We start from the raw sequence: 50,614 nt of genomic DNA on the forward strand, positions 1-50,614 counted from the left end.
GGCATGCCTGCGCAACTGGCGGACCTGGCAAAAATGCCTATCGTCGCCATGGGCTATGCCGGCGACAAGGTCACCTGGCGTTCTCAAGACAAGGATGGCAATTCCGAAGAACTCGTGCATACGCCGCGCCTGCATACCGACGACCTGCTCACGCTACGCGCCGCTGCATTGCAAGGCATAGGCGTCGCCTATATGCCTGCGCTAGCGGTGATGGAAGAAATGGAAACCGGTACGCTGATCAGGCTGCTGCCGCAATTAAGCGCGCGCTCGGGCATCATCCACGCCGTATTTCCGTCACGGCGCGGGATGATTCCAGCTGTCAGGACCTTGCTCGATTTCCTTGCTGCGGAGCTGGCGGAGGATTCCTGGCATCCTTTGGCGCGGGAGGGCAAGGAAACGTAATGTGAATTGATAGTCGCTGCCGTGGGGGCTGGCTCGATCCGCGCAACGGCTCGGATTGGTACCCGATCGAGCGCCTGTTTCACAATGCTTAAACGCTTCTTGAGCGCAGCTCCTTCTTTAGAATGAAAGCTGCCTAGCCGTCCTATCCTGCTGTTCAACCCGACTGATCTCAAATCGGCTACATACAATCCACTGCTGGAAGTCCGACGCGGCGCGCACGAAGTGTGCGACGTGCAGAACTTCGCTGATATCCTGGTCGATCCCGAAGGCGTGCTGGAGCGGCGCAACCACTGGGAAAAGACTTCGCACGCTCTGTTGGTCGGCGCGATCTCGCATGCCCGCTCGAGGTAGCCGTCCTCGCTGGAGGGCTCCTATTGGATTGATGGTGATAGCCAAGCGACGAGGCAGATTCCGGACTATTTCAAGGGAGCAGATCAATCCCTACCTGTCAAAACTGTCAGTTCTTATTTCCCGAAACCGACATATAGTGAATTTGCTAGGTATTTGCTAAATATTTGTTGTCATCCCTCCATTAAAACTAAAGGAAGCAGCCATGACTAAATCAAATAGCAATCACGAGCAAGGATTGAAATTGCATCTTTCCGATGCACAACGCGAAGAATTGGTACGGTTCATTACTGAAAACGGTCACGCAAAACTGGACATTGATCTTTTATTTGAAGGCAATGTTTCGGCTAAAACAATTGCCCCAGTCGCTGTATTGGTAGGCAATGCCATCTAATTCCGTACCGGTTAGTCGAGGCGTGCCGGATGTGCGTATTCGACGAGAAGAATTCGGGTACGTATTAGCATTTGGCACAGGAGAAATCGGTTTTTATAATGACGAAGTCGCCTCTCGCTTGCTGCGCGGCGCGGCGCGGGAAGAGCTTGAACCCTATAGATTGCATTCCATTCCGGTACGTGACGAATTTCACTTGAGCGCCCCGTTGATCGTATGGTTCGAAATCACCCGTTCGTGCAACTTGTCATGCCGGCACTGTTATATTGAAGCTGGGAAGCCCAGGAAAAATGAGTTATCGACGCCTCAGATTTTCAATGCGTTGGATCAGTTAAAAGCAGCAGGTGTCTTTGCATTGGTGCTGGTCGGCGGTGAGCCGATGCAACACCCTGATTTTTTACAAATACTCAATTACGCGCATGCGCTGGGTTTTGTCATCTCGATAGCGACAAATGGCGCCTATATCACCCAAGAATTAATCGATGTTCTGCCGCGAGAAGAATGTGTGGTCAGCGTCAGCATCGACGGCACGGCATTTCACAAGGAAATGCGCATTCGCTCTACCTGGGAAGATTTGCGCGAACGCATACTTTTGCTTCGCAAGAACAATATTCCAACCGCCATCATGTCGACGCAAGCGGATCGCAATGTCGAGGAATTGCACTCGATTTTAGCGTTTGCGCGTGAGAACCTGTGTTTCTTCGGATCGACACCATTTAGTCCAATTGGACGCGGACGATTCTTTGCCGAATACCAGCCAAAACCCGATATCGTCGAGCAAGCCGCCCAGCTTTATATCGCCGACAAGCGTCACGACCAAATCATGAACGATACCGTGGGATTGTGCGTAGCCAAGTTCCTCGACGAATGCCACCGCATCGCGCAAGCGACCGGGCGTGAATTTTGCGGCGTCGCGATGGCATATCTGTTAAGCGATGGCTCGCTTTATCCATGCTCGATTTGCGCCTCGAATGAAAAATTCGGCGCCGGCAACATACGCGATAAATCATTCAAACATATTTGGGAAAACTCGTTCGGCGGAATTCGTCAATTTACCTACGACAAATTCAAGGAATGTCCGAATTGCGAACTGTCCCGCGACCCATACTATTGCACCTCGCGCTGCCCTGTGATGGCAGAAGTGCATACTGGCGATGAATTGGGTTGCGGCGCCACGCCATTTATCAAAGCAAGCTTAAAGAGACGAACGCAGTTATTGCAAACAGAGTTTCCGGAACCAGCTGGCGATTAGCGCCGATAGCATGAGTCGAACGATACCCGTCATTTCCAGCATCGGCACTGGACAGACTGAGTTGTCCGCATACGATGACGCCTTGTGGAAGGCGGGGATTGGCAACTGCAACCTGATCCCGCTCTCCAGCGTCATCCCACCGGCGTGGGCGCCGCAAAGCAATGCCCGACTCGATTTTATTCCTCGCTGGGGCAACCGTTTATATGTAGTGCAAGCAATGTGCACAGCGGGCGACAATGCACGTATTGGGCTTGCCGCCGGCATCGGGTGGGCAATATTCGATCATGGAGGCGGAGTATTCGTGGAACATCACGCGGTTGCGTCCGATGCAGATCATGCGTTACGGGATATCGAACGACAAATTGGGCTTTCAATCGATGATCTTTGCCATCGGCGCGATGCGCTTCCTGTGATTCAGGGACAAATGACCACATCGACCACTGCGCACGTTCCTAGCTGCGCATTGGTGGTCGCCGTGTTCAAGGAAGAGGATTGGTGAGAAATCCGATCATGGATATTCGCAATAAGATCGACACAATAGGCAACGAACCCATTTCCTATGACGAACATGGCGACATCCCGTTCGAGGTGCCATTCCGCCAAATCGAAGCAAAAGATATTAGCCTTTATCTACAACTTGATACCACAGTCGGCAAGAAAACCTGCCGGCAAGCGTGCGCCCATTGCTTCTACATCAACCAACCCGAAGCAGCCAATCGCTCAATTGACTTGCTAGAAGGAAGACGCATCATGGACGACCTTGGCAATCAAGGTTATCGCGTCTTTCCCATGATCTCGGACAGTTTCAGTGCCAACGGTGCATTTTTGCGACTATTCGGTAATACGCATAACCGCGACTTTCATCAAGAGCACGATTGCAAACCGACTAAAACCATGCAGAGGGGCGATATGTGGACCAGTGGCGCCCCGCTGCTGGACGCTAACTGGAAAGATTATTTGTGGACCGGCATCGAAAACGGCTTTGGCAATGTCACCATCACCTTTCATGGCGTCCTGGATGAAAATTTGACGCTCATGCCGGCCCACACTTATCCAATCAAAGGGGTATTTCACGGACAGGATTGCGAACGGGTCATGTCGCGCATCCACGAATTCAACGCCGAACTGGATGCCGCCAGTCAGCAACCGCTAAACATCAATCTTGGCGTAACAATCGGCAAGCATAATCACGGCCGCGAGCACTTGATCCGATATGTGAAATATTTTTCAAAGTGGCGCATTTCAGTATTGCGCTTTAATACATTCCACGATCATGGATGGCGATTGCCGCATCTGCCGCTAACGAGAGATGAAATTGTGCAGTGGTATCGAGATTTGAAGTGGGTACATGAGAATCTGCCTCTCGATTTCCAACTTGGCGTCGACGAGGATTTCGGCAGCAATGGCATTGGCGTGATGGATTTTCCTCCGCATGTCGGCTGGTGCCGCGCCGGACGGCAGCTATTCGCCATCGTTCCCGACACGCCGGAGGAAATTGGCGTGAGCGAATTCAATCGCAAAGAAAAGATCGGATCGATAGCGGCATGCGTCGATGCATTCAAACCAATCGTCGGCAAGTTGGTGCGCGAAACGCCATTGCGATTTGGCGCACCCCGCTATCATCTGGAGTTTTTTTATGACGTCATTGACGAACTGACCTGCAAACGACTGAATGGAAGCTACCGCGATGGCTGTTTTGCGGCGGAAATGCTCCAGGAACAAAAGGACAAGCTGTAAATGGTGCTATTCGCCAGGGCCAGTTAATATTTGAAAAAAAGTGTTTGCATCTGATCACGGACATCATTTCAATTTTCTTAGAGCCAGTTCGATTCGCGGCAACTTCTTCCCAAAGCAAAGCTTTGTCTCCAAGTTCAGCAGCAAGATTGCGCAGGCCGATCTTGTGCTTGACGACATTCCGAGGAACACCACGCATGGGGTTACTCCTTGGCGCTTAGGCGCTGGTTTAATAAAGATTCGCACCTCTATCAAACCGGGTAACCCCACCGTTTGGCAAGCAGTGACCGAGCATGTACCGGATCTCCTTGGTCATCTCTGACTTCGCCGAGAGCTTGCCCAAGGATCTGTGCCACCAGGCATACAGTGGTTGCTCAGAACAAAGATGCTAACTGCCCCTTAGCATCCACGCTGGTTCGCAAGCCATATTCCTTCTCACCCGCACCTCCTAAAGATGCTAGGTACTGCTGACAACGCTCCCGAATCGCCTATCCGCGCTTGCAAGTTATTGACCGTAGTAGTTTCTTACGCTACGGGCATAACTGCCGTCGGCCTTAGCCTGCCGCAGTTCTTGAATCACTTCGGCACGCGTCTTGTTTGACGCTACTAGTACGGAAGGATATTTTTCCCCTTCCGTCGCAACAAAGCTGCCATCAGCTTCGGCCTGAGTCAGTTCAGAGATGACCTCTGCACGCGCTTTGGTCGACGCGAATTTGGGGAAGTCGTCCGTATTGCTCGTCGCATCAGCAAAAGCAGAACCAGCGGCAACCAATGCAATAACAGTGGCAATCATATGTTTCACGTTCATTTTCATTCTCCAGATTAAGTTGAGGGTAACGCCGTGGCAAAAGTCCGGACACAATGTCCGTCCGCCTGGAAGCGCCGTCGATGAAGGGTGTTGCCAAGGTTGTTCGCTCATCGACGAAACAAAGTTTATCGATCATGACGACACAGAAAAATAGGGATGTGCGTAATGCACAATTCGCGATTCGTGGACAATGGATTGCCTTGAGGTTCGACGTCAATTGGGCGTCAATACATATGTGTACGAAAATCTGCGTAGAACTAATTACACAAAAAAAATTTCAGTCGCGCGCCCGCGCCGCGGGATACCACGCTGACAGCGTGCCGGCGAAATGGAAGCATCGGGCTGAGTATGAGTATGAGTACGATGCAGAAACCGCTGAACCGGCAATCGGTGGCGCGGGGCATGTACAAGACTGCGACGCAATTAATTTACTTCAGATTGCTGCGGAAAAACTCGGTCAACTTGTCGCTCTTGTAAAAGTTATCGGCACCATTTGACATGTCAGCTCCTATTGATGAGAGAGAGGTAATAAGCAATCTTAGGGCAAGCAAAATTCTTTTCATTTGATATCCTTTTCTGTTGAGCAATTGGTCGCAGGCATCCTTGACTTTCGGACGCTTAGCCAGCCAGCGTGGCGTTGTCGATCACGAAGCGATACTTGACATCACCCTTAAGCATGCGCTCGTAGGATTCGTTGATCTGGTCGGCGCGAACCATCTCAATGTCGGCTACGATGCCGTGCTGTGCGCAGAAATCCAGCATCTCCTGTGTCTCAGGAATGCCACCGATCATCGAGCCTGCGAGGGAGCGACGCTTCATGATCAAATTGAATACGTTAGGCGACGGATGCGGGGTCGCGGGGGCACCTACCAAGGTCATCGTGCCGTCGCGCTTGAGCAGTACGAGGAACGCATCAAGATCGTGCGGGGCTGCGACCGTGTTCAGGATGAAGTCAAAGCTCTTAGCGTGCGCGACCATTTCCTCTGCATTACGCGATACCACGACTTCATCGGCCCCCAACTCCTTTGCCGCTTCGCGTTTGGACTCGGAGGTAGTGAATGCCACGACATGAGCGCCCATCGCATGGGCCAGCTTGATGCCCATGTGACCAAGGCCACCGATGCCAACAACACCAACTTTCTTGCCCGGTCCAGCATTCCAATGACGCAGTGGCGAATAAGTTGTGATGCCCGCGCATAGCAGGGGAGCGACAGAAGCCAATTGCTCCACTGGATGACGGATTCGCAGCACATAGCGCTCGTGCACAGTAATTGTTTGCGAGTAACCACCCAGCGTCCAACCAGGTTCATCAGGTGTTGGGAAGTTGTAGGTTCCTACCATTCCGTCGCAGTAATTTTCCATGCCAACGTCGCAGTCATCGCAGTGCTTGCAGCTATCAACGATGCAGCCGATCCCGACCAGATCACCAACACTGAAACTCGACACATGTGCGCCTAGCGCCGATATCCGACCGACGATTTCATGGCCAGGGACACAGGGAAATTGCGTGCCTGCCCACTCCCCGCGGACTTGATGCAAGTCCGAGTGGCAAATACCGCAGAAGGCGATGTCGATCTGAATGTCGTGCGCTCCAGTCTCGCGACGATTTATTTGCAGTGGTTCAAGGGGTTGATCACCCGCGTGAGCACCATAGGCTTGTACAAGCATGTGAAACCTCCTTTGTACGTTACGTTGAATATGCATTTTCCGGCTTCACTCGATGATTTGGTAGAGCATTCCACTGCATTTCTTGCCCAATCCTATGAGTGTTTATGGTTTTTGTAGAAAAATTGGGGGGGGGCGGGTAGAGTTCTGTACGAAGCCTAGGAGTAAACATGGCACTCAGACATAACACTGCAACTCTGGACGGATCGCCGCAGGAGGCGCTAGCACGAACTATCTGCGGACGGACCACAGGAACAGGCGACTTTGAAACCCCAATAGCCGGCCTCAGCTTCTTTCGACGAGAGGGCCTTGCGCCTCCTGCAGTGTGTGTGGTCGAACCGAGCATTGTCCTCGTCGCGCAGGGCGCAAAACAATTGTGGGTTGGTGGCGAGGCTTATCGGTATGACACCTCACGGTTTCTCGTCACGTCGCTTGACCTGCCGGCCAATTCGGAGGTGATGGCGGCGAGCCCGGAACGCCCCTGTGTTGGTCTAACGCTGAAACTCGAGCCGATTTCTACCCATTGGCGATCAAGGTGCTTGGCCGCATCTCGCAAATCGTCGTCAAATTTCACCGGCACTGTCCCTGGTCATAGAGGCGTTGCGACATCGCTCCTAAGCGCGGATTCAGGACGCATTCAGGCTACCAGGAGTCATTAGACAGCCACTTTCGTGGGCTTGTAGCAATCAGTCCTGCGGCATATCGAAAACGTTTTTCTGGAAATTTGTGAGTGGTACATCAGCGGTGATTGGCGCTTTTCGTCATGCGAAACGCCCAAGCTAGCAACTATTAAAGCTTTGATCTCGACGAAAGGAGCTTACGAAACTGTAAGCCTCTTTCGATGATTCATTAGCTCATCTTATATCCCTAATAAGCATTAATCAGCTAATCAGCCTAGGCGCGATGCGAGATCATATTTCACATGAAAAAGTCGATATCACTCGCGTTCCCTCCGGCTGCAGCGAAGCGCCATAACCTTGTCTTTTCCTGCCGATTCGGTCTGACAATTTGCGGCCACACTGTTTCGATGCCGCCCTTTTAAATAAAGTTTTATCAATTGCTCCGCGCGGAGTGTCGGCACGCAGGCGACAAGGCGATATGGAACCGTGGTGCCTCAAGGGGCGGCGTAACATTTCAATACGGAGAGGCCGGTCCGACACATCCAGCTGACCGCTCCAGATCTGCACAATCGCTTGGGATCTCAGCGTAATCGACGCGATAGTAATTTTCGATATGTCTCTTGGTAACCAACAGCAGGCAAATCTCAAACAAGTGGCTTGAGAACAATGAAACTTCAAATTAACGACAAGGCCTATGAGGTTCAGGCAGATGCCGATACTCCTCTTTTGTGGGTAATCCGCGATGAACTCGGCCTGACGGGCACTAAATATGGCTGTGGCTTGGCACAGTGCGGAGCCTGCTCTGTCATGGTGGATGGCGCAGTGGTGCGCTCCTGCGTCACGCCCATCGAAGGGATGGCCGGACGCAAGATCACTACAATTGAGGCGATCACGGAAGATGACGTCGGTAAGAAGGTAGTCGATGCCTGGGTCAAGCATCAGGTCCCCCAGTGTGGCTATTGCCAGTCCGGCCAGGTCATGGCAGCGACAGCGCTACTTAAGCAAGTCAAGCAGCCCACAAACGAACAGATTGCGGCCGCTATGGTGAACCTTTGCCGCTGCGGAACATATAACGCAATCAGCGCCGCAGTTCATGACTTGGCAGGCATCGCCGTGGCCCACTCTAGTGCCGTGGCAAGTCAAACTGTAAAGCCTACGGAGCATACGCTGAACAAGACGGTCGCAGCCGCTACTGTGGCTGTCGCTGGTATTGGTACCGTGGCCGCTATCCACTGGAAAAAATCGCAGAAGTCGAAAGCCGAGGGAGATGAATCGTGACGAGGATCATCGACAAATCTAACGATACCGATAACTTTCCGACCGGCGAGCCGACCAATATTTCGAGACGCCGCTTTTTACTGGCTTCGACCGGCGCTGCAGCGGGGGCGCTCGTGCTTGGATTTGGTCTCCCGTTGGGCGCGGCACGAGCACAGGCGATGAATGCGAATACTCCAGGAACGCGGGTTCCTGCCTTCCTCGAAATTCGCCCAGATAACAGCATTCGTCTGCAAAGCCCCTTCATGGAAGGCGGACAAGGTATCTTTACTGCAATGGCGCAGATCGTTGGTGAAGAACTTGATGCCGACCCGGCAAGCTTCACGGTGCAAAACGCCCCAGCCGGTGCCGAGTACAAGGTCATGGATAGCGGTATGCGCATCACCGGCGGTAGCCAATCCGTACGCACGAGTTATTCTACGATGCGACGTCTCGGTGCTTTAGCGCGACAAATGTTGCTACAGGCTGCATCGAACCAGCTCAGTGTGCCAATCAATACCCTTATTACAGAGCCCGGCCGTGTTGTTCATGTGGCGTCCGGTCGCTCGCTGACCTATGGACAGCTCGCGCCTGAGGCATTGGATCTGGCAGTGCCAGCGGTAGATAGCGTGAAGCTCAAAGATCCATCCCAGTTCCGCTGGATCGGCAAGCCGCTTCCCCGCCTGGACGTCTACGAGAAATCCACCGGTAAGGCAATGTACGCCATTGATAGTAAGGTAGAAGGAATGCTGCAGGCGGCCGTACAACATCCGCCCAGGTTAGGACTGTCGGTGGGGAATATCCGTAACGAAGAACAAGTTAAAAAGATGAAGGGGGTGCACTCGATTCATCGCTTACCGGGAGCCATCGCGGTAGTCGCCGAGCGTTGGTGGGACGCCAAGCGCGCCGCTGAGGCTATCCAAGTCGATTGGCAAGATTTTGGCCCCGACTCCAATCCACGCTACATCCCTGCGGATTTCTCGACCGTGGCCTTCGCTGAGCAGCTGGCCAGGGGGCAAAGCGCCATCGAAGATGCAGAAGTCTCGGGTAATGTAGCCGATGTTTTATCGAAATCGAAAACGGTTGTCAGTGCGACCTATCACAGCCAGTATCTCAAGCACGCTCAGTTGGAGCCGCCTTCGGCGCTTGCCAGGTTTAACTCCGATGGCTCACTTGAACTCTGGATCCCTAACCAGGCGCCAGAACTGTTTCAGGCCTCCATTGCGAAGCTGACCGGCTTGTCCGCTGAGAAGATCATTATTCATTCTCCGCTACTGGGTGGCTTCTTCGGGCGTCATTTTCTGTACGAAACGGCGGTTGTGTATCCGCAAGCGATCCAGTTGGCCAAGGAGCTAGGCCGTCCGGTCAAGGTTATCTGGAGCCGAGAGGAAGAGTTCTTGCGCGACACGCTGCGTCCGATGGCCGCAGTCCGGTTCCGCGCTGGGCTCGACGATAAGGGCTTGCCTATCGCGTTCGAAGCAGTAAGTGCAACAGAAGGTCCCACCGAATCAATCAGCAACAAACGCGGCGAAAAACTTGACCCCACGGCACTTGAAGGGCTGACCAACAAAGCCTATGCAATTGCGGACCGCCGCATCGCCCAGCGTTTCGTCAAGAGCCCGCTTGCGCTCGGCTATTGGCGTTCGGTCGGTAATTCCATGAACGACTTCTTCTACGAAGCCTTCCTTGATGAAGTGGCGGATAAGGGAGAGCAAGATCCGTTCGAATTACGGATGCGGCTGCTTGCCGGAAATCAGCGGCTGGCCAACTTGCTGCATGCGGTCGCTGACTTATCAGGCGGCTGGAAACGTGGACCGTTCACCGCGGCGGACGGTACGCGGCGTGCACGCGGCGTGGCGATGGCAAATGCGTTTGGTACCGAAACCGCTGCCATCGCTGAAGTATCGATCGAAAATGGTCTGGTCAGGGTGTACGATATCTGGGAGGCCATTGATCCCGGGAGCATCGTCAATCCTGCTATCGTCGAGGCACAAGTTAACGGCGCCGTTGCGCTCGGGCTGTCGCAAGTGTTGGTCGAAGAGGCCGTCTACCAGAACGGTATGCCGACTGCACGTAACTATGACATGTACCAGATTTTGCCACCTAGCCGCATGGCACGGGTGCACGTCAAGATCATTGAGAGCGGCGCGAAGATGGGTGGTATCGGCGAGCCCCCGCTACCAGCTGTCCCGCCTGCCGTGGCAAATGCCGTGTCGCATCTGACAGGCCAACGTATCCGTAGCATGCCGCTTTCTCACTACAAATTTGATACCTAACCAAGCCGCTACTAAAAGGGATACTAACAACAAATGACGATATTTCGGTCCAAGAGAATCCTTGCCGTTCTGCTACCCTGTTTGATCGCAGCGGCCGGCGTGGCATTCTTCGTCAAACGAACTCCTCCGTCGTCCTTCGATAGTCCCATCACCGGTGAGGTGCCGTCGGCTGAGTTGATCCGTCGTGGTGAATATGTCGCAGGGCTCAGTGACTGCGTGGCATGTCACAGCACACCCAACAGCAAGCCCTTTGCCGGCGGCCTCGAGATGGCAACCCCGTTGGGCTCGATCTTCGCCACCAACATCACACCTGACAAGGAAACAGGTATCGGCAACTATAGCCTGGCCGACTTCGATCGAGCACTGCGTCGCGGTGTAGCGCCCGACGGCCATCGACTCTATCCGGCGATGCCTTATCCATCTTATGCCAAGCTCAATGATGAAGACGTGCGAGCGCTGTATGCCTATTTCTTGCACGAGGTTCGTCCCGTCAGGCAGGCAAACAAGCAGAGCGAGATGATTCCGTGGCCGTTGAATATGCGCTGGCCGCTGGCTCTGTGGAATGCCGCGTTCACGAGCTCAAAGCCATATCAGACGCAGCAATCTCAGGATGCTCTATGGAATCGGGGTGCTTATATCGTCCAGGGAGCCGGCCACTGTGGCAGTTGTCACACTCCGCGCGGGCTGGCGATGAATGAAAAAGGACTCGATGGCGGCAACCCTCTCTATCTTTCCGGCGCGCTGTTGGATGGGTGGTATGCGCCCAGTCTGCGTGGGGACGCGAATACAGGCATAGGCCGCTGGAATGAGGAAGATGTGGTGCAGTTCCTCAAGACTGGTCGCAACAAGCATGCCGTCGTCTTTGGCTCAATGGCCGAAGCCTTTAACAACTCGACGCAGTTCATGACGGACGACGATTTGAAGGCGGTTGGCCACTATCTGAAGTCTCTACCTGGGGATCCCAATCCAAATAGAGAGCCATGGCAATACGACGCTAGCACAAATGCGGCCTTGGCACTCGCCCAGCGATTGAAAGTACCCGGTGCGCAAACCTTCATGGCCAAGTGCAGCGCGTGCCACGGCGCCGATGGTCGAGGACAAGGGCAATGGATACCGCCGCTGGCAGGATCAGCATCTTCGATGTCCAAAGAAAATGCGTCATCGATAAATGTGACATTGAACGGCTCGGCACGCGTCGTGGCAAATGGAGTTCCTGACGCCTATCGCATGCCTCCGTTTCGGAACCAGCTTTCCGACGCCGAAATCGCTGAGGCGCTCAGCTTTATCCGCACTTCTTGGGGTAACCAGGGCGGAACAGTGAAAGTCGAAGACGTGAAAAGACTTCGCGATCGGACTAATCCGGCTAGCAGCAACGCTATCATCCTTCAGATGCGTTAAGAGGCGAAAAATTGTAGATCAGGGTCGGCATACCTAGTGGATTGCCGACCTTTTTATTGCAAGATGACGATTTGAATAGTACGAGGTGCTTGGGAAGCCCTGCAAAAATGCGTCTGCACGTAAAGAGGCTTCGATTTGATAAGGAGCGCGAAAAAACGAGATAACTAAGAGAGCAGATCAGGAGACTTCATCGCCGCAACCGAAAACTCTCGTGGCAGAGGAGGAGCGTCGTTTTTCACAGCCAAAATCTCCGCCATCACGCTTACAGCGATCTCCGATGGTGTCTTGCTGCCAATGAAAATACCGATTGGCCCTCTTAAGTGCGCCAGCGACTCTTCGCTCTCATTGAAATGAGCGATCATCCGGGATTTTCTATTCGCGCTATTGCGTCGGGACCCTATGGCACCTACATAAAACGCGCCGCTATGCAGCGCCTCTAACAGAGCGAGATCATCTAGCTTGGGATCATGAGAGAGAGCCACCACGCATGTACGTTGATCTGGCTCAAATGCGATGACTGCGTCATCAGGCATTTCGGTCACAATGCGAACCCCTTCGAGAGACCAGGAGCCAAGACGCTCGGCTCGTGGATCGCATATGGTTACTGCGAATCCGTTGAACAGGGCCATTGTCGCGAGATATTCCGATAGCATCCCAGCGCCGATGATCAACATGCGATAATCAGGACCAAGCGTATGCCGCAGTATTTTCCCGTCGAATGAAAGTTCAGCCGGCGTGTTAGTGATTTCGAGGGTTTCAGCGCCGTCTACACAAACCACTGTGCGGCAGATAAGCTTTCCTCCTTCGATCGTTCTGACCAGATTCTCCAAGCCGTCGCTATTTGGATCGAATTCCAGCAGAAGTTCCAACGTTCCTCCACAAGGCAATCCAAATTTATAGGCGTCGTCTGAATTAATGCCGTAGCGCACTACTTGGGGTGATGTCGACATACCCCATTCCCGAGGTCGTGCCGTCAAATATTTGAAGAGAAGGTCGTCTTCTATACATCCACCAGAGACTGAACCGATCAAGCGTCCATCATCCCTGATCGCTAATTGAGATCCTGCCGGCCTCGGTGACGAGCCCCACGTTCTGACAACGGTTGCGAGCATGGCTCCATGGCCATTGCTGCGCCAATCTCGTAGCGCTCGCATTACTTTTAAGTCGGTATGTTCCATCATTGGCAATATTCTTCAGTACGTCGATGCCGCAATCGCGACCGTCCGTCTATAGGAAGACAACAGATCCACGTTCTGATCTGCAACTGCGAATAGTGCCATCACAACATGGCAAAGATTGATTAGCTTGGCTAATAGAGGAGGTAAGGCTATGCCATCTAATCTTATTTGCATTCATCGACCAGAATAGAGACCAGCCAATCACTCGTAGCGAATTTGGTCGGCAGCCTTCCATTGTTGGCTTCCAGCGAGTCTTCTGGAAAGGTCGTGATTGACAGCCAAGTTCCGTAGCTCGCAAATGGATAACTTCAACCAGATTCTTTGCAGTCTTTTCTGTCGTGACTGTTTGCTCACCCAATAACAACCTAGGTGACGCTCACATACACCAATCATTTATTATCTAGAGAGAATTAAAAATGTACATTACGAAAAAAATTGCAGCCACTGTCGTGTTTGCGTGTACTGCCATTGTTACTGTTTCTGCCTTTGCCGAACCGTCGACAGATACGTCCGTTTCTTCAGGTAAGACGCGAGCCGAAGTGATTGCAGAGATGGAACAGGCGGGCGGCAACCTGGGACGCAAGAACTATGAAGCAACTTTCAATCCTTCGCCGGTCCGAGCCTCGACGAAGACGCGCGCCGAGGTCAAAGCTGAACTTAGCGAAAATCGCGGCGATGTAGCACGCAATAACTATCTGAATACAACTTCACGCTGAGTTCACAGGATGTCGATTTAATGAGGCCGTCCACCACTGTTTGACGGCCTCATTCAGCTCCTTCAGTTTGACCTAGACTCATTGCATGAAAGAGCGTTTTACTGCCTGAGCTGCCGGCACAGCGAGTCCCCAACCGCAATAAAAAGCAATTTGTGCCAATGACTCTCCGATTTCTTCCTGCGTTATACCGTGGTGGATGCGCGTGACGGTCGATTATCTTCTCAAGCAGTTCTCTGAACTAGAGGAACTGAACATCCCGCTTCCATCGTTGCGAAAATATACTGTCTGATCGCCCGCAGTGGTTCATCTACGTGAGGGGATTACTCCCGTTCTATCAAGGCTTTCTGAGGCAGAGCGGGTTTCAATATGCTGAGATCTCCCTGTATGCGGCCGAGTTTGATGAGGCCTTTCGAATAGCCAAATCCCTTGTGGAAAATCGCCAGGTTTCCCCACGGCGCATAGTAGGCTATGTCCCCCGCAGCAGGAGTGAACCCTTCAGGCGCGTCTGTCGTTACCAGGCTTTTAGATATCTGGGCGATCTTCTCAGTGCGGTTGTAGTCGGTCAGCTCCAGCGTCAACGGAAGCATAGCCGCAAACTCAGTTGCCGTTGCATTGGCGAGCAGATCAGCGGAGAGAATTTTGTCGTTGACTGTGATACGAATCCGCATGGTTGTCTGCTTTATGTTCCCAAATTTGTTGGTTGCCTCTGTCGATGAATCCGCGGCTTTACCGATGGACAAGACACTTATCGCCGCCAAAAAAATGACTACGAAAAACGGAAGAATTCTGTTTCTCATAACCGTTCTTCGCTCGTTCCCAATGTTCATGGATCAGTCACTTTATATCGCTCAAGGATTTCAGGCCATTTTTTCAGCAATTATTGAACTGGAATAGTAGCAACTGCCTAATTGCTCCTATTAGCGGGACTAATAAAACCGCCTGAATCCATTCGAAGAATATGTCACTTCGCTTCGTGATCGGCAATTCAACGCCTGCTGCCCTCATAGCGCAGGGCATTGACTACCAGCGAGAATGCCGGTGAAGGTTGGCGCCGGCTGGGATAGTACAGGTGATAGCCTGCAAATTTGGGGCACCAGTCTTCCAATACCTTCACCAATCGACCGGATTCGATATGCAACATAAGTTCATCCTCGGGTAACAAGACTACGCCTAGGCCAGCCAATGCCGCATCAATTTGCGGTGGTGCCGTGTTGAAGATGAGGGAGCCATTCACGCGCACGTTAAGCTTTTCGCCTTTCCGCTCGAAATCCCAGACATAAAGCCCGCCAGAAGTCGGCATGCGCTGGTTGATGCAATTATGTTCAGTCAATTCATGCGGATTTTGGGGTGTCGGATGAGTAGAGAAATACTCAGGGGAAGCCGCCACTGTCATATGTAATGGTGGCCCAATCGGAACAGCGATCATGTCCTTATCGATCGTTTTTCCCCAGCGGACCCCAGCATCAAAACGTTCAGCGACAATATCGCGGAAGGCATAGCTCATATCAAACTCGATCTTGATATCCGGATACTCGCGCAGTAGCGGGCCTAATTTTGGCAATAAAGTATTTTGGATGACGCTATCGCCGGAGGTGATGCGAACGGTTCCGCCTGGTTTGTCGCGTAGCGCCGTCAAGGCCTCCAGCTCCGCTTCGATTTCGTCAAAACGGTTGCCGATGGACTGGATCAATCGCTCTCCAGCAGTAGTTAGGGAAATACTGCGCGTAGTACGCGTTAACAGCCGGATCCGCAAACGCTCTTCCAGCCCTCGAATTGCCTGGCTCAGCGCCGATTGCGTTACACCCAACGTCGCCGCCGCGCGCGTGAAGCTGCCTTCCCTGGCTAAGGTAACAAATCCCAAGAGGTCATTGAGGTTACGTTTCATCATGCTGTATTCCCGGGGCTGATTAATTAGTCGTGCTAATAGGGTAGTTAAGAATTCATTACCTAGTCAAGCCCGCTCGCATTTGCGACACTTGCTGCAAGTTGAAAAGGCACACCGCGATGCTGCATGAACATGCCCAAGCGGTGTGCCGACCACTATCCAATCAATACCCTATATCCACACTATGTCTACATTAACCCCAGACGTCCTGAGCAGGGATGTGTCTCGTACTATGGAAAGCGCGCAAAAATCGCATGAGTCACGGGAATTTCGTGATTCCCGCGCCCATTGGAGCGGTATCTTCGCCATGACGCTATGCGCATTTGCCCTCGTCGCGTCTGAATTCATGCCGGTCAGCTTGCTGACCCCCATTGCCGCGGATCTGAAGATCAGTGAGGGGCTAGCTGGCCAGGCTATCTCGGTTTCGGGTGCCTTTGCTGTCATCACGAGCCTGAGCATCTCTGCCTTTGCTGGCAACATGAGTCGCAAGACGTTGCTGCTCTGGCTAACTGGGCTCATGTTTTTGTCTAGTCCCATCATTGCCTTGGCGCCGAATTACCTAATTTACATGGCTGGCCGTATTCTGATCGGTGTCGCCATCGGCGGCTTCTGGTCGATGTCTGCTGCTGCGGCAATACGCTTGGTGCCGCTTTCAAAGGTGGCCAAGGCGCTTGCCATTCTCAACGGGGGGAACGCATTGGCGACAGTCATCGCGGCGCCATTGGGAAGCTATCTCGGCGCGATTATTGGCTGGCGTGGCGCCTTTTTCTGCTTGGCGCCAGTGGCGCTTCTCGCTTTTGTCTGGCAATGGATAAGTTTGCCGACCATGAAGGTCGAACAAAGTGCGAGCGGCGATAGGAATGTTCTCAAACTATTAAAAAATCCACTCATTGCATTTGGGATGGCTGGTGCCAGTTTCTTTTTCATGGGGCAATTTGCGTTGTTCACCTATCTCCGCCCATTCTTGGAGACTGTGACGCAAGTCGACGTTAAGACGCTGTCCATCATTCTCTTGGCGATGGGGGTTGCCGGCTTCATTGGCACGATGCTAATCGGAAGACTTCTCAATCGAGGGCTTTACCGAACATTGATCGTTATACCTCTACTCATGGCTACTATCGCCATCACCCTTGTTGTATCGGGACACCAAGTTCTTCCGGTGAGCCTGCTATTGGGGGCGTGGGGATTGATCGCGACGGCAGCACCAGTGGGCTGGTGGTCTTGGGTTGCGAAGATGATGCCGCATAACGCGGAGGCAGGAGGCGGTCTGATGGTGGCGCTGATTCAGTTGGCGATCGGGTTGGGTTCTACGGTTGGGGGCTTGCTATTCGACATGAGCGGCTATCAAAGTCTCTTCATTGTCAGTGCGGTGTTTTTGGTCGTTGCTGCTCTGTTGGTTGGTTACACGGCACGCACCCATCGTGTCCAGCATGATTCATGCTGAATTTCAAAAGCCGCACCAAAGCTCTTAGGGTTCAAATCAGCGTATCAATATTTACTCGAAGGAAGTTCAATGAAAAGATTTATTTCCATGCTGGGAATGTTTCTCAGCTCGTTTTCACTTATGGCGGCAGACATGACCAATGGTGCAGATAATTTCTACAAAAGCGACAAAGTGACTCTTCAAAAGGTCAGTTTTAACAATCAGTACAAAATGAAAGTGGTGGGCAACTTATTTGTGCCAAAGAATCTTGATCGGAGCTCGTCTTATCCAGCGATCATTGTCGGTCATCCAATGGGCGCCGTGAAAGAACAGAGCTCGAATCTGTATGCGCAGAAATTGGCTGAGCAAGGCTTTGTAACCTTGGCAATCGATCAGTCGTTCTGGGGAGAAAGCGAAGGGCAGCCGCGTAATGCTGTTGCTCCGGATATCTATGCCGAAGCTTTTAGCGCTGCAGTAGACTATTTAGGTACCCAGTCATTCGTGAACCGGGAGCGCATCGGTGTGCTTGGCATCTGCGGTAGCGGAAGTTTCGTTATTAGTGCTGCCAAGATTGATCCACGTATGAAGGCCATAGCGACTGTCAGTATGTACGACATGGGTGCGGCGAACCGTAACGCGTTGAATCACTCGCTGACTCTCGATCAACGCAAGCAGATCATTGTTGAAGCCACAGAACAACGCTACGTAGAGTTCACAGGTGGTGCAACGAAGTACACGAGTGGTACCGATCACAAGTTGGATGAAAGCACTCATCCCATTCAGCGTGAATTTTATGACTTTTATCGTACTTCCAGAGGCGATTTCACTCCTGCAGGCTCGTCGCCGCAGCTGACAACGCATCCAACTTTGACTAGCAATGTCAAGTTCATGAATTTCTATCCGTTCAACGATATCGAGACGATTTCTCCGCGTCCCATGCTGTTCATCACGGGCGATCAGGCTCACTCAAAGGAATTTAGCGAAGAGGCATATCGACTCGCCGGACAGCCGAAGGAGCTATACTGGGTCAAGGGCGCCGGGCACGTGGATCTCTACGATCGCACTGACCTAATTCCTTTCGAAAAACTGACTTCGTTCTTCCGTACCAATCTGAAGTAAGTAACCGCTTTGACGTTTGATTAACGGCGATGGATGGCTGCGCAAGCCATCCATCCTTACTTCGGCATCAAGAATATATTTGTCGACATCCGCCGCAGTAGTTAGCATCTTTGTTCTGAAGGACCAGGCGCTATTCCGACCTATTAAAGTCGAAAACAGGACCATAGCATCCATGCGGATTCCAGACCATGCGAATCGAGTTACATATTGTCCAGAGTCGAAAACACATCAGCGCAAGCTCGGGGACTCGGCGTTCGTTCAACAAATAAAGTCGAAAACTAACCGTTTCGATACGTCGGGACGCAGTCACAACCTTGGCCCAGCCCGAGGGGTTCATATATGGACGCCTTCAATTTGCAAGTAGTAACCCGATTTGGCTGCGGAAGTGTTCGTTTGCTTGCTGAGTTGGCCCGCCCGCCAACCGAGCCGAAAAAAAATCATCGTACAGCGGCGAGCCGAGTGAATTCCGCGAAAATTCGAAAGGCCGAGTGCCGGGACCAAAGAAGCCATGGATTTGGGTGCATCAGGTGGCGCCCCACGTCAATATGGTAATGACGCCACGCTTACCGATGAATTAAATTCAAATAAAACTGGCACACTCGCTCATCCAAATAAAAGGGGGGCATTTCAACGGCTGCCTCTGGCCTGGTCGAATGCAGACATGTCCCAAGTGCCAGATGAGTTCATTCACGTGCTGTCCTGGCCGGACCGGTTGATGCGCGTTCTATTAATTCGGGCGTTGCTGTGATACGCATTGCAGCCGATTGGCCGGGCTTGCTGATCAGGTCCAGCAGCAGCGTGATGGCCATCTCGGCTGCGCTGACTGTCGGCACGGCCACCGTCGTCAGGGCCGGACGGGAAAGGCGCGCCCATTGAATGTCGGTGATGCCGATAATCGAAATATCCTGAGGCACCTTCAATCCCAGATCGGCCGCGGCGTTCAAAGCGCCAAGCGCCGGCAGATCATTGCTGGCAAAAATGGCGGTCAGCTGCGGATGCGCCTCGAGCAAGGCTTTCGCGCTTTCATAGCCGGCCTCTACCGAGTCTTCGATGTAGCGCGTGCGGTTCTGAGGATGTTTTTGTCCGACTGCGGCGCAGGCGGACAGATATCCTTTGTAGCGTTCGGCGTGTATGCCGTTGACCTTGCTGCCAACCAGCGCACCAATATGCCGGTGGCCCAGGGCGATGAGATGGCGTCCTGCGATCGCGCCTGCTTCAAAAAAATCAACGGCGATGCAGGGCAGTTCAGGTGGCGCATCCAATTTTTCCCACATGCAGAGTACCACCGGAGCGCCACGCTGCTCAGTTCTCTTCAGGTCGTCGATGGACAGGTTGGCGTTCATTACCAGCACGCCTTCGGACAAGGTGCCTGCGATCTGGTCGAGATAGGCGCGCCCCGTTGCCGGGTCGTCATTGGTGTTGCAGACAATCAGAAATCGTCCGTTGGCATGCGCTGCGCGTTCAGCGGCCAGTGCAAATTCGGGATAGAAAGGATTGGCAATGCTGGATACCATCAGGGCCAGTGTTGGCGCACATCCTTCTGCCAGCGCGCGAGCGGTGAGATGCGGACGATATCCTAACTGTTCGACTGCCGCGAGAACGCGCAAGCGGGTCTGCTCGCCGACCTTGCCGCGTTTGCGCAGGACGTTGGAAACTGTCGCGGACGTCACGCCGGCCAAGTGGGCTACTTCAGAAAGGGTGGGCATGGAGTGGAGGAAAATTTGAGCTCTCGTATTCAACCGCCTATCACCGATATTGTCAACGTGGCATATCGCACGGACTGAACCGCCAAGCCGATGGCAGCGCTCGGGGGCTGGAAAATGTTGTTGCAAACGCAGCGTTGAACTGTGCCGCAATTTCGATTGCACAGAAAAAAGAAGGTTGGTATTATCAAACGAAACGATCGGCACCAACGGCGTCATTCTCAGAATAACAACGTGGAGACAATATCAATGAAGTTCAAAAAAAGCAGCAGCATTTTTTTTGCAGCAGCAGGTTAAGCGCTTAACCTATTAACCTTTTCCCCCATTCAAACCAGGCGGCATGTCACTCCATCAGCTGGTTCCAACTGATTGAACGGCTGGGATCGCGGGGTCGACTGAAGCTGCTTGTTTGGGCAATTTCATAGTCTAGTTTTGTCAACTTCCGCAAGGAAAGGGACCTATGGCCAGCATTTCTTTGCGTTCGCTGCAAAAATCCTATGGCAGCACCGCTTCCATCATTCGCAATGTCGACCTCGAGATCGGCGAGCATGAATTCTGTGTATTTCTGGGCCCGTCCGGCTGCGGCAAATCCACCTTGCTGCGCATTATTGCGGGCCTCGAAGATCCAAGCGACGGCGAGCTGCTGATCGACGGCCAGCCAATGAACGATGTGCCTTCGGCGCAGCGCTCGGTCGCCATGGTGTTTCAGAGTTATGCGCTGTTTCCGCACATGACGGTATTCGAAAACATGAGTTTCGGTTTGACCCTGGCCAAATTGCCCAAGGCCGAAATCGAACAGAAGGTGAGGGAGGCCGCGCGTGTCTTGCAGCTTGAAGAACTGCTGCAGCGAAAACCCAAGGAATTGTCTGGCGGCCAGCGTCAACGGGTGGCGATCGGCCGCGCCATCGTCCGCCGGCCGGGCGTGTTCCTGTTCGACGAGCCGCTGTCCAACCTCGATGCTACCTTGCGCAGCCAGACTCGCATCGAGATCGCGCGCTTGCATCGGCAATTCGAGCGCGCCAGCGTGATTTATGTGACGCATGACCAGGTCGAAGCGATGACGCTAGCCGACCGTATCGTTCTGCTGCATGCCGGCGCCGATACCGCGGCTTTCGGCAGCGTTGCACAAGTGGGTACGCCGATGGAGCTGTATCACCATCCGAAGAATCGTTTTGTCGCCGGCTTTATCGGCTCGCCGCGGATGAACTTCATACCGGCGGTGGTGACCCGTATCGATCCCGGCGAGGTGACTGTGCGGCTGTCCGATACAGGCGAAACAGTGCAGGTGCATGCGTTCGATCAGTCGTTGCAGCAAGGACAAGCGGTGACGCTGGGCATTCGCCCCGAACATCTCGACAGCAGCGACACGGCATCTGCCGGTTTGACCCGGGAAGTGATCCTGGTCGAGCGCCTGGGGGAGCAGACCTACGTCCATCTGGAACAGCCAGGCGGCCAGCCGCTGGTCGCCAAGGCGCCGGGAAACACCCCGATACAGCGCGGCGAGCGCTTGCGTTTCGGCATACCCGCCGCCTGCGCTTATTTGTTCGATGCCAGCGGCGTCGCCTTTGCCAAGCCTGCCACTGTGGCAATGGCTGCCTGATAGGCATCGCAACAACGATACAACAACGACCACAGTAACGATCACAACCACGGAGTGAGATTCATGTCGATACGATTAGGGGTGTGCTACTACCCTGAACACTGGTCCGAAGAGATCTGGCGCAGCGATGCGCAACGCATGACGGCGCTGGGTATCAAGCAAGTGCGCATCGGCGAATTCGCCTGGAGCCGGATCGAACCGTCGCCCGGAGAATACCAATGGGACTGGCTGGACCGTGCGATTCAGGTGCTGGCCGATGCCAACCTGGAAGTCGTCATGTGCACGCCGACGGCGACGCCGCCGAAGTGGCTGATTGACCAGCACGCGGATATCCTGCCGGTGGATGCCAACGGCAGGGCGCGGGGCTTCGGTTCGCGCCGCCATTACGACTTTTCTTCGCCGTCGTATTTCAAGGAATCGCAACGCATCGTCACTCTCCTGGCCGAACGTTATGGCCCGCATCCGGCAATTACCGCTTGGCAGGTGGATAACGAATACGGTTGCCATCATACCGTGGTGAGTTATTCGGCCGCGGCACAACAAGGATTTCGCCGTTGGCTGCAGCAGCGCTATCACACCATAGACGCGCTTAACCAGGCTTGGGGCACCGTGTTCTGGAGCGCCGAGTACCGCAGTTTCGACGAAATCGATGCGCCGGTCGGCACCGTGACGGAAGCGCATCCTTCACATCGCCTGGATTACCGCCGCTTTGCGTCCGATGAAGTGCTGCGCTATAACCGCATGCAAGTCGATATCCTGAGAGCGCACGCGCCAGGACGTCTGATGGTGCACAATTTCATGCAAATGTTTACCGAATTCGACCACTACCCGGTAGCGGCGGATCTCGACGTCGCCAGCTGGGACAGTTATCCACTCGGCGCCCTGGAAGAGCTGTGGTTCGCGCCGGAAATCAAAGCCCGCTGGCTGCGCACCGGCCATCCTGACTTCGCTTCCTTTAATCACGATTTGTACCGGGGCATGTCGGCGCAACCGTTCTGGGTAATGGAGCAGCAGCCGGGCCCGGTGAACTGGGCGCAATGGAATCCGAATCCTCTGCCGGGCATGGTGCGCCTGTGGAGTTGGGAAGCCTTTGCACACGGCGCCGGCTGCGTCTCCTACTTCCGCTGGCGGCAAGTGCCGTTTGCCCAGGAACAAATGCATGCGGGCTTGAATACGCCCGATAATCGCCTCGATATCGGCGGCCATGAAGCGCAGCGCGTGGCCGAGGAAATACAGCAGGTCGAGCTGGCGGCGGGAGGGCTGCAGCAACCGCGCGGCAAGGTCGCGCTGCTGTTCGATTACGCCGCCAAGTGGCTGTTCGAGATCCATCCGCAGGGGGCGGATTTTCATTATCCGCAGATCGCCTTCGAATATTATTCTGCCTTGCGTTCGCTTGGCCTGGATGTGGATATTGTTCCGCTCAGCGCAAAGCTTGATGGCTACGCCATGATCGTGGTGCCGCCGTTGCCGGTGCTGCCGGCCGACCTGGCCGCCCGCCTGAGGGCGAGCGGGGCGCAGGTATTGCTCGGACCGCGTAGCGGCTCCAAGACCGAGTCCTTGCAAATACCGGCGAATCTGCCGCCGGGGCCTCTGCAGGAAATACTGCCGATACGCGTATGGCGGGTCGAATCGATGCGACCTGGTATAACGGAACCGGTCGAGTGCGGCGGACGGCATGGCAAGGCGTATCACTGGCGCGACCTGATCGAGGCCGGGGACAATGTAAAGGTCGTCGCCGCGTTCGGCGACGGCCATCCTGCGATAGTGCAACATGAGTGCTTGCACTATCTGGCCGGCGTGTTCGATGCCGATTTCACCTGCGACTACTTCGAGCGGACTGCGCTTGCTGCCGGCCTGGCGCCGGAGCGTTTGCCGGAAACTTTGCGCATCAGCCATCGGGGCGGACTGACGTTCGCCTTCAATTACGGTAATCAGTCATGCGTTGTGCCGCATGGCGAGCATGCTGAATTCATTGTCGGCGCCAGCCCGCTTGCAGCACAGGGAGTCGCCATTTATCGCCGGCGGAATTGAAAATTTGGTAAGGTCGTTTTATAAGCCACAATAACTAGGAGACAAGTATGAAAAAGCTGTTTTGCATAGGTTTACTGGCAGCCTTGCTGGTTTCAGCGTTGGGTTCGGCCGCAGCCGGAACCCTGGCCGTCAATATCGCCTACAAAGGCGCGAGCCAACGCGCGGTATGGCAATCGACACTGGACGAATTCAAGAAGGCCAACCCGGATGTAGATATCAAAGCGGCATTCGTCGAGGAGGAGGCTTACAAGGTGCAACTGCCGGGCTGGCTGTCAACCCAGGCGCCGGACGTCATCAATTGGCATAACGGCGAACGTATGGCGTTCTACGCCAGCCGCGGCTTGCTGGAAGACCTCAGCGACGACTGGAAGAAAAACAAATGGGATGAGATCTATGCCTCCACTAAGGACGCCTCGTCGTACAAGGGCAAACAATACGCACTGCCGACTGTGTATTATTCCTGGGGTTTGTTTTATCGCAAGGACGTGTTCAAGACCGCCGGCATTGCCGGAGAACCGAAAACCTGGGAAGAGTTTCTCGACGCCTGCAACAAATTGAAGGCGGCCGGCGTTACCCCGTTCGCGGTCGGTGGCCGCGATTCCTGGACCTTGGCAGGCTGGTTTGATTATCTGGATTTACGCCTGAACGGCAACGCTTTCCATCAGCAGCTGATGGCCGGTGAAATCCCTTACACCGATGCGCGCGTTAAAAAAGTCTACAGCGCCTGGAAAACCCTGATCGACAACAAATACTTCATCGATAATTCGCTGTCTTACGATCTCGACGGCGCCCAGCCGTTCCTGTTCCAGGGCAAGGCGGCCATGATGCTGATGGGGACTTTCATTGCAAAGGGATTCCCGCCAAAACTGGCTGCCAACATGGGATATTTCCAGTTCCCGATCATCGACGCCAAGATTCCTACCGCCGAGGACGGTCCGGCAGAATCGATCCATATCCCCAGCAAGGCGCGCAACAAGGTTGACGCCCATCGTTTCCTCGCCTTTGTCGGCACGCCGGCGATCAGCGCCAAGCTTGCCGAGGGGCTGGGATCGTTGCCGGCGAATAGCAAAGCACCGGAACCGACCGAATCGATTTCACGCATCGGCTTCCAGATTCTGTCGAACACCAAGGGCGGCATCGCGCAATTCTATGATCGCGACATGACCAAGGAAATGGCGGACGAAGGCATGAAGGGCATGCAGAAGTTCATCAGCGATCCGGGCAAGCTCGATGAAGTCCTCAATGAACTTGAACAAAGCCGCAAGCGCATCTACAAGAAAACGTGAGCTGCCTGCTAACGGATGTTCATCAGTACCCGCGAGGGGGCAACCGCTGCATTACTGTGCGGTTGCGCTTTCGCGCAACATTTTTTTGCTGTAGACGGTTCAACGGGAGTTGATTGCCATGCCCGCCCAAACACCTGCCATTATTCCAGCAAGGCCGCAGCCTTCCGATCTTGCGGCAGCCAGTAAGCCGCGCCGTCGCAGCACTGCCTCCAGACGGAACCGCGCCGCAATCTGGTTCCTTGCGCCTGCCTGCCTGATGACGGCCGTGTATGTGCTGTACCCGATATTTTACACAATCTATCTCAGTTTCTTTAATTGGGATGGCATGATGAAACCCGAGTTCATCGGGTTTGCGAATTATATCGAGATGTTGCACGCACCGACATTTCATGTCGCGTTGAAAAACAACCTGACCTGGCTGCTGCTGTTTTTGCTGGCGCCGCCGGCCGGCCTGATCGCGGCGCTCTACCTGAATCAGAAGGTGCGCGGCATACGCTTGATCAAGGCATTGTTTTTTGCGCCCTTTGTTTTGTCGGGGGTCGTGGTCGGGCTGATCTTCAGCTGGTTTTATGATCCGACGTTTGGCTTGCTGACGCTCTTGCTGGGACATGGCGTACCCGTATTGGGAGACCCGCGCTATGTCACGTTCGGCATCATCTTTGCCGCCCTTTGGCCGCAGACCGCGTATTGCATGATTCTGTTTCTCACCGGCCTGACCTCAATTAACATCGATCAGGTAGAGGCGGCGCGCATGGAGGGAGCCAAAGGCTGGAGCATGCTGCGCTATGTCATTCTTCCGCAACTCAGATCGACAACCTTCATGGCATTTGTGGTGACTATCATCGGCGCTCTGCGCAGTTTCGATCTTATTTCCGTCATGAGCAGCGGCGGTCCATTCGAAAGCTCGACCGTGCTGGCTTATTACACCTATGACCAAGCCATCAAATACTATCGCCAGGGCTATTCGGCGGCGATTGCCGTCACCTTGTTCGCCATCATGCTGATCTACATCGTTTATCAATTGCGCCGCCTGCTGCGCGATGAACGCTAAGGGAGTTGCCATGTTTCCCATGCCCATAGAAAAATGGAAGGCGTCCAATCGCATCCTGTACAAACTGTCGTTGCCGGTCGCCTTGCTGATATGGCTGCTGCCGATATTGGCAGTGCTGGTGACTTCGGTACGCTCTACCGACGAACTGATGGAAGGCAATTATTGGGGCTGGCCTAAAGATTTCGCCATGCTGGATAATTATCGCGAAGCGCTCACCGCGTCGCCGATGTTGCATTACTTCTGGAACAGCTGCCTGATCACCATACCGTCGGTGATCGGCGCCATTGCATTGGCCGCCATGGCCGGTTATGCGCTGTCGACCTACAAATTCCGGGGTAATGCGTTGTTGTTCGCCACGTTTGTGGCGTGCAATTTTGTGCCGCAACAGATCCTCATGATTCCCGTGCGCGAGATCTCCGTGTCGTTGGGCTTGTTTAATACGGTGAGCGGCCTGATCCTTTTTCACATCGCCATGCAAACCGGTTTTTGCACACTATTCCTGCGCAATTTTATCAAGCAATTACCTTACGAAATGATTGAAGCGGCGCGCATCGAGGGAGCTGGGGAATGGACGGTTTTTTATCGTATCGTGCTGCCGCTGATCCGGCCAGCACTGGCGGCCCTGGCCGTCCTGGTCTTCACGTTTGTCTGGAACGACTATTTCTGGGCGCTGTGCCTGACCCAGGGCGACGATGTGGCTCCGATTACAGTTGGCGTGGCAGCGCTTAAGGGACAATGGACCACCGCTTGGAATCTGGTCTCGGCCGGATCGATTCTAGCTGCGATACCGTCCGTACTCTTGTTTTTTCTGATGCAAAAGCAATTTGTCGTTGGTCTTACATTCGGGGCCAGTAAGGGCTGAGTCGCTATTAGTGCCGCTTACAACTGGACCTGCCCCAGCACGCCCGGTTGATGCCAGCTTGCCCAGTCAGGCGTGTACTGGCAATCTCAACGTCTATTGCCGAACGGCTTTCTATGAGCGCTGTACGTCGCCATGACTGAAACCGGCACAGAAACTGAAAATCACTGGTCACGGTGGGCAGGGATTCCCTCGCCATAAGGCGCGAGTCGCCTTATGGTGGTGTTCGGCACCTTGTACGGAACAGTACGTCCCCGCTCTATCCAACGCTGCCGGCGCTAAGCGAGTCCTTCTGCGCTCAGCGTCTTGGTCACCGAAGGCAAGCCCTTCATCCGGGTCAGATGATCGCTGAGCCGCTGAGGTAGCACGATGCCCATCATGGCGGCCCACGACAGCATGACAAACAGATAGCAGTCGGCAATCGTCATCTGCTCGCCCACCAAAAACGCTTTGTTACCCAACTGCTCGCTGATAGTGCCGAAGCGCACAAGCAGTGTCTGCGCGGCCTTCTCCTTTTCCTGCGCGGTTCCATTACGGAAAAAAGGCATAAAGTTGCGATGGATCTCGGTGGTCATGAAAGTCGTCGCTTCCAGAGCGCGCCAGCGCTCCACACCGCCTTTAGCCAGAAGCTTGCCCGACTTCTCCGCGATGTAGACGAGAATGGCCAGGTTCTCAGTCAGGATCGTACCGTCGCCCAGATCGAGCGCCGGGGTATAACCCTTGGAGTTAATAAGATTGAAGTCCGCGCCGTCGTTGGTGCGCCGGTCGCGTCCAACTTTGACGAGCCGGTGGGATATTTCCGCCTCGATCAGGGCGATGTGTGAGGCTTGGCTGCAGGCGCCGGGAGCGTAGTAGAGAATCATGGATGTCCTTTGTATTAAGTCAGGAATGTTGACCAGGACTTAGTATGAGACTATCTGAGCTTCGACAAAAACGCATATTTTTGAGGCCAAGTCATATGAGTGTGACCACACTGCCGACTCCCCGTCACTGTCGCCAGGTGAGCGAAGTGCTCAACCGGGTCGGCGACAAATGGAGCATGCAGGTCATCGTGGTGCTGCGCGACCAGCCGCGCCGCTTTAACGATCTGCGGCGTCAGGTCAACGGGATCTCGCAACAGATGCTGACACGCACGCTAAAGGTGCTCGAGCGCGACGGCTTGGTCGAACGCACGGTGCGCGCCACCTCGCCACCGCAGGTCGACTATGCTCTGACGCCATTCGGACATTCACTGTCCGAACCAGTGCGGGAACTGGCCAAATGGGCGCTCGCGAACTTGGATACACTGTACGACAATCGCCTGCGCTACGACGCAAACAACGAAACGAATGACGACACAAGCCAAGCATAAAGCCAGTGCTGCCTTGAGTCTGGCGGCATCGAATTGCCAGGCGATGGCATCACACCGATGATAAGCGGCGTGTTTTTTCAAGCAGGGGAAAGCTGCGCGACGCAGTTCCAGGGCAGGAAGTTGTCGACTCAATTGACGGGATGGTCAGCAATGTTACCGAGCACATGACGCAGACAAGCTTCGGGGGGGAGGCTAAGCCAATTTCTGGAAAACTGAATTATTCACGGCCGATCAATCATTTTCAATTAAAGCCGTCGCCGTAGTTTGCATCTTTGTTCTACGAATCGACGTGTAGTTAGCAACTTTATTGGCCAGTTAGCATCTTTGTTCTGAAGGACCAAGATTTATTCCGGCCTATTAAAGTCGAAAACATGCCCATAGTATCCATGCGGGTCCCCGACCATACAAATCCAGTTACATTTTATCCAAAGTCGAAAACACATTGGTTCGAGCTCGTGGTCCCGGCGTTCCCCCAACAAATAAAGTCGAAAACTAACTGTTTCGATATGTTGCGATGCAGCCACAAATCAGGTTAGGCGAGTTCTTTTTTGGATGGGCACCCCCAAAAGAATGCCTTCACAATCGACCTTGCTGCTCTCCTTTATTCCGGCAGCCCCGCTCTGCGTAGACCGTCCACAAATGTGGCGAGATTCTCCGGCCGGCGGATCGGTAGCCAATCTGCAATATTGGAGAGACGCAACGTAGAGTCGAGCTGGCGCAAATGATCCATCGCACGCTGCGCTTCGGCCATCCGTCCGGCAAGCGCATGGCTCGCCGCGAGGATGGCGACCGCCGGCAGAAAACTCGGCAAATCCCGTAACGCTTTCTCTGCCCATGACGACGAAGCGTCGAATCGCTCCATGAAAAGATGCGCGAGCGCCATTCCGGTTTGCATTCTGTACAGTTCCGGGTCGAGGGGACTCAAACGCATGGCGCATGCAAGCTGCTCGATGGCTGTATCGGTTTCGCCGTGCAAGATTCTGAGGTACGCGCCGAGGAACCAGGCTCCTGCGAGGTTCGGATTGAGCACGAGTGCCTTGTCCAGCAATGCAATGCCGCCCGAGAGGTCGCCGGCAAGATGGCCAAGCGCATGGCCGCTTCTGGTGATCGCCACTGCATCGCTCTTGTCCAACTCCACGGCGCGGCGAGCCAGTCGGACGCCCTCCGCCATTTCCCGTGGGCGATCGGTCATCCAGCGATTGATCTTCCGCATGCAGTGACACCATGCCGCCATCGCATAGGCCGACGCAAAATCCGGATCGATCTCCATTGCCTTGTGGAAGAGCGGCAGCGCCTGGTCGATGGTCTCCCTGGTGCCCTGATGCAACTTGGCCATTCCGCGCAGATAGTAATCGTAGGCGTCGAGGTTTTCGGTTGGCTTATGCCTCGCACGTTCGATCTCCGCCCGCTCGACCTCAGGAGCGATCGCGCCGACCACGCTCGTGGCAATCTGGTCCTGCAGTTCGAAAATGTCTCCAAGCACGCCTTCGAAACGGCCCGCCCAGTGATGTGCCCCGGTTGTCGCATCGATCAGCTGAACCGTGATGCGCACACGATTTTTTGCCTTGCGCCAACTGCCCTCCAGCACATAACGAACACCCAGCTCACGGCCGACCTGTTTCACGTCCACTATTCGGGCCTTATAGGTAAAGCTCGAATTACGCGCGACGACGAACAGCCAGCGATACTGCGATAACGCCGCGATGATGTCTTCTACCACGCCGTCAGCCAAGTAGTCTTGCTCCTGGTCTCCGCTCAAGTTCACGAAAGGCAAGACAGCAATGGACGGTTTGGCAGGCAGGGCCGGCGCAGATGCAGAGACTTGAACCGATGCGGCCGACTCGGTGCCAGAAAGGTCAACGTCATCCAATGACTTGACTTTCCTGATATCGGCGACGAACCGGAATCCTTTGCGGGCGACCGTTCGAATCACGCTCTGCTGCTGACCGCTGTCGCCGACCGCCTTGCGCACTGCGTTAATGTGGCTGGCCAAGGTCGACTCCGAGACGATGCGGCCGGCCCATATCGTATTGATCAGGTCGTCTCTGCTGACGACGCGCTCGCGGCTCTCCGCCAGGTAGGCCAGCAGGTCGAATACTTGAGGCGCGGTCGCAATGACCCGGGACGCCCGCAGAAGTTCCCGCCGGTCCAGGTCGAGCACGCAGTCGTCAAACACTAATAGCATTCAGAGTTCCTTGTCCCGTGCTCATGCGCCGGGAACGTGGTCAGAGTGTGTCCGCGATTTTGTGTCATCGGGAAATCGTTTAATGCCGCGGCATATGTTCATCGAAGCGGATGGTGAACCGGTTCAGCACCGCCTTCCTGTTCTGAATCGGCATCGCCCGGCATCACCCATATCTTGCCGATGTTGCGCAATCCTAAATAATACAGCTTGAGCAACGCCTCGTCATTTGGAAATGCGCACGGCTCTTGGAAATGGTGCGCAGATCAGCCGAAACGACACCGGCTCGTGGACAAATTTCCAGGCAAAATTCAATGAAAATCCAAGGTATTGGCAAAGCATTCCGCCCAGTTGGCGCGCAGACTGAATCCATCGATCCCCGCAATGAAGATGATCGACACTAAACCGAGGAGCGAAACATGAAAATAGTCGTTATTGGCGGTAGCGGCCTTATCGGGTCGAACATTGTAAACAGACTACGTCTCAATGGCCATGAGGTTGTGGCGGCATCGCCTCGCACGGGCGTAAACACCATCACCGGGAAGGGGCTGGCTGAAGCGCTTGCGGGCGCTCAGGTCGTTGTCGACGTGGCAAACTCGCCCTCATTTGAGGACCAGGCCGTATTGGAATTCTTCGAAACCTCCGGTCGAAATCTTCTTGCTGCTGAAGCTGACGCCGGCGTGGAGCACCACGTCGCGCTCTCTATCGTTGGCACCGATCGCCTTCCGGAATGCGGTTTCTTTCGGGCAAAAGTCGCCCAGGAAGAGCTGATCAAAGCGTCGAAGATTCCCTACACCATCCTGCGTTCGACGCAGTTCTTCGAGTTTGTCGAAGGCATAGTTAACGCCGGCGCCGACGGCAACACGATTCGCCTGTCGCCCGCCCTCATTCAGCCCATCGCAGCGGATGACGCCTCGGCTGTGCTGGCCGATCTCGCGGTCGGGGTACCGGTGAATGGCATCGTCGAGGTGGCCGGACCTGATTGCTTCCCTCTCGACGAACTTGGGCGCAAGTTTCTTGCCGCGCGCAACGACAAGAGGCCGGTAATCGCCGACGTGCATGCGCGCTATTTCGGCAGCGAGTTGAATGATCGATCTCTGGTCGCGGGCGACAACCCGCATATCGGCCCGACACGTTTCCACAACTGGCTCAGCCGCTCATTGGCGCAAGGATGAGCAAGCGAATCATTAACCTACGTTCTTATCACATTGAGGAGCCATCATGACCCAACGCATCGATTACCAGAAGCAATCCCCCGAGCTATTCAAGAAGTTCGTCGAGTTCAGCCTTGCCTTCAAGAATTCCGCGATCGAGGAGTCGGTCCGTGATCTCGTGGATATCAGGGCATCGCAGATCAACGGCTGCGCCTTCTGCGTGGACATGCACGTCAAGGAAGCCACGATACATGGCGAGCGGCCGCTCAGGCTGCATCATGTCGCCACCTGGCGCGAGTCAACGCTGTTCAATCCGCGCGAACGCGCTGCCTTGGCGTGGACCGAAATCCTGACCCAGATTCCCGCCCAGGGCGTGCCTGATGATGTCTATGAGCATGTTCGCGCGCAATTATCCGAGAAGGAATTGTCCGATCTGACCTTCCTGGTGATGTCGATCAATGCCTGGAATCGCGTCAACATAGGCTTCCGGCTCGTGCCCGGCACATACGACAAAGCATTCGGCGTAGACAAGTCCGGCCTGTCCTGACCAGGCATCGACGCAGCCGCGTAAGGGCGCTGCGCCGAACCTGCCTGCCGGTAGCCAACAAACGGAGAAACGCCATGCTTAATATTAAGAAACTAATCGCTGTGGTTTGCACCATGGCAAGTGTGGTCGCTACTCAGCACGCGACCGCTGCTGGGGATGCTGTAGTTACACCGCTGCTCGAGAAGTCATTCAATAACATCCCCGGCAAAGAGGGGCTCTTGATTCTGGTTGAATACCCGCCGGATAATGTCGACCCGGTCCATCGCCACGATGCGCATGGCTTCATCTACGTTTTGGAGGGCTCCGTCGTGATGGGAGTAAAAGGAGGGAAGGAACAGACGCTTACGTCTGGCCAGACGTTCTACGAAGGCCCTGAGGACATTCATACGGTAGGTCGGAACGCGAGCGCCACCGCGCCTGCAAAGCTTCTGGTTTTCCTTGTCAAAGAAAAGAAAAAGCCGGTATTGATACCGGTGAAGTAAAAACAGCCGGGCGTCTGGTGGGAGGGCGCTGGCGCCTGATGTCGGTTTAAAACTTCGTCGGCGCCTAACGAATTGTGGAAAACAAAGAACATGCTGTCACGATAATGGTGAAGCGCTCCGTGAATCTATTTAGAACAATCTCGAAGCCATCGATTTTTTAGGGCTCTCTGTAGGAACGTAACCCTACAGAGAGAAACCATCACACAGATTTACGGACTAGAAACTCCAGCGCAGGCCGACGCCCAATTCATTCATATTGTTGTGTCCATGGGTACTCGCCAACTTGTAGCCATCACTGATCTGTACTTGATCAGCGACTGCATAGATATCGGTCTGAGCGTCAAATTTGTAGAAAGCAGCGGTATAAAAGGTCTGTCTTTTACCGTTGGCTGCGGAGGTAACAGCGCTAGTGTCCGCCGTTACGCCGAGCGTATTGCCAGTGGCGCCGTACCCTGCATTTTTTACCTTGATGTTGTGATATCCCAGTACATATCGCATCTTCCCGGCAGGGGTGAACACAAGCGATGTCGAGAAGACATTGTCTGTGCGGCCGCCAACCGCTGCCTGGTCGACGGAGGCGTAGGCCACACCGGCCTTCCATTGAATGAGCGGACCGAACTGATAGTTGCCGCCGAAGGCAAAGATATTGTGCGCCAGATTGGACACGACCATGTGCGTGTAGGTCCCATCCAGATTAAACGCACCACCGTTGTAGGCAAGCGCTATGCCTGTCGTGCTGCCGTTACCGAACTGGCCGGGGGAATTGCCTGGCCCATTTCCGTTTTCAACGTACCCGAATGCGTAGGTGGCTCCCACGACCCACGGCCCCATTTCCTTCTTCCATACTATGCTGCCGTCGTTACGCGTCCCGTCGGCACCGCCGCCGTAGAAAATCAGCTGTTGGATATTACTGTTGTTGCACCATCCGGCTTCGCTCGTATCGACCTTGGAGGTTCCGAAAGCATCACCCCAGGTCTGTATGAAATCGCGGGCCAGTGTATTCTGGCGGCCGAATGTGAGTTTCCCAATGCGCTCGCTTTCGATCCCGATCCACGCATCGCGATTAAACAACACGCCAGGGGTATCCATGTTCCCGGTCGGCGACTCAAATTCGCTTTCAAGCGTGCCGATGACTTTGGTGCCGCTATCCTTGTCGATGATATGGTATCCATGGATACCAAATCGATTACCGCTCATCCATGACACCAACATACCGGTCTGCCGATTACCCTTGGTGTCGGCGTTCGATCTGCTGCCTACTGTCACATCGATCTTGCCATATAGCGAGACGCTGGTATCGATACCCTGAATGAGATTCCAACCCGGGGCCTGCGCAATCGTGACAGGGGTTGCGCCGGTTGCCGTCGGCGTTGCCTGCGCTTCCTTTTGGGCTGTTTCTATGTGGGCTAAGCGATCGTTCAACAACTGGATTTGCGCTCTGAGATCGGACACATCATCTGCGTGGGCGGGCAACGACACGAGAACACCTATCGCGAAGGCGATGGGAGTTAATTTGGCTAACATTGAATCTCCTTTATAAGTTATTTTTTTGAATGGACTGAGTTTGTGCCGGCAATAATCAAGAAAATATTTTTGTCCCTGAACGGAAATTTGATTTCACTTGAAACTGCAATCACCTGTTCAGCCGCCAACTTTGCATCGAAAATTGGTTACGCAAAGATGCCATCATTTTTTTTATTTGGACATTGAGGTTTTCCACATTGGTACAACACACAATGTGGAAAGCCACAATATCGGCACGCAGGAAATTGATGTAGATAGCTACTGAAAATTAGGCAGCACAATCTGACCTTGCACTATGTGGAAGAAAGGTGCGCAGCGGTCGACTTGCCACATCTCGATCGAATCGAACGAGTGATTGAAATTTAACGCAGATGCAAAGATGGGGAGGATATGCGGAAATACTTAAGCATCGAGTCAGCAATCTGCGACCTTAGGCCCGCCAGATTTTTGAATGAACAAAAATCATGAAGTTTCAAATAGGAAATCACCTGATGGGGGAACGAAATTATTCGTGACCTAACGTGCTTTTAGAAATTGATGTTGTTCGAGGAAATTTGAAGAAGAGTGGCTAGTTCCATTGCCGTCTTTACTTTCATCTTTTCGAAGATGTGAGCGCGATGAACTTCAACTGTACGTGTACTGATGAAAAGTTTGTCAGCGATGACTTTGTTTATGTTCCCGGCCAAAATAAGGTCCAATACTTCACGTTCCCGCGGAGAAAGCGTTGCCAGGCGTATCTGCGGTACGGCCGCATTAACGGCTTTCAGTGAAGCGGCAAGTGCTTCTTGCACTCGGTCCATGAGTTTATTGTCGTCAAATGGCTTTTCAAAGAAATCAAAAGCACCGCGCTTTATGGCATCGACAGCCATTGGCACGTCGCCATGACCTGTCATAAAAATCACCGGTGTCCGATATATTAGATCACGCGCCTTTAGCGTGTCGAACAGAGCAATGCCGCTGATGCTCGGCATCCGTACATCAAGCAGCACGCATTCGCCCGACGGTTCGACATGCGAGATGCCTTCGAGAGCGGCAAGAAATGCCTCGCCGCTTCCATGAGTCACCGCTGCAATGTTGCGGGACGACGCTAGCCATAGAAGCGAGTCCCGAATTTCTTCTTCATCGTCAACAATGTGAAGCATGAATGCTCCTCAGAATAAGTATGAGATGAGGCATTTGGAAGGCATTTTTTTTACTTGTCATGAGCAATCACCTTGGCAGTCTAATCTTTTGGCAAAGCGGGTAACGAAAAACGGAAAACAGCACCGCCTCCTGGATTATCTGCATGCGTCAATGCTCCACCGTGGAATTCAACAGCAGTGCGGCAAATATTCAACCCCATCCCCATACCTTCCGCCTTGGTCGAAAAGAAAGGTGAAAACAATCGTTCGACAACTTCCCGTGGAATGCCATGACCTTGATCAATTACCGAGACCGTCACGTGCGGGACAGGAATAGTGGAATCCAGCGCGGCAACGATGCGCAACACGCGTCGCTCGGGCGCGCAATCCTGCATCGCTTCGATCGCATTGCGCGTGAGATTGAGCAATACCTGTTCGAGCAGGGTGCGGTCTGCCAGCACGGCCGGCAAATCGGCAGCGATGCTGTAATGGGTGACGACCGAAAATTGCTGTGCCTGCAATTCCACCAGCGGCATTGCGCTGTCGAGCAATTCCTGGACAGTCACGGGTTCGCGCGAAGGCTCACGCTGTTTCACAAAGGCATGCACGCTGCGAATGATCTGGCCGGCTCGCTGCGCTTGCGCGCTAGCCTTTTCCAAGGCCGTTTTAAGGATCTCCGGATTGATGCCGCCAGTTTCCGCCACGCTGTTCTTGAGCAAGTTCAATGCGCCGGTCGTGTAGCTCGAGATAGCCGTCAGCGGCTGATTCAGTTCGTGCGCCAATGTCGAGGCGATTTCCCCCATGCTGGCCATGCGGGCGCTGAATTGCAACTTCTCGTGCTGTTGGCGGTTAATCTCTTCAATCGCCTTACGTTCGGAAATATCGAGCACCGATCCCATCCAGCCTGTCTGTTTGCCGCTCTCATTTACAAGCGGCGACTCGAATATCAGCACTGGGAAACGCGTGCCGTCCGCGCGCTGGAAGATGGTCTCAAAACCTTGCGGCGTGATATTCCCGGCAAGTCTTTGGGCGAGTCGCTGCTGATACTCAGACATGGCCTCCGGCGCCCAATACGGCATAGGCGGCAATTTTCCCACAAGGTCTTGCGGAGAGTAGCCTACCATCTGGCTGAATGCCGGATTGACGTAAGTGACGCGTCCATCAAGGTCGCGGGCACGCAGGCCGGTCACCAACGAATTTTCCATTGCGGTACGAAACGACACCTGTTGCAGCAGCGCTTCTTCCGTAGCCAGTCTCCGATTGATATCACGTCTCAAGGCCCACAGGCTCCAGAGCAGGCCCAGCGACAGAACGATGACCGAAATCACCAACAGATTCGACAATATTTTTGGGGCGCCTTTGACACTATTGGTACGCAATATAAGACTGGTTCCAGGCAATTCCAGCACCCGGCTGTAGGTATATACATTACGTCCGGGCCCGCCAGCTATGCGCTTGTCGATGATGTTTTCATTACTGTCGGTTAAAACGATTTCATTCTCTTGTGCAAACCACCAGGGGACCATCTCTTCCAGAATGCCTGAGGTCTGGTAGGTAGCGATCAAGCTGCCTAAATAATGGTTGCCTGCATAGAGAGGCAGATGGTAATCCAGCGTCATCACCCCTGGCTGACCAAGTGGTGCTTCCGGCTGGCCGTACTGAGGTTTTTTTAAGATGCGGGCGCGTTGCGCAGCTAGGCGCGATGCGCCCGGAAAGTCTGTTAATGCAACTGCCGCATCACTGGTCGAGGCTATTTGCCTGTCATCTGCGCCGAGCCAGACAATACGGCTTAGCTCGCGGTTACTGCGAAGGAGGGTGCCTACTCTATCCCGCAGCTTTTTTTCCGGTAAAGAACCGTTGATAATTTCTTCACTGATCGTATGGAGATTTTCTTCGTTGCGGCTGAGTTGAAAATGGATGGCTTGCTCCACCCATAGGGTATCGGCAATCAATTGTTTCTGGCGGTCGTTAGCCTCCATGTGTTGCGCTTGCCATGGCAGCCATAGCAGCACCGATAAAAACAGCAATACTAGAAAAACAGATGGCATCCAGTGCGAGATCCTCATTTTTCCGGAGGAAACTCCCAGTTCGGTTGGCTTCGAGCGACGTATCATATCCATCAGTATGATAGAAATCCGGCTGCTTTGCGGCAATAAATCTGTTGTGGTTAACCACAATTGCGGTATTTCGGGTTGCTAATGATAATGCATGGCACAAATGGATTTATACCATGCATTATTTCTAATAATCAGGAGACATCGTGAAACTAAAATTTTTGCTTTCAATGCTATCTGCCGCTGTTGTCGTGAGTACAAGCGCATTTGCCCAATCTCCCATAGTGATCAAGTTCAGTCACGTTGTCGCGAATGACACCCCTAAAGGTAAAGCGGCGTTGCGCTTCAAGGAACTGGCGGAAAAAGCAACCAATGGCCGCGTCAAGATCGAGGTCTATCCCAACAGTACGCTATACAAAGACAAAGAAGAAATGGAAGCGCTGCAACTCGGCGCGGTACAGATGCTGGCTCCCTCGCTCGCCAAATTCGGTCCTTTGGGCGTAAAAGAATTCGAGTTATTCGATTTACCGTATATTTTCCCGGGCAGAGACGTGCTCGATGATGTGACCCAGGGCGCGATCGGCAAAGAACTTTTCAAGAAACTGGAGCCTAAAGGAATCACCGGTTTGGCCTACTGGGATAATGGCTTCAAAGTCATGTCGGCAAATAAGCCCTTGCATTTACCAGCCGATTTTAAAGGTTTGAAGATGCGCATCCAATCTTCTAAAGTATTGGATGCGCAAATGCGTATTTTAGGTGCGAATCCGCAAGTGCTCGCGTTTTCCGAGGTATACCAGGCCTTGCAGACAGGTGTGGTCGATGGCACAGAAAATCCGCCCTCTAATCTCTACACGCAAAAAATGTATGAGGTACAGAAGTATGTAGCCATGTCGAACCACGGTTATTTAGGCTACGCCGTCATCGTTAACAAGAAATTCTGGGACGGCCTGCCAGCAGATATCCGCAGCGAGCTCGACGGCGCAATGAAAGAGACTACCAGGTACGCCAATACGATCGCACAGCAAGAGAACGATAGTGCGATGGAGGCTATCCGCAAATCCGGCAAGACCGTGGTCTACAACTTGACCGACCAGGAAAAAACCGAGTGGCGCAAAGCGCTGCTGCCGGTGCAGAAGCAAATGGAAAATCGCATCGGCAAGGATTTGATCACGGCAGTCAATCAGGAATCCGCAAAGCTGGGATACAAATAAATAATCAAGGCACGCAATAGAAGTGCGGCAGGCAGCCTGCAATTATTCGCCTGAGCGCATAGCGATTCAAGATTATTTTGTGAGAGGCCCCGGCTCCTCTTGCCTCTGAACTTTACGGATATTCCATGAAATTTCTCGACCATTTGGAAGAGTGGCTAATTGCGTCCTTGATGGCAATGGCAACTGTTCTTATTTTTCTTGCAGTGGTACATCGCTATGCCTCGGGGATGCCAATTCCCTGGGTGCAGGATGAACTCATCAAAATCAACTCCAGCTGGGCCCAAGAGCTGTGCATCTACATGTTTGTGTGGATGGCGAAATTCGGCGCTGCCTATGGCGTGCGTGTTGGCATCCATGTCGGCGTCGATGTATTGATCAATAAATTGAGCGCGCCATGGCGCAATAAATTCATTATTTTCGGCTTGCTGGCCGGAGCGCTCTTTACCGGCGTCATAGGTACCTTGGGAACCAAATTCGTGTGGGAAATTGCCCATACGGATACGGTGTCCGCCGACCTGGAAATCCCGATGTGGATCGTCTATCTGGCAGTGCCGCTCGGATCGTATCTAATGTCGTTCCGGTTCTTGCAAGTGACATGGCAATTCTTCAAGAATGGCGAACTTCCAAAGCATGATCACACACACATCGACGGTGTCGAAGACGCCGTTGATGTAGAACACGTGGGGTTCAAAGCATGAATGCCCTGATTATATTCGTGCTGTTATTTGCATTGATGCTGACCGGTATGCCGATCTCGATATCGCTCGGCTTGACCGTGTTGACCTTCCTGTTCACGATGACTAACGTGCCGATTGAGTCGGTGGCGTTGAAACTGTTCACTGGCATCGAGAATTTCGAGATCATGGCGATCCCGTTTTTCCTTCTGGCGGGCACCTTCTTGACGCATGGCGGGGTGGCAAAGCGCATGATCAAATTTGCGACAACGCTGGTTGGTCATTGGCATGGTGGTATCGGCCTGGCTGGGGTCATCGGTTGCGCATTGTTCGCCTCGGTATGCGGCTCAAGCGTAGCAACGGTGGCTGCAATCGGCTCCGTAGTTCTGCCAGAAATGGTCAAGCAGGGGTTTCCAAAGAAATTTGGCGCCGGCGTGATTGCAACTTCTGGAGCGCTCGGCATTTTGATGCTGCCATCGGTAATCAAAGTGATTTATGCCGTATCCACCAATACTTCAATCGGAGCTCTTTTTATCGCCGGCCTGATTCCGGGAATTATTCTCACCGGGATGCTTTGCCTGACGACCTGGAATATTGCCCGCAAAAATAGCTATCCACGCTTGCCTAAAGCTAGCTGGCGTGAGCGCTGGGACGCATTTCGCGATAGTGCGTGGGGATTATTCTTGGTGGTAATCGTTATCGGCGGTATTTTCAGCGGCATATTTACGGCAACGGAAGCAGCTGCGATGAGTGCTGTGTACGCCTTTCTGGTATCTATTTTTGTCTACAAAGACATGACTATCAAGAATGTGCCGAAGGTATTGCTCGATTCGGCGGCGATGTCCGCCATGTTGCTCTACATCATCACGAATGCAACCTTGTTTTCCTTCCTCATGACGTCAGAGAATGTTCCTCAAGCCCTGACTGAAATCATTCTGCATATGGGACTGGGTAAAGTGGGTTTCCTGCTGGTCGTTAATTTACTTCTATTGTTGGCGGGGAATGTGATGGAAGCGTCCTCAATCATTCTGATCATGGCGCCGATTCTGTTCCCGGTTGCGGTCAAGCTGGGTATCAATCCCATCCATTTCGGCATCATGATGATCGTCAACATGGAGGTCGGAATGTGCCACCCACCTGTCGGCTTAAATTTGTATGTCGCATCGAGCATCACCAAAATGGGAATCACGGAATTGACCAAGGCCGTCATGCCATGGTTGCTTACCATGATTATTTTCCTGATTTTGATCACTTATGCACCGCAAATGACAATGTTCCTGCCCAATCTTGTTTACAAATAAATCGTCTTGAAATCATGTGCACAAAGCCGCCATATGTCGTTAGCGATGATGGCGGCGATGCGTCTTTTCCCTGACCGATTTAATTTGACAGTCAGCCTAAAACATCTGGCTGCGTAACCGCCGTTCCATTCTCAAACCACAATATTGTCGCACCGCTTCTGTCACCCGTTGCATCGTGTAAAAAAATAATTTTAGGCTTACCTAAATGGGGAGATACCATGTTCAAAAGCTTGGGAAAAACTATCGCTGCTATTGTGCTCGCAGGTGCAACCTTGGTTGCGCTTGCTGAGGATGGCGTTACTGACAGTACGATATTGATCGGCCAGACAATTGGCGTTACCGGAACTGTGGCAGGACCGGTCAAGGAAATGCTGGAGGGAGCCAACGCCTACTTCACGTCGGTCAACGCGAATGGCGGCGTCAATGGGAGAAAAATAAAACTGATCACATTGGATGACAAATTCGATCCTGCACTTGCAGCGTCCAATGCGGCAAAACTCATCAAGAATGAGCATGTCTTCGCCCTGTTTCAAAGCCGTGGTACCCCTCATACCCAAGCAATCATGCCTGTTCTGGAGGCAAATCATGTGCCATTGATAGCGCCATCGACAGGGGCGTCCGTTTTTCACAATCCGGTAAATCCATTGATATTCAATGTTCGCGCGAAGTATCAAACGGAAATCGGCAAAGCAGTCGAATATTTTATTTTCGCGGGGGTCAAGAGCATCGGCCTTCTACATGTCGACGATACTTTCGGACAAGATGGCCTTGCGGGATTTAACAGTGCGATGAAGGCGCATTCGCTTCCTTCCGCAGTTATTATCTCATTTGCCAGAGACAATCCTGACTACAAGACAACAGCTGCAAACGTCATCAAGGCCAAGCCGGCGGCATTGATCATTGTCAGCTCGTCCAAAAACACCATTGACGTAATCAAGGAAATCCGTGCGCAAGGAAGTAAGTTGCAGATCATGACCCTTTCAAACAATTCTTCAGAATCCTTTATCAGAGAACTCGGCAGCGCAAGATCCGGCATTATTCTCGGCCAGATTACACCGCCGCCGGATCTCGTTTCCACTCGGCTGGGACAAGAATTCGAAGCCGCCGCCAAGAAAACGCACGCGACCGCTTCTTACGCGGCGATGGAGGGATTCGTCTCTGCCAAAGTGCTGGTAGAGGGATTGCGCAGAGCCGGCAGCAATTTGACCCGGGATCGATTCTTACATGCGTTGGAGTCGATCCGGCACGAAGATCTGGGAGGGTTGATGATTACTTACACTGCGCAAAATCACACAGGCAGCGAATTCGTCGAATTCACGATGATAGGGAAAGACGGACGCTACGTCCGATGATAGCAACTTTATTGGCCAGTTAGCATCTTTGTCCTAATGGGCCAGCTTTTTCACCATGGACAATAGTTTCGGATACAGCGCGTCAATATTGGCTTTTCAGCTTATTTAGGCCATGTGTACCCGAAACTATTTGGCCATGTGCATCCGAAACTAATTGATGTTCCCATCACCTGGTTGCTCAGAACAAAGATGCTAACTGACCCTTAGCATCCACGGCGTTCCGTAAGCCATATTCTTTTTCAGCTACACCCTCTAAAGATGCTAACTGCAGCGATTTCTTTCCACTAATTCAGTCTCTCTTAACAACAAACTTGCTAACCGGTACGCGGTGGGCCGATTTCCATGTCAGTTATCTGCGTTTTATGGCTGCCAGTTCGCAAAGACGCTGACGCAGCCCCTCATCGTCAGGACGACGGGATTCGTAGTGATACAAGGAGCGGGAAATGCCTATCAGCCCGCAGGCACGGGTTACGCCTAGACCGTGGACATGCATGATGTGCGTCACGGCGCTGCGCCTGTCCTGCGGGCTCACCACTTTCGGCCGAGCACATCCTTCAGTGCAGCGTTGGCCAGCAGGCTTTCTGCCAGTAGCTTCTTGAGCCTTGCATTTTCCGCTTCCAGCGCCTTGAGCCGTTGGGCTTCGGATACCGTCATCCCGCTGAACTTAGATTTCCAGTTGTAGTACGTCGCGTCGCTGATGCCGTGCTTCCGGCGCACCTCCGCCACCTTCATACCGGCTTCAGCTTCCTTGAGTACGCCAAAAATTTGTTCTTCGGTAAATCGTTTCTTCATGCTGCCTCCGTATGGGGCAGACTCTAGATCGGTGCCGTACTAATCTCGGGGAGCAGGTCACCGCTACGCTAGGAAAAATAGGAAATCGTCATGTCCGCAGCGCCCCTCAGAGCGTCATCGGTGCCAAGATTCTAAGAACTGTGAGAAATGGGGCGACCTGCCAGCCACAAGAACGAGGTGCTATGCGTCAAACCAAAAGCAGCTGATCTCTAGACAGCGCGGCATCCCCGCCAAAGGATGCCGCGCGCCCTACCCGCGCCTCATCGCGTGTCATCCATAGTGATGGCGCAATAGCGTGAGCATCGATTGTTGGTGACTGGCAATTTTCTCATCATTCCACGTCTTATCATCCCCGGAAATGAGATTGAAAATATGGGCCAGCTTTAGCGACTCATATCTTGGGCGATCATTAAATTCTGATCTTTTCACCTCAACACTTTTATTTCCAAAAGAGCTGTTTTCCCCAGGACTCAGCAAAGCAAGATTACCGAACATATCTAGGTTCTCTACGGTACGTCCACGCCGCTCATTTTGGGCATGGACGTGCTCGACAGAATTTTTCGATGTAATTCGATACTTCCGTAATTTCTCTTTGTCGTACCAACTCACCTTCTTTCGATTGCGCCACAAAATGTATTCGATCTTTTGGAACCAATAATGCTCAAATGCGGTACCTAGCGGCTGAGAAAGTTTGGTACAAACGTCTTCAATGTCATCCGCATCGACATTGCCTTTTCCAAGCAACGCAAAGCTTGCTTCTTTTTGGGTCAACGTCGTCAGCGATAGCTGGTTATCGATACCCTCTAATAGATGCTCAACCTCCGCCAGTGTCCAAGATGGGCGTTCAAGCAATCGTCCCAAGAAAGACGTCAGCCAGTATTGCGCACTTCTTTCGCCGCTAAAATAACGAACACTCTGAAGCTGGCTAAGATTTGAAGTCTCATTTAACGTGCGCTTGAGCCTATAACCACCCGCCTCTCGGCCCCACGAAACTGCCGACAGGCGTAAATGTTCTTCTTCCTCTTCGCTTTCCCGCACCCATTTCACGATCCATTGATCGAACTGGTAACGCACTTCCCACAGACACTCAATAAAATCAATAACCTCGTCCTCACTAGCCTCATGCGCAAACGCCAAGAAGCTTTTGCTCAGCTGAGTCTCAATGACTCGCGTGGCAATATCTGGCTTATTGCTACGATGAAGGAAAATGCGCAGCGCGTGCACGAGAAGTAAGGAGAAACTGATCGTTGAGCGGCAATACACATTAACCTCTTCGTCATCCGATACCGCCTCGGTGTCTGCGAGTATTGCACTGCGTTCGGCCAGCTCCGAAATTGACAATCCCTCATGTACCTGATGATCTTGCTTCTCTAAGCTAAATTTTCTTTTTGAAAAAGCTGCGAGATCTGTGTTTCCCAGCGAATCCCACTTTGCCTGGGAAAAGATCTTCCGCACATTTCGCTCAAAGTAATTCCCCATGTTCTCGCATGCCTGCCAGATGGCGTCATAACGATGCCTATCTTGCGATATCTTCTTGAGCAATAGCGATTTCAAGATGTCGCTCTGCTCTAGCTGTATCCCGCCAGTGTTCATGGTCGTAAAGAGGCGATTGACGTCCATATCCCGGGGCATCACGTTATTGACCCATTGGACCTGGTCAACGATGTACTGCTCGATGTCTTCGAGGAATGAATCCCCTCTATCGTGAGCAAGACTTCTCAGGCGATTTTCTAATGCGACCAAAGCAGCGTAGATCGATTTTGTATATTCGCCGCTGGCAATCTCATCGTCATTGGCTGCAATCTTGTCTCTAATCCCTGTCCAGAGTTCGAACAAACTCTGGACATTGTCCCTAATGGCAAATTTTAACCGCGGCACACTGTCGATCAACGCAAAACGCCCCAGCTTCCCCCCAGGGCGGACATGTGCGAATGCCACGGACAGCAATATCAGCGTTGTCATTCGCTGCTGCCCATCAATCAATTCAAGCTCAGCCCGACGAAAAGAGGGACTACGCGATAAGGAGGAGGAAACGATCGTTCCGATGTAGTAATGCGGCTCCTTCGCCTCTGACGCTGCGACGATGTCATTGAGCAATTTAATGACATCATCTTCGGACCAAACGTATGGTCTCTGATAGCTTGGAATTAACAACGATATCCGGGCACTTTGAAGATAGCCAATATTCTGTATAAATGTCTTAACGCCGCCGTTCATTATTGGCCCCCTTTATGCTGCAAAACCCGCCGATTAATCGCTGCAAGCAACGCCATGTCGTATCGCGCGGCCCCCTTCGCCGAGTCCTCCTCGTCTTCAATCGAGAAGTACTTTTTGACATGACGATAAAACTTACCTTTCACGCCATTTTCCTTGAGATTGTTCGTGTCCACTTTATACTCAAACTCTGTACAGAATTTCATCAGTTCGGCATGCGAATAACTTGATCCAATCCAGTCCATCACGGGTGTCGCATACGCGTGACTCTGCGCAGTACTTTCTCTAATGACGCGTTGGTTTTCTAAACGCTTGGAGAAGATCACTCGGAATAGATGTAATCCTGCTTCCACCAGATGTGTCACGCCAAACCGACTGACGTAGAGCAAAATGGCGGCCCGGTAAAAACGCTCTAAATGAATGCTGCCTTTGGACTCAATCACCAAGCCACAGTAAAGGGCATGAAATTGCCCAATATCGCTCGTCTCGTCGGCGATATGGCTGGACTTTTTGTGGAAGATTGCGTGCTGAAGAGAATGCAAATACGTCAAATAGTGAATTGAATTGACGCCAGCCGAAATAGGTTGACGAACGTCATACCCCGTTCTCGGCCCTTTGTACGTTCTGCGATCAGCCGAATAATCAACAGCAATTTGTTGATATCCCATGTCTCCGGCTAAGTGAGTCGTATCTTCGGCAAGCTCAAAAACGATTTGATCACGTACCTTCACCGGATCACGTTCGCTTGCCAGCTCACGCCAACGAAGGCTATTCCAAAGCCGAACTCTCATCACAGAGTCGATAACGGCTTGAATTTCCGTTAGATTCTCCCAAGACTTAGCATAAGCATCGCGTTCGCGAGCGCTCACGGCACGCAAATGAAATGCTTTGATAATATCTCGGCCGCCAAGTCGTTTCCCCCCAGTATTCTGGGTCTCGAAGAACCGATAGGCATCATCCTCGGACGACGTCACAACTAGCGTGACGTTAATTTTTGCGAGATCAATTTCCGGCAACGGCTGGTGTTCATACCGACTCCGAAACCAAGCAAGGTTCTTAATAATTCGATTCTGACTCTCCGGCGCAGAGAATTTCAGATCGGAAGTCCATTTGTGTTGATTCAACACAGATGCCAACAAAGCGATAGTTGTCAGACGCTGCTGCCCATCGATGATGTCTAAATACCGCTTGAATGGCTCCTTTTGCACTCGCTGATGCAAAACGACACTTCCCAAATAAAAGACATTGGGAGTTGATCGCTTATTCGCAGCCGAAAAAAAGACCTCCAGATCACTGACCAGACGTTTAAGCTGCGCCTCGTCCCAGCGATAAGGGCGCTGATATTCAGGGATATGTAAATGTCCCTGAATATCATTCCTATCGTCAGAGAAAATTCGCCCGCCTTTGAACAAATCCGCGAGCGAAACACTTGCAACAACAATTTCCCGGGTGCGCCCCCGCCCACCTCTAGCACTTTGTCCCAATGCATTACTCTCTAAAGTATTGGAGGATTACCCATGCACATTCCCCCTTATTGACACATACGTGGGATGAATACGATCAAACGCAATGATCATTCCCCCCCACGCGTATAAACATTAGATCTGAGATTCCCCTCGCCAGACAGCCTTCTCTTGGCGCTTGTCAAATTTCATCCGGCCCACGATGGTCACGCCTTTTTTAAGCAAAATCTCTTGTATCACCGGAACAGGCGAAACGTCGCAGTGTTGACGGATTAACTCTTGCTGCCCTTTAGCCTGCGCAAAGATGGCTTGATAACCAAACCGGCAAATCGTCTCATTAAACTGCCGGACCACGTCCGCGTCAGTGAGATCCATATGTGTGAGGCCATTGCGCGCATAGTCAGCAGATAGTGCAGTCGCACCATAAAGCAACATCGAAGGCGTTAGCGGGAAAATGAACTCGATCGGGCCATCCGATGGTGACACATAAGGTTCGCGCTGTTCGGGTTTCACACTGACGTCATACCAACAAACCGGGTTATCACTGGTCAGAAAAGGAAGTCCTGAACCATTATGAATAACCGCAAAACCCATTCTTTTCGTCAGCTCACCCACGGCTATCAACATCCCTGGCATGGCATGGATGGAGCGATGTGGATCAATGGAGATTTTTAGCTCATCCCATAGATTCGGCACATTAAGAAGAGGCACAGGCTTAGCCGGAAACAATCCCTGTGCATCCATGGAGCGCCCAGCCGCTCTCACATGTGCGGCTAACGTAGCTTCTGCCACATCTCTGGCCGCAGGCACCCGCACACGTTGAAGACCGACAAATCCCATCAAAGGCTCAATGACCGAGTTAGCATCCACTCGCCCTTTTAAGACAGATAAGACATCTGGCCACCTAGATTCCACCTCAGAAAATAAATTCTCTAATCGTTCATCATCAACACCGCCCTCAGGCGTTGGCTGGGAATAATAGAACTTATGAAAAGCTACGTTTTTAGGTGCGAGGCGAATCTCTTTGTCCGGATCATCTTTTCGGTACACCTGCACCATTCCTTGAGCGTCGACAAAACTACGCAAATACACTTGCGGAATGTAATGATGATTTTTCTTTCGCATAGATGGATGGCCAAAACTAAATCGGCTCATCATAAATCAAGTACGCCACATACGGCCCCTTGCAATGAGCATTTTTTGAAAGCTTAAAACTCGAACTATTTGGCTTTAGCACTTAGCACCGCTGCACCACCCTCTCTTTTAATTTCGCTTATTATATTCGCGGGGTGCATTGTCTTTAGGCGATGCTAATAGCTGTCCATTAGGGGAAAACATGGATAAGAAAAGCGCCGAAATGAAAACGTTGTCTCCGCTGGCAAGGCTCATTATTGATCGTGCCATCGACAATACAAATAGAAAGCTGATCGCAGGCTTTCGCAATAAGCGAAACTCGCAGGCGGGTCAAAAAAAGACTGACCTTAAAAACACCGTCGAAGATACCCTGGGTGCCACGTCCGCAAAGAGCGTGCAAGACGTTGCCAATCGTGGCGTTGCGTGGCGAGAAATGATTCAAAAAAGCCTCAGCCATGGCATCACATCACTTAACACCTTAAAGTTCGACGGCGAATTCTCCATTAAGAATGGCATTCCCGAAGACTTACAGCATGTACCCAATACACCTGGGGTATACGTGGTCTATGACCAACACAACACGCCTGTGTATGTTGGAGATAGTGGCAAGCTGCGCCAGCGCTGGCACGCCGGTCATCTCAATGAATTCAAACAAGGGGAAACCTCTGGCAAGCCTTATAAGCTGGCCGAGCAGTTCTCGGAAGGCTGTACCGTCAAATTCATCAACATGGAGTCCGCCACCACTGCTGCAGCACTAGAGGCCCATTTGATTCGGGAACATGTCCCCAAAATCAATCAGAAAGAGGAGCTCCTCAACGAACAGGGTACGCGCTCAAATATTGAAGCCAAGAAGATGAAGGACTCAGCCCAGCGCACAGCGACTTTGGTGGGAGGCGCGGCGCTAGAGGGCCTAAAAAACAGTGCGGCAGTGCTGCTCGAAGAATTAAGCGCAGTCATGATCAAGGCACTCAAAGACGAGATTGTTGATGTCTTTTTGGGCGGAACCGCCAAGCTTGCTGTCAGGCTTGAGCGATTTATGAAAAAGATCTGGGCTGTATTGGAGCGCTTAATTTCAAATTCATTCCAAGCTTTCAAGGGACTATTTGAGTTTGTCGTCAATGCAATCTCAAAGACTTTCCAGCAAATCTGCATGTTGGCACGAAATATCTTTGATCTTGCCAATTCAGCTTGGAATTTGTATCAAGGCGCGCAAACTTTGAGTACCGAAGAATTGGTCAAGAAGATCAGCGAAACGGTCATCATCAGCGGCACCATGATTCTCTTTGACGCATTAGATCCGGTCATTGAGGCGCAACTCGTGCCTCTCGTCGGACCAGTTGCTCCGTACTTGTCGGCGGTCCTGTCGGCCATCGGCTTTGGATTGTCTAGCCATTACCTGCAGCGCTTCGTTCCACAGGCCATCGAGTTTCTGATTAAAGTCAAACGCGGCTTCCAAGAATCCATTGAAGCCCAGCGTCAGGCCTTTGAGGCATTGGTATCTGTCCACGAGACCGAGTTCCAGATGCTGGCCTCTCTAGAAACCTATATCGTTTCGCACAACGACTTTAAAAACGATACGATTGAGAAGACCAAAAAATTGTCAGAGCATCGCCCTAAAACCAAACTCGATATCAACGCTCTTCTCAATAAGTAATCGCTGACATGACTTCCGCAAACAACTATGCAATCAGCACGATCACGAGAAATCCGCTGACCGTCAATCAACTTAAGACCGAATTAGACCTGTGCCTCGATGATCTTAAAGTCGCAATCGCTAATGCTGGCGAGGTCAACATCGCCGCCTCAGATTTTGCCAATAAAGGCACCTTCTCGGCGATTTTGTCTAGCATTTCTGGAACAAGTGACAAAAATCTCGCCAAATTGATTGAGAAAACTGCAGCCAGCTTAAAGGTCAGTCAAAGGGTGCTAGAAACTATTCTGAAAACTCAGACACAGAAGAACCAATTTCTCCGTGAATTTCATGACGCCTTAGTCAAGAAAATTGAACTGCTTCAGACTGACACCGACACGATGGATGAGAGCCAACGTGAAGCGGCGATCGCGATTGTGGAGGCGCTAAGTGACCACGTTGCGGCACAGATGGCATCTCAGGACATGGTCGAGCAGCACCAAAAGTGGCTACAAGATCTCGGCGAAGAACTACACAATGTGTATCCGAAACTTCGCACCTTAGAAGAGGATCGCCAAAAGCACATTGATATGCTGGGACGAATTGGAGAGGGATTAGACGCCGTCATCAAGGAGAACGACAATCTGACTGCGACGACTCAAGCGGCCAACGAGCATATTGAAGTGTTATCCAATACGCTGGCGCACCAGGCCAAGGAGATCACAACACTTCGCACCGCGCAAGAACAGATGATGCAACGTTACCAATCACTGGCCGACGATGCCGCTCGCCAGAACGCGCTGCCCGCGTTCTTCAAGCGCAACGCCATCTCAATCGGTGCATTCATCATGGGCGCAACTAGCCTAGCTTATCTTTATCGATAAAACGCTGCTGGACAACCAGTGCAGACTTAAAGTCTCAGAGAGACTGTAGACAAGGGCGCCATCTTATCTGGCGCCCTTGTCGTTTTTGGCGGCAACAATAAGATTTCTTCTTAGAACGAGGCCGACACCACCTAGGCCTCTCTCTATGTGGTGCACTAAGAGGACTAAGTGTTCCTCTGCTCGCTAAATTGACCCTCTCTAACTGATCCCAGTTTCCACCGCCTGGAAAACGCTGCGACACGGTCGTACGACCCTTCATATCCCAAGGCGCAAAGATCTACGTGCATCTGTTTCAGACTGCGTTTTTGTTTTCGAGATTTGGTCGATTCTGTTCTAAGCCAAGTAGATAGCTTGAACGCATACTTATCAAGAGCGCTTGGTGATTTTCTGTCCGCATAGACGGGCTCGATGGTTTCAGAGCGTATGTACCGTCTAACGGTATTTCTTGAAAGTAAGCGTCTTCCCAGTAACGTCTGTACTGCCTGATCCGATGTCCGCATGATTGAATTGGGTGCGAAATGAATTGTGCCCACAAATTCAATTAT

45 protein-coding genes and 3 pseudogenes (1 of these 48 only partly in view) are annotated in these 50,614 nt (G+C 52.7%); 31 read left to right on the plus strand and 17 right to left on the minus strand.

The features are described 5' to 3' along the window. The 7 genes and pseudogenes from BM062_RS14275 to BM062_RS25090 all read left to right on the plus strand — a co-directional run. Positions 1-402 carry the 3' portion of a LysR substrate-binding domain-containing protein gene (locus BM062_RS14275; protein WP_371326588.1) on the plus strand. Its footprint begins 564 nt before the window's first position, so the window shows 402 of its 966 coding nt (coding positions 565-966); the start codon falls outside the window, past its left edge; it ends in the stop codon at positions 400-402. 147 nt (positions 403-549) lie between these two features. After that, positions 550-738, plus strand: a pseudogene (locus BM062_RS14280) (type IV secretory system conjugative DNA transfer family protein); the annotation flags it as partial. A 217-nt stretch (positions 739-955) separates the two neighbouring features. Further along, on the plus strand, positions 956-1,144 hold the full coding sequence (locus tag BM062_RS25085) for a hypothetical protein (RefSeq protein ID WP_139220056.1): 189 nt from the start codon (positions 956-958) through the stop codon (positions 1,142-1,144). Continuing rightward, a complete protein-coding gene (locus BM062_RS14285; protein WP_092397915.1) occupies positions 1,134-2,393 on the plus strand; it encodes a radical SAM/SPASM domain-containing protein in 1,260 nt (419 codons plus the stop codon). Before BM062_RS25085 ends, BM062_RS14285 begins: the two co-directional genes overlap by 11 nt. A 10-nt stretch (positions 2,394-2,403) precedes the next feature. Next, on the plus strand, positions 2,404-2,892 hold the full coding sequence (locus BM062_RS14290) for a pyruvoyl-dependent arginine decarboxylase (RefSeq protein WP_092397917.1): 489 nt from the start codon (positions 2,404-2,406) through the stop codon (positions 2,890-2,892). 11 nt (positions 2,893-2,903) lie between these two features. Next, positions 2,904-4,130 carry a radical SAM protein gene (locus BM062_RS14295; RefSeq protein WP_092397919.1) on the plus strand — a complete coding sequence of 409 codons (1,227 nt, stop codon included), beginning with the start codon at positions 2,904-2,906 and terminating at the stop codon, positions 4,128-4,130. Between the two features lie 40 nt (positions 4,131-4,170). Continuing rightward, positions 4,171-4,449 (plus strand): hypothetical protein, encoded by a 279-nt coding sequence (locus BM062_RS25090; protein WP_139220057.1) that lies wholly within the window; start codon positions 4,171-4,173, stop codon positions 4,447-4,449. A 183-nt stretch (positions 4,450-4,632) separates the two neighbouring features. Here the strand turns inward: BM062_RS25090 and BM062_RS14300 are convergent, their stop codons facing one another. After that, positions 4,633-4,935, minus strand: a complete 303-nt coding sequence (locus tag BM062_RS14300) for a DUF4148 domain-containing protein (RefSeq protein WP_175501007.1) — start codon at positions 4,933-4,935, stop codon at positions 4,633-4,635. A 53-nt stretch (positions 4,936-4,988) separates the two neighbouring features. Between BM062_RS14300 and BM062_RS25595 the strand changes: the two genes are divergently transcribed. Then, positions 4,989-5,432, plus strand: a complete 444-nt coding sequence (locus tag BM062_RS25595; RefSeq protein ID WP_175501008.1) for a hypothetical protein — start codon at positions 4,989-4,991, stop codon at positions 5,430-5,432. Between the two features lie 121 nt (positions 5,433-5,553). Here the strand turns inward: BM062_RS25595 and BM062_RS14305 are convergent, their stop codons facing one another. After that, entirely contained in the window at positions 5,554-6,603 is a 1,050-nt protein-coding gene (locus BM062_RS14305) for an NAD(P)-dependent alcohol dehydrogenase (protein WP_092397923.1), read from the minus strand. Positions 6,604-6,770: 167 nt separating this feature from the next. Here BM062_RS14305 and BM062_RS14310 point away from each other — a divergent pair, with 167 nt between their 5' ends. The 4 genes and pseudogenes from BM062_RS14310 to BM062_RS14325 all read left to right on the plus strand — a co-directional run bounded on the left by BM062_RS14310 (position 6,771) and on the right by BM062_RS14325 (position 12,148). Next, positions 6,771-7,259: an AraC family transcriptional regulator gene (locus BM062_RS14310; RefSeq protein ID WP_092397925.1), complete on the plus strand. Its 489-nt coding sequence runs from the start codon at positions 6,771-6,773 to the stop codon at positions 7,257-7,259. A 627-nt stretch (positions 7,260-7,886) separates the two neighbouring features. Beyond that, positions 7,887-8,324 (plus strand): annotated as a pseudogene (locus BM062_RS14315) ((2Fe-2S)-binding protein); the annotation flags it as partial. Positions 8,325-8,494: 170 nt separating this feature from the next. Next, positions 8,495-10,750 (plus strand): xanthine dehydrogenase family protein molybdopterin-binding subunit, encoded by a 2,256-nt coding sequence (locus tag BM062_RS14320; protein ID WP_092397929.1) that lies wholly within the window; start codon positions 8,495-8,497, stop codon positions 10,748-10,750. Positions 10,751-10,783: 33 nt separating this feature from the next. Next, entirely contained in the window at positions 10,784-12,148 is a 1,365-nt protein-coding gene (locus tag BM062_RS14325; protein WP_092397931.1) for a c-type cytochrome, read from the plus strand. A gap of 164 nt (positions 12,149-12,312) precedes the next feature. Here BM062_RS14325 and BM062_RS14330 read toward each other — a convergent pair whose 3' ends face one another. Continuing rightward, entirely contained in the window at positions 12,313-13,326 is a 1,014-nt protein-coding gene (locus BM062_RS14330) for an XdhC family protein (RefSeq protein ID WP_092398015.1), read from the minus strand. Positions 13,327-13,742: 416 nt separating this feature from the next. Between BM062_RS14330 and BM062_RS14335 the strand changes: the two genes are divergently transcribed. Continuing rightward, the gene (locus BM062_RS14335) at positions 13,743-14,042 is read left to right on the plus strand and encodes a DUF4148 domain-containing protein (RefSeq protein ID WP_092397933.1); all 300 of its coding nucleotides are present in this window, start codon (positions 13,743-13,745) and stop codon (positions 14,040-14,042) included. A gap of 78 nt (positions 14,043-14,120) precedes the next feature. Here BM062_RS14335 and BM062_RS26135 read toward each other — a convergent pair whose 3' ends face one another. Both BM062_RS26135 and BM062_RS14340 read right to left on the minus strand, forming a co-directional pair. Further along, entirely contained in the window at positions 14,121-14,240 is a 120-nt protein-coding gene (locus BM062_RS26135; protein WP_139220060.1) for a carboxymuconolactone decarboxylase family protein, read from the minus strand. Between the two features lie 122 nt (positions 14,241-14,362). Continuing rightward, on the minus strand, positions 14,363-14,710 hold the full coding sequence (locus BM062_RS14340) for a cyclophilin-like fold protein (RefSeq protein WP_092397935.1): 348 nt from the start codon (positions 14,708-14,710) through the stop codon (positions 14,363-14,365). Here BM062_RS14340 and BM062_RS14345 point away from each other — a divergent pair. Next, a complete protein-coding gene (locus tag BM062_RS14345; RefSeq protein WP_092397937.1) occupies positions 14,709-14,936 on the plus strand; it encodes a hypothetical protein in 228 nt (75 codons plus the stop codon). The two genes, BM062_RS14340 and BM062_RS14345, sit on opposite strands and share 2 nt — an antisense overlap. Before the next feature lie 91 nt (positions 14,937-15,027). Here the strand turns inward: BM062_RS14345 and BM062_RS14350 are convergent, their stop codons facing one another. Further along, positions 15,028-15,930: a LysR family transcriptional regulator gene (locus BM062_RS14350; RefSeq protein WP_092397939.1), complete on the minus strand. Its 903-nt coding sequence runs from the start codon at positions 15,928-15,930 to the stop codon at positions 15,028-15,030. Between the two features lie 229 nt (positions 15,931-16,159). Here BM062_RS14350 and BM062_RS14355 point away from each other — a divergent pair, with 229 nt between their 5' ends. Further along, positions 16,160-17,371 carry an MFS transporter gene (locus BM062_RS14355; protein WP_092397941.1) on the plus strand — a complete coding sequence of 404 codons (1,212 nt, stop codon included), beginning with the start codon at positions 16,160-16,162 and terminating at the stop codon, positions 17,369-17,371. 69 nt (positions 17,372-17,440) lie between these two features. Beyond that, positions 17,441-18,469 carry an alpha/beta hydrolase gene (locus tag BM062_RS14360; RefSeq protein ID WP_092397943.1) on the plus strand — a complete coding sequence of 343 codons (1,029 nt, stop codon included), beginning with the start codon at positions 17,441-17,443 and terminating at the stop codon, positions 18,467-18,469. Positions 18,470-19,152: 683 nt separating this feature from the next. Here BM062_RS14360 and BM062_RS14365 read toward each other — a convergent pair. After that, entirely contained in the window at positions 19,153-20,175 is a 1,023-nt protein-coding gene (locus BM062_RS14365; protein ID WP_092397945.1) for a LacI family DNA-binding transcriptional regulator, read from the minus strand. Positions 20,176-20,632: 457 nt separating this feature from the next. On the opposite strand from BM062_RS14365, the gene BM062_RS14370 reads away from it, so the two are divergent. The 5 genes from BM062_RS14370 (at position 20,633) to BM062_RS14390 (ending at position 27,002) form a co-directional block, all read left to right on the plus strand. Beyond that, a complete protein-coding gene (locus tag BM062_RS14370) occupies positions 20,633-21,772 on the plus strand; it encodes an ABC transporter ATP-binding protein (RefSeq protein ID WP_092397947.1) in 1,140 nt (379 codons plus the stop codon). A 63-nt stretch (positions 21,773-21,835) separates the two neighbouring features. Continuing rightward, the gene (locus BM062_RS14375; RefSeq protein WP_092397949.1) at positions 21,836-23,803 is read left to right on the plus strand and encodes a beta-galactosidase; all 1,968 of its coding nucleotides are present in this window, start codon (positions 21,836-21,838) and stop codon (positions 23,801-23,803) included. 47 nt (positions 23,804-23,850) lie between these two features. Next, positions 23,851-25,089: an ABC transporter substrate-binding protein gene (locus BM062_RS14380; RefSeq protein ID WP_092397951.1), complete on the plus strand. Its 1,239-nt coding sequence runs from the start codon at positions 23,851-23,853 to the stop codon at positions 25,087-25,089. Between the two features lie 118 nt (positions 25,090-25,207). Next, positions 25,208-26,140, plus strand: a complete 933-nt coding sequence (locus BM062_RS14385; protein ID WP_175501009.1) for a carbohydrate ABC transporter permease — start codon at positions 25,208-25,210, stop codon at positions 26,138-26,140. A 10-nt stretch (positions 26,141-26,150) separates the two neighbouring features. After that, positions 26,151-27,002 carry a carbohydrate ABC transporter permease gene (locus BM062_RS14390; RefSeq protein ID WP_092397953.1) on the plus strand — a complete coding sequence of 284 codons (852 nt, stop codon included), beginning with the start codon at positions 26,151-26,153 and terminating at the stop codon, positions 27,000-27,002. Positions 27,003-27,277: 275 nt separating this feature from the next. On the opposite strand, the gene BM062_RS14395 is transcribed toward BM062_RS14390, so the two are convergent. Beyond that, complete coding sequence (locus BM062_RS14395) at positions 27,278-27,862, minus strand: glutathione binding-like protein (protein ID WP_092397955.1); 585 nt, start codon at positions 27,860-27,862, stop codon at positions 27,278-27,280. A gap of 95 nt (positions 27,863-27,957) precedes the next feature. On the opposite strand from BM062_RS14395, the gene BM062_RS14400 reads away from it, so the two are divergent. Further along, positions 27,958-28,350, plus strand: a complete 393-nt coding sequence (locus tag BM062_RS14400; protein ID WP_175501010.1) for a winged helix-turn-helix transcriptional regulator — start codon at positions 27,958-27,960, stop codon at positions 28,348-28,350. Between the two features lie 601 nt (positions 28,351-28,951). Here BM062_RS14400 and BM062_RS14405 read toward each other — a convergent pair. Further along, positions 28,952-30,535 carry a winged helix-turn-helix domain-containing tetratricopeptide repeat protein gene (locus BM062_RS14405; RefSeq protein ID WP_092397959.1) on the minus strand — a complete coding sequence of 528 codons (1,584 nt, stop codon included), beginning with the start codon at positions 30,533-30,535 and terminating at the stop codon, positions 28,952-28,954. Between the two features lie 416 nt (positions 30,536-30,951). Here BM062_RS14405 and BM062_RS14410 point away from each other — a divergent pair, with 416 nt between their 5' ends. The 3 genes from BM062_RS14410 to BM062_RS14420 all read left to right on the plus strand — a co-directional run bounded on the left by BM062_RS14410 (position 30,952) and on the right by BM062_RS14420 (position 32,715). Beyond that, positions 30,952-31,707, plus strand: a complete 756-nt coding sequence (locus BM062_RS14410) for an SDR family oxidoreductase (RefSeq protein WP_092397961.1) — start codon at positions 30,952-30,954, stop codon at positions 31,705-31,707. Between the two features lie 46 nt (positions 31,708-31,753). Further along, positions 31,754-32,233, plus strand: coding sequence for a carboxymuconolactone decarboxylase family protein (locus BM062_RS14415; RefSeq protein ID WP_092397963.1), 480 nt, complete (start codon positions 31,754-31,756; stop codon positions 32,231-32,233). Positions 32,234-32,307: 74 nt separating this feature from the next. Beyond that, entirely contained in the window at positions 32,308-32,715 is a 408-nt protein-coding gene (locus tag BM062_RS14420; RefSeq protein ID WP_092397965.1) for a cupin domain-containing protein, read from the plus strand. A 216-nt stretch (positions 32,716-32,931) separates the two neighbouring features. Here the strand turns inward: BM062_RS14420 and BM062_RS14425 are convergent, their stop codons facing one another. From BM062_RS14425 to BM062_RS14435, 3 genes are all read right to left on the minus strand, one after another. Continuing rightward, positions 32,932-34,239, minus strand: coding sequence for a porin (locus BM062_RS14425; RefSeq protein WP_092397967.1), 1,308 nt, complete (start codon positions 34,237-34,239; stop codon positions 32,932-32,934). A 527-nt stretch (positions 34,240-34,766) separates the two neighbouring features. Then, a complete protein-coding gene (locus BM062_RS14430; protein WP_092397969.1) occupies positions 34,767-35,381 on the minus strand; it encodes a response regulator transcription factor in 615 nt (204 codons plus the stop codon). Between the two features lie 80 nt (positions 35,382-35,461). Further along, positions 35,462-37,480, minus strand: a complete 2,019-nt coding sequence (locus tag BM062_RS14435; RefSeq protein ID WP_371326589.1) for a two-component system sensor histidine kinase NtrB — start codon at positions 37,478-37,480, stop codon at positions 35,462-35,464. Between the two features lie 140 nt (positions 37,481-37,620). Between BM062_RS14435 and BM062_RS14440 the strand changes: the two genes are divergently transcribed. From BM062_RS14440 to BM062_RS14455, 4 genes are all read left to right on the plus strand, one after another. Continuing rightward, positions 37,621-38,625 (plus strand): TRAP transporter substrate-binding protein, encoded by a 1,005-nt coding sequence (locus tag BM062_RS14440; protein WP_092397971.1) that lies wholly within the window; start codon positions 37,621-37,623, stop codon positions 38,623-38,625. 125 nt (positions 38,626-38,750) lie between these two features. Further along, positions 38,751-39,323: a TRAP transporter small permease gene (locus tag BM062_RS14445; RefSeq protein WP_092397973.1), complete on the plus strand. Its 573-nt coding sequence runs from the start codon at positions 38,751-38,753 to the stop codon at positions 39,321-39,323. After that, the gene (locus tag BM062_RS14450) at positions 39,320-40,600 is read left to right on the plus strand and encodes a TRAP transporter large permease (protein ID WP_092397975.1); all 1,281 of its coding nucleotides are present in this window, start codon (positions 39,320-39,322) and stop codon (positions 40,598-40,600) included. Before BM062_RS14445 ends, BM062_RS14450 begins: the two co-directional genes overlap by 4 nt. 218 nt (positions 40,601-40,818) lie before the next feature. Next, complete coding sequence (locus tag BM062_RS14455) at positions 40,819-41,952, plus strand: ABC transporter substrate-binding protein (RefSeq protein WP_092397977.1); 1,134 nt, start codon at positions 40,819-40,821, stop codon at positions 41,950-41,952. 528 nt (positions 41,953-42,480) lie between these two features. Here BM062_RS14455 and BM062_RS14460 read toward each other — a convergent pair. The 4 genes from BM062_RS14460 to BM062_RS14475 all read right to left on the minus strand — a co-directional run bounded on the left by BM062_RS14460 (position 42,481) and on the right by BM062_RS14475 (position 47,546). Then, entirely contained in the window at positions 42,481-42,744 is a 264-nt protein-coding gene (locus tag BM062_RS14460; protein ID WP_092397979.1) for a transposase, read from the minus strand. 270 nt (positions 42,745-43,014) lie between these two features. Next, the gene (locus tag BM062_RS14465; RefSeq protein WP_092397981.1) at positions 43,015-44,961 is read right to left on the minus strand and encodes a DUF262 domain-containing protein; all 1,947 of its coding nucleotides are present in this window, start codon (positions 44,959-44,961) and stop codon (positions 43,015-43,017) included. Then, a complete protein-coding gene (locus BM062_RS14470; RefSeq protein WP_092397983.1) occupies positions 44,961-46,442 on the minus strand; it encodes a DUF262 domain-containing protein in 1,482 nt (493 codons plus the stop codon). The genes BM062_RS14465 and BM062_RS14470 overlap by 1 nt, the downstream gene beginning before the upstream one ends. Positions 46,443-46,556: 114 nt before the next feature. Continuing rightward, positions 46,557-47,546, minus strand: coding sequence for a DUF4238 domain-containing protein (locus BM062_RS14475; RefSeq protein WP_175501011.1), 990 nt, complete (start codon positions 47,544-47,546; stop codon positions 46,557-46,559). Positions 47,547-47,757: 211 nt separating this feature from the next. On the opposite strand from BM062_RS14475, the gene BM062_RS14480 reads away from it, so the two are divergent. Further along, entirely contained in the window at positions 47,758-49,209 is a 1,452-nt protein-coding gene (locus BM062_RS14480) for a GIY-YIG nuclease family protein (RefSeq protein ID WP_092397987.1), read from the plus strand. Positions 49,210-49,217: 8 nt separating this feature from the next. Beyond that, positions 49,218-50,069: a hypothetical protein gene (locus BM062_RS14485; protein ID WP_092397989.1), complete on the plus strand. Its 852-nt coding sequence runs from the start codon at positions 49,218-49,220 to the stop codon at positions 50,067-50,069. A 215-nt stretch (positions 50,070-50,284) separates the two neighbouring features. Here the strand turns inward: BM062_RS14485 and BM062_RS25940 are convergent. After that, positions 50,285-50,530, minus strand: a pseudogene (locus BM062_RS25940) (IS21 family transposase); the annotation flags it as partial. Between the last annotated feature and the right edge of the window lie 84 nt (positions 50,531-50,614).

It is taken from the genome of Collimonas sp. OK412, assembly GCF_900112135.1.
Lineage (GTDB): Bacteria > Pseudomonadota > Gammaproteobacteria > Burkholderiales > Burkholderiaceae_D > Collimonas > Collimonas rhizosphaerae.

What these genes read in the sequence shown, in the direction of transcription:
- BM062_RS25085 (WP_139220056.1), top strand. Translation starts at nt 956, where the DNA reads ATGACTAAATCAAATAGCAATCACGAGCAAGGATTGAAATTGCATCTT.
- BM062_RS14285 (WP_092397915.1), top strand. Translation starts at nt 1,134, where the DNA reads ATGCCATCTAATTCCGTACCGGTTAGTCGAGGCGTGCCGGATGTGCGT.
- BM062_RS14290 (WP_092397917.1), top strand. Translation starts at nt 2,404, where the DNA reads ATGAGTCGAACGATACCCGTCATTTCCAGCATCGGCACTGGACAGACT.
- BM062_RS14295 (WP_092397919.1), top strand. Translation starts at nt 2,904, where the DNA reads ATGGATATTCGCAATAAGATCGACACAATAGGCAACGAACCCATTTCC.
- BM062_RS14300 (WP_175501007.1), bottom strand. Translation starts at nt 4,935, where the DNA reads ATGAACGTGAAACATATGATTGCCACTGTTATTGCATTGGTTGCCGCT.
- BM062_RS25595 (WP_175501008.1), top strand. Translation starts at nt 4,989, where the DNA reads ATGTCCGTCCGCCTGGAAGCGCCGTCGATGAAGGGTGTTGCCAAGGTT.
- BM062_RS14305 (WP_092397923.1), bottom strand. Translation starts at nt 6,603, where the DNA reads ATGCTTGTACAAGCCTATGGTGCTCACGCGGGTGATCAACCCCTTGAA.
- BM062_RS14310 (WP_092397925.1), top strand. Translation starts at nt 6,771, where the DNA reads ATGGCACTCAGACATAACACTGCAACTCTGGACGGATCGCCGCAGGAG.
- BM062_RS14325 (WP_092397931.1), top strand. Translation starts at nt 10,784, where the DNA reads ATGACGATATTTCGGTCCAAGAGAATCCTTGCCGTTCTGCTACCCTGT.
- BM062_RS14330 (WP_092398015.1), bottom strand. Translation starts at nt 13,326, where the DNA reads ATGGAACATACCGACTTAAAAGTAATGCGAGCGCTACGAGATTGGCGC.
- BM062_RS14335 (WP_092397933.1), top strand. Translation starts at nt 13,743, where the DNA reads ATGTACATTACGAAAAAAATTGCAGCCACTGTCGTGTTTGCGTGTACT.
- BM062_RS14345 (WP_092397937.1), top strand. Translation starts at nt 14,709, where the DNA reads ATGGTTGTCTGCTTTATGTTCCCAAATTTGTTGGTTGCCTCTGTCGAT.
- BM062_RS14340 (WP_092397935.1), bottom strand. Translation starts at nt 14,710, where the DNA reads ATGCGGATTCGTATCACAGTCAACGACAAAATTCTCTCCGCTGATCTG.
- BM062_RS14350 (WP_092397939.1), bottom strand. Translation starts at nt 15,930, where the DNA reads ATGATGAAACGTAACCTCAATGACCTCTTGGGATTTGTTACCTTAGCC.
- BM062_RS14355 (WP_092397941.1), top strand. Translation starts at nt 16,160, where the DNA reads ATGGAAAGCGCGCAAAAATCGCATGAGTCACGGGAATTTCGTGATTCC.
- BM062_RS14360 (WP_092397943.1), top strand. Translation starts at nt 17,441, where the DNA reads ATGAAAAGATTTATTTCCATGCTGGGAATGTTTCTCAGCTCGTTTTCA.
- BM062_RS14365 (WP_092397945.1), bottom strand. Translation starts at nt 20,175, where the DNA reads ATGCCCACCCTTTCTGAAGTAGCCCACTTGGCCGGCGTGACGTCCGCG.
- BM062_RS14370 (WP_092397947.1), top strand. Translation starts at nt 20,633, where the DNA reads ATGGCCAGCATTTCTTTGCGTTCGCTGCAAAAATCCTATGGCAGCACC.
- BM062_RS14375 (WP_092397949.1), top strand. Translation starts at nt 21,836, where the DNA reads ATGTCGATACGATTAGGGGTGTGCTACTACCCTGAACACTGGTCCGAA.
- BM062_RS14380 (WP_092397951.1), top strand. Translation starts at nt 23,851, where the DNA reads ATGAAAAAGCTGTTTTGCATAGGTTTACTGGCAGCCTTGCTGGTTTCA.
- BM062_RS14385 (WP_175501009.1), top strand. Translation starts at nt 25,208, where the DNA reads ATGCCCGCCCAAACACCTGCCATTATTCCAGCAAGGCCGCAGCCTTCC.
- BM062_RS14390 (WP_092397953.1), top strand. Translation starts at nt 26,151, where the DNA reads ATGTTTCCCATGCCCATAGAAAAATGGAAGGCGTCCAATCGCATCCTG.
- BM062_RS14395 (WP_092397955.1), bottom strand. Translation starts at nt 27,862, where the DNA reads ATGATTCTCTACTACGCTCCCGGCGCCTGCAGCCAAGCCTCACACATC.
- BM062_RS14400 (WP_175501010.1), top strand. Translation starts at nt 27,958, where the DNA reads ATGAGTGTGACCACACTGCCGACTCCCCGTCACTGTCGCCAGGTGAGC.
- BM062_RS14405 (WP_092397959.1), bottom strand. Translation starts at nt 30,535, where the DNA reads ATGCTATTAGTGTTTGACGACTGCGTGCTCGACCTGGACCGGCGGGAA.
- BM062_RS14410 (WP_092397961.1), top strand. Translation starts at nt 30,952, where the DNA reads ATGAAAATAGTCGTTATTGGCGGTAGCGGCCTTATCGGGTCGAACATT.
- BM062_RS14415 (WP_092397963.1), top strand. Translation starts at nt 31,754, where the DNA reads ATGACCCAACGCATCGATTACCAGAAGCAATCCCCCGAGCTATTCAAG.
- BM062_RS14420 (WP_092397965.1), top strand. Translation starts at nt 32,308, where the DNA reads ATGCTTAATATTAAGAAACTAATCGCTGTGGTTTGCACCATGGCAAGT.
- BM062_RS14425 (WP_092397967.1), bottom strand. Translation starts at nt 34,239, where the DNA reads ATGTTAGCCAAATTAACTCCCATCGCCTTCGCGATAGGTGTTCTCGTG.
- BM062_RS14430 (WP_092397969.1), bottom strand. Translation starts at nt 35,381, where the DNA reads ATGCTTCACATTGTTGACGATGAAGAAGAAATTCGGGACTCGCTTCTA.
- BM062_RS14435 (WP_371326589.1), bottom strand. Translation starts at nt 37,480, where the DNA reads ATGGATATGATACGTCGCTCGAAGCCAACCGAACTGGGAGTTTCCTCC.
- BM062_RS14445 (WP_092397973.1), top strand. Translation starts at nt 38,751, where the DNA reads ATGAAATTTCTCGACCATTTGGAAGAGTGGCTAATTGCGTCCTTGATG.
- BM062_RS14450 (WP_092397975.1), top strand. Translation starts at nt 39,320, where the DNA reads ATGAATGCCCTGATTATATTCGTGCTGTTATTTGCATTGATGCTGACC.
- BM062_RS14455 (WP_092397977.1), top strand. Translation starts at nt 40,819, where the DNA reads ATGTTCAAAAGCTTGGGAAAAACTATCGCTGCTATTGTGCTCGCAGGT.
- BM062_RS14460 (WP_092397979.1), bottom strand. Translation starts at nt 42,744, where the DNA reads ATGAAGAAACGATTTACCGAAGAACAAATTTTTGGCGTACTCAAGGAA.
- BM062_RS14465 (WP_092397981.1), bottom strand. Translation starts at nt 44,961, where the DNA reads ATGAACGGCGGCGTTAAGACATTTATACAGAATATTGGCTATCTTCAA.
- BM062_RS14475 (WP_175501011.1), bottom strand. Translation starts at nt 47,546, where the DNA reads ATGCGAAAGAAAAATCATCATTACATTCCGCAAGTGTATTTGCGTAGT.
- BM062_RS14480 (WP_092397987.1), top strand. Translation starts at nt 47,758, where the DNA reads ATGGATAAGAAAAGCGCCGAAATGAAAACGTTGTCTCCGCTGGCAAGG.
- BM062_RS14485 (WP_092397989.1), top strand. Translation starts at nt 49,218, where the DNA reads ATGACTTCCGCAAACAACTATGCAATCAGCACGATCACGAGAAATCCG.